This is a genomic window from Cellulosimicrobium sp. JZ28 (assembly GCF_015327065.1).
Classification (GTDB): Bacteria; Actinomycetota; Actinomycetes; order Actinomycetales; family Cellulomonadaceae; genus Cellulosimicrobium; species Cellulosimicrobium funkei.
Map to the genome: position 1 here is coordinate 1,310,728 of NZ_CP017660.1, position 57,671 is coordinate 1,368,398.

Consider the following 57,671-nt stretch of genomic DNA (forward strand, 5'->3'; position numbering starts at 1 on the left):
GGCTCGACTCCATGCTCCTCACCGCCCCGTTCGTGTACGTGCTGCTCGCCCTGGCCGTCTGACGGCCCGGCTCACGGCGCGGCGCACCCGTCCGCACCGCCCCCCACGCTTGGACCTCCTCATGACCGTCCGTTCCGTCCGCCCGTCCGCGGAGTCGAAGCCGCTGCCGCTCGTCATGTCGGCCCCGCGCCGCGGCAAGCCGCCGCGCCACTTCGCCGACCTCGCGCCCGAGGAGGTGCGGGACGTCGTCGTCGAGCTCGGCGAGAAGCCGTTCCGCGCCAAGCAGCTCGCGACGCACTACTACGCGCACCTCACGCGTGACCCCGAGGCGATGACGGACCTGCCGAAGGCGACCCGCGACGTGCTCGCCGAGGCGCTCTTCCCGCCGCTGCTCACGGCGGCGCGGCGCATGGAGGCCGACGGCGGCACGACCGTGAAGACGCTGTGGCACCTCTTCGACGGCGCGAAGGTCGAGTCGGTCCTCATGCGCTACCCGCAGCGCTCGACCCTGTGCGTGTCGAGCCAGGCGGGCTGCGGCATGGCGTGCCCGTTCTGCGCGACGGGGCAGCTCGGCCTGACGCGCAACCTCTCGGTCGCGGAGATCGTCGAGCAGGTGCGCTCCGCGGCCCGGTCGCTCGCGGACGGCGAGATCCCCGGCGGCCCGACGCGCCTCAACAACCTCGTGTTCATGGGCATGGGCGAGCCGCTCGCGAACTACAAGGCCGTCATGGGCACGGTGCGCCGTCTGGTCGCCCCCGCGCCCGACGGGCTCGGGATGTCCGCCCGCAACATCACGGTGTCGACGGTCGGGCTCGTGCCCGCGATGCGCAAGCTCGCCGACGAGGGGATCCCGGTGACCCTCGCGCTGTCGCTGCACGCCCCGGACGACGACCTGCGCAGCGAGCTCGTGCCGATCAACACCCGGTGGAGCGTCGACGAGACGCTCGACGCGGCCCGGCACTACTTCGAGGTCACGGGCCGCCGCGTGAGCATCGAGTACGCGCTCATCAAGGACATGAACGACCACGCGTGGCGCGCCGACCTCCTGGGCGAGAAGCTCAACGCGCGCGGCCGCGGCTGGGTCCACGTCAACCCGATCCCGCTCAACCCGACGCCCGGATCGATCTGGACGGCCAGCGACCCTGCCGTCGAGGCGGAGTTCGTGGCACGATTGCGCGGTCACGGGATCCCGACGACGATCCGTGACACCCGCGGCAGCGACATCGACGGCGCCTGCGGGCAGCTCGCTGCAGAGGAGGACGAGTGAGTTCGCTGTTCACCACGGTGTCGAAGACCCGGAACGGGTACGACCCCGAGGAGGTCGACGACTTCTTCGAGCACGCTCGTGACGTCTACGAGGGCCGGGTGTCGGAGCGGCTCACGAGCACCGAGATCCAGGCGTCGGTCTTCGACCTGGTCCGTGGCGGCTACGACACGCACGAGGTCGACGCCGCCCTCGACCGGCTCGAGGGCGCGTTCATCGCGCGCCAGCGGGCCGAGTACGTCGCGGCGCACGGGCAGCAGGCGTGGATGAACGCGCTCGCCGAGCGCGCGCGGACGCTCTACGGGCGCCTCGGTCGTCCCGACGGCGAGAAGTTCGCGCTCGCGGAGCGCGGCAAGCCGGCCTACGACATCGACGACGTCGACGACCTGTGCGACCGGCTCGTCGCCTACTTCGACCGCCAGGTCCCGATCACGGCGGCCGAGATCCGGTCCGCGACGTTCGGCCGGGCGCGCGGTCGCGACGGCTACGCGGAGGGTCCGGTCGACGCGTTCTTCGCGCGCGCCATCGAGGTGCTGCTCGGCGTCGAGTGACGACGCCCCGCCGCGCGTGAGCCTCGATCCCCGGGCGACGCCGATCCGTCCGCTGCGGCGCGCGGTCGCGTCGCTCGCGGCGTTCAACGCCCGCCACCCCTGGAACCACAACGAGCACTTCCACGGCTGGGTCGTGCGGCGCGTGCCGCACGACGCCCGCGTCGTGCTCGACGTCGGCTGCGGCGCCGGCGTGCTCCTGGGCCGGCTGCGGGCCCAGGTCGCCGAGGTGCACGGGATCGACGCCGACGCGGGCATGGTCGCCCAGGCCCGGGCGCGGCACGCTGCGGACCCCGCCGTGACGGTGCGCCGGCTCCGGTTCGACGACGTCCGCTCGCCCGACGACGTCCGCTCGCCCGACGACGTCCGCTCGCCGGGCGGGACGCCCGGGCCGGGGCCCGGTTCCCCGGGGCACCGCGGGTACGACGCGGTGACGATGGTCGCGGTGCTGCACCACCTCGAGCTCGACGAGGCGCTCCGGCACGCGCGGGATCTCCTCGCACCGGGAGGCCGTCTGCTGGTCGTGGGGCTCGCCCGGGTCGCCACGGCCCGGGACCTCGCCGTCGACGTCGCGTCCGCGCTGCTCAACCCGCTCGTGGGCCTCCTGAAGCACCCCCGCCGCGCCCGGCCCGAGGACCCCGGGTCCGACGCGCCGGGCATGCCCGTCCGGGACCCGCGGCACACCGTGGACGAGGTCGCCCGCACGGCCCGGGCGCTGCTGCCGGGCGCGCGCGTGCGTCGTCGGCTGTTCTTCCGGTGCACGCTCGAGTGGACGGCGCCGCGCTGACCGGACGACGAGCCGGTGCGGTGCCACGCACCGCCCGCGGCCTGGAAGGATGGGAACCATGCCCGACGGACCTGCACCCACCCCGCGCACCGTGACGATCCTCGGCTCGACCGGGTCGATCGGCACGCAGGCGATCGACGTCGTCCGGGCCCACCCCGACCGGTTCCGGGTCGAGGCGCTCTCGGCGGGCGGGAGCGACGTGGACCTGCTGGCGCGCCAGGCCGCCGACCTGGGCGTGCGCGCGGTCGGCGTGGCGGACGCGACCCGCGCGGCGGACCTGGCCGAGGCGCTGTCGACGGCCTGCGCCGGTCGCGAGGAGGTCCCCGAGGTGCTCGCCGGACCCGATGCCGCGGCCGAGCTCGCGGCGCGGGGGAGCGACGTCGTCCTCAACGGGGTCACGGGGTCGGTGGGCCTCGGCCCGACGCTCGCCGCGCTGCGCGCCGGGTCGACGCTCGCCCTCGCGAACAAGGAGTCGCTCGTCGCCGGGGGAGCGCTCGTCCGCGCGGCCCAGCAGCGCCCGGACCAGATCGTCCCGGTGGACTCCGAGCACTCGGCCATCGCCCAGTGCCTGAGGTCGGGGACGCGACCGGAGGTGCGCCGGCTGATCCTCACCGCCTCGGGCGGCCCGTTCCGCGGCTGGGAGGCCGACGCGGTCAAGGCCGCGACCGTCGACCAGGCGCTCGCGCACCCCACCTGGGCCATGGGCCCGGTCGTCACCGTGAACTCCGCGAGCCTCATGAACAAGGGCCTCGAGCTCATCGAGGCGCACCTGCTCTTCGACGTCCCGGCCGACGACATCACGGTCGTCGTGCACCCGCAGTCCGTCGTGCACTCGATGGTCGAGTTCGTCGACGGCTCGACGATCGCGCAGGCGTCGCCGCCGGACATGCGCCTGCCCATCGCGCTCGGGCTGTCGTGGCCCGACCGGCTCGACCCCGTGACGCCGCCGTGCGACTGGTCCGCCGCGACGTCGTGGACGTTCGAGCCGCTCGACGACGCGGCGTTCCCCGCGGTGAACCTCGCGCGTGCGGCCGTGGCGGCGAGCGCCACGCACCCGGCGGTGTACAACGCGGCGAACGAGGAGGCCGTCGCGGCGTTCCTCAGCGGACGCGCAGGTTTCGGTGACATCGTGGCGACGGTCGAGCGCGTGCTCGCGGCGCACGACGGAACCCCCGCGGACGCGCTGACGTTGGAGCACGTGGCGGAGGCGGAGACCTGGGCGCGCGCGCGAGCCCACGAGCTGCTGGACCGCCGGTGACGAGCAACCGTCGGGGCGGGACGACCGCCCTGGACGTCGAGAGGGAGCAGAGGGAACGATGGCCACGCTGATCGGCATCCTGGTGATCGTGGTCGGGATCGTCGTCTCGATCGCGCTGCACGAGGTGGGGCACATGGTGCCCGCGAAGAAGTTCGGCGTCCGCGTGAGCCAGTACATGGTCGGCTTCGGCCCGACCCTGTGGTCGCGCACCAAGGGCGAGACCGAGTACGGCCTCAAGGCGATCCCGCTCGGCGGCTACGTGCGCCTCGTGGGCATGTACCCGCCCGCGCCCGCGGGCGCCCGTCCCCGCGGCGGCGGGTTCTTCTCCCAGGTCGTGGCCGACGCGCGGGACGCCAGCACGGAGGAGATCCGGCCGGGCGAGGAGCACCGCGCGTTCTACAACCTCTCCGCGCCCAAGAAGGTCGTCGTCATGCTCGGCGGCCCCTTCATGAACCTCCTCATCGCGTTCGTCCTCATGGCGATCGTGTGCGTCGGCATCGGCCTGCCTGCGGTCACCACCACGGTCGGTTCGGTGAACGCGTGCGTCCCGTCCGCGGTGACGGACGAGGAGCAGGAGTGCGCCGCCGACGCCGACCCCTCGCCGGCCGCCGCCGCGGGGCTCCAGCCGGGCGACACGATCGTGGCGTTCGACGGCGAGGACGTCACCTCGTGGGACCAGCTCTCCGGCATGATCCGTGGCGCCGCCCGGCAGGCCACGCCGGTCGTCGTCGAGCGCGACGGCGAGCAGGTCGACCTCACCATCACGCCGGTCGACGTGGAGCGCCAGGTCGTCGCCGAGGACGGCACGCCCGTCGTCGACGACGACGGCGAGCCGGTCACGAAGCCCGCCGGGTTCGTCGGGTTCGCGCCGACCGTCGAGCGCACGCCCGCCGGGATCGGCGTGGCCGCGGAGGCCACGTGGCAGCAGGTGAGCGGCACGGCGGGCATCATCGTCACGCTCCCGGTCAAGGTCTACGAGGCCGCCCAGGCCGCGTTCACCGACGCGCCCCGCGGGCAGGACTCCGTGATGAGCGTCGTCGGGGTCGGCCGCGTCGCGGTGGACGTCGCGGGCGCGGAGAGCCCGGTGCTCGACCGCGTGGTGACCATGCTCCTGCTGCTCGCCGCGCTGAACGTCGCGCTGTTCGTCTTCAACCTCATCCCACTCCTGCCGCTCGACGGCGGGCACGTGGTCAACGCGCTCTACGAGGGAGCCAAGCGCACCGTCGCGCGCGTCCGCGGTCGCCCGCGCCCGGGACCGGCCGACCTGGCGCGCATGATGCCGGTCGCGTACGTGATGTTCGTGGTCCTCGTCGGCGTCGGCGCCCTGCTGATCCTCGCCGACATCATCGACCCCGTCCGCCTCACGTAGCCCGGCGCGTCGCCCGAGGCCTCTGCTCCACCGGGAGGCGTGCGTGGAGGTGCCGCGAAGATGTGCGGGACCGCGCGGGAAGGTGACGTCCCGGACACCCGGCGGTGCCCCGTTCGACGCTCGCCGGGGGATACTAGGGGCGTGAGCGTACCCATCAGTCTCGGAATGCCTGCCGCGCCGCCGCCGGTCCTCGCGCCGCGCCGCAAGAGCCGCAAGATCAAGGTCGGCAAGGTGGACGTCGGCGGCGACGCGCCGATCAGCGTCCAGTCCATGACGACGACGCCGACGACGGACATCAACGCCACCCTCCAGCAGATCGCGGAGCTCACGGCGTCGGGCTGCGACATCGTGCGCGTCGCGGTGCCGAGCGCGGACGACGCGCTCGCGCTGCCGGCGATCGCGAAGAAGTCGCAGATCCCGGTGATCGCCGACATCCACTTCCAGCCCAAGTACGTGTTCGCCGCGATCGACGCGGGCTGCGCCGCGGTGCGCGTCAACCCGGGCAACATCCGCAAGTTCGACGACCAGGTCAAGGAGATCGCGAAGGCGGCGTCCGACGCGGGCGTGTCCCTGCGCATCGGCGTGAACGCCGGCTCCCTCGACCCGCGCCTGCTCGCGAAGTACGGCAAGGCGACGCCCGAGGCGCTGGTCGAGTCGGCCGTGTGGGAGGCGTCGCTGTTCGAGGAGCACGGCTTCCACGACTTCAAGATCTCGGTGAAGCACAACGACCCGGTCGTCATGGTGCGCGCGTACGAGCTGCTCGCGGAGGCGGGGGACTGGCCGCTGCACCTCGGCGTGACCGAGGCCGGCCCCGCGTTCCAGGGCACGATCAAGTCGGCCACGGCGTTCGGCGCGCTGCTGAGCAAGGGCATCGGCGACACGATCCGCGTCTCGCTGTCCGCGCCCCCGGTCGAGGAGATCAAGGTCGGCAACCAGATCCTCCAGGCGCTCAACCTGCGCCCCCGCAAGCTCGAGATCGTCTCCTGCCCGTCGTGCGGCCGCGCCCAGGTGGACGTGTACACGCTCGCGGAGAAGGTCACGGCCGGGCTCGAGGGCATGGAGGTGCCCCTGCGCGTCGCCGTCATGGGCTGCGTCGTCAACGGCCCGGGCGAGGCGCGCGAGGCGGACCTCGGCGTCGCGTCGGGCAACGGCAAGGGGCAGATCTTCGTCAAGGGCGAGGTCGTCAAGACGGTCCCCGAGTCGCTCATCGTCGAGACCCTCATCGAGGAGGCGCTGCGCATCGCGGAGACCATGACGCCGGAGAACGACGCGCAGGCCGGTCCGCCGGTCGTCACGGTCGGCTGACGCCCTCGTGAGCCGCTGGCGCCCGTCCGTCCCGGCACTGCGGCCACGGGCGCGCGCCGGGTCGGGCGACGACGCTGCCGAGCGGGCCCGCGTCCTGTCCGACGCGGACGTCCCCGAGGCGCTCGCGGTGTGCGCGGGCGACCCGGTCGCGTCGACGCTCGCGGCGGCGCGGCTCGCCGTCGCGCAGCACGCCGGCCTGCACGCCGCGGGCGGCCAGGCGTGGGGCTTTCCCGCCGTCGGCCCGCTCGAGGCGGTGTGCTGGGCCGGGGCGAACCTCGTGCCGGTCGTCCCGGCGTCGCTCGACGCCGACCGCGCCCGCACGGCGGTCGCCGCGTTCGCCGCGCTCGCGCGGCACGCGGGGCGGCGGTCGTCGTCGGTCGTGGGCGAGCGCGACGCCGTCCTGGCGCTGTGGGACCTGCTCGCCCCGCACTGGCCGGCGCCGCGCGAGATCCGGGCGAACCAGCCGTCGCTCGCGATCGACCGCGACCCGGACGTCGAGCCCGACCCGCACGTGCGCCGCTCCGTCCCGGCGGAGGTCCCCGTGGTGCTGCCCGCGTGCGTGCGCATGTTCACCGAGGAGGTCGGCTACTCGCCGGTCGAGGGCGGGGGCCGCGCGTACGAGGAGCGCGTCCGCTCGCTCGTGCTCGCGGGACGGTCCTTCGTCCGCATGGCCGCGGAGCCCGGCCGCTCGCCGCACGTCGTCTTCAAGGCGGAGCTCGGCGCGGTGACGCCGCGCGTCGCGCAGGTGCAGGGCGTGTGGGTCGACCCGCGGTACCGCGGGCAGGGGCTCGCCGCTCCGGGGATGGCCGCCGTCGTGCGCCTCGCGCGCGAAGCCGGGCCCGCGGACGCGGCGCGCGGTGCGGCGCCTCCCGTGGTCTCGCTGTACGTCAACGACTACAACGCGGCCGCGCTCGCGACGTACCGCCGGGTCGGGTTCGAGCAGGTCGGGACCTACGCGACCGTGCTGTTCTGACGGCGCCGCCCCGCAGGGCGCGCCCCGCCCGGCGGGTCCTCACTTGAGCAGGCGCGACATCCGCCGGTCGGCGAGGACCTGGCCCCCGGTCTGGCACGTCGGGCAGTACTGGAGGCTGCGGTCGGCGAAGCTGACCTCGCGCACGGTGTCGCCGCACACGGGACAGGGCAGGCCCGTGCGTCCGTGCACGCGCATCCCCGCGCGCTTCGCGTCCTTGAGCTCGGCGGCCGGCTTGCCCGACGCCGCCGCCACGGCCTCGGCGAGCACCTCGCCCACGGCGGCGTGCACGCGCGCGACCTCGTCGGGCGTGAACGAGCGCGTGAGCTTGAACGGGCTCGTGCGCGCCGCGTGCAGGATGTCGTCGGAGTAGGCGTTCCCGATCCCGGCGATCGACGACTGGTCGCGCAGCAGCCCCTTCACCTGCTGGTTGCGCGCCGCCATGAGCGCCCCGAGCGCCTCGGGCGTGAAGGCCGGGTCGAGCGGCTCCACGCCCAGCGTCTCGATCGCCCGGACCTCCTCCGGGTGGCGCACGACGTGCACCGCGAGCCGCTTGCGCGTCCCGGCCTCCGTGAGGTCGAACCCGGAACCGTCGTCGAACCGCACGCGCAGCGCGAGCACCGCGGCCTTCCCGCCGCCGCTGCCGCCGAGGCGCGGGCGGACGGGTGTCGTCGGCGACTTCTCGGACCAGCGCAGCCACCCGCCCCGGGCGAGGTGGAACACGAGGTGGACCTCGGCGTCGGGCCCGGGCGCACCGGTCCCGTCGCCGGTCTCGGCGAGCACGAGGTCGAGCCACTTGCCGTGCCGGCGGGCGCCCGTGACGACCCGCCCCACCAGGGCCGAGACCGGCGGGTCGAACGTCTTGAGCGCGGCGATCTGCGCGACGTCCGCGGCCACGACGGTGCGACCGGTCGCGCGGTCGTCGAGGAACCGGACGAGGGCCTCGACCTCGGGCAGCTCGGGCATGGGGACATCCTCCCCGCCGGTAGGGTGGGGCGCATGTCTTCCGTCACGTCCGGCGCGCCCGCCGCGGCCTCCACCCGCGTCCGGGGCGCCGACCTCCTGCGCCTGTCCACCCTGTTCGTCCGGACGCTGCGCGAGGACCCGGCCGACGCCGAGGTCGCGAGCCACCGGCTCCTCGTGCGGGCGGGCTACATCCGTCGCGCCGCCCCCGGCATCTACACCTGGCTCCCGCTCGGCCTGCGCGTGCTGCGCAAGGTCGAGGACGTGGTCCGCGAGGAGATGGCGGCCGCGGGCGCGCAGGAGGTGCACTTCCCGGCGCTGCTGCCCAAGGAGCCGTACGAGGCGACGGGCCGCTGGACGGAGTACGGGCCGAACATCTTCCGTCTCAAGGACCGCAAGGACGGGGACTACCTCCTCGCGCCCACCCACGAGGAGATGTTCACGCTCCTCGTCAAGGACCTGTACTCGTCGTACAAGGACCTGCCGCTGACGATCTACCAGATCCAGACGAAGTACCGCGACGAGGCGCGTCCCCGCGCGGGCCTCATCCGCGGGCGCGAGTTCGTCATGAAGGACGCGTACTCGTTCGACACGACGGACGAGGGCCTCGAGCGCTCGTACGAGGCGCAGCGCGCGGCCTACCGGCGCATCTTCGACCGGCTCGGGCTCGAGTACGTCATCGTCGCCGCCACGTCCGGCGCGATGGGCGGGTCGCGCTCCGAGGAGTTCCTCACCCCGACCGCGATCGGCGAGGACACGTTCGTGCGCTCGCCCGGGGGCTACGCCGCGAACGTCGAGGCCGTCGTCACGCCGGTGCCCGAGGCGGTCGACTACGCCGACGCCCCGGCCGCGCACGTCGAGGACACGCCCGACACCCCCACCATCGCCTCGCTCGTCGAGCTCGCGAACGCGCGCTACCCCCGCGAGGACCGCGCGTGGACGGCGGCCGACACGCTGAAGAACGTCGTGCTCGCCCTGACGCACCCGGACGGCCGCCGCGAGGTCGTCGTCGTCGGGCTGCCGGGCGACCGCGAGGTCGACCTCAAGCGCGTGGGCGCGGCGTTCGAGCCCGCCGAGGTCGAGCCGGCCACGGACGCCGACTTCGCCGCCCACCCCGAGCTCGTCAAGGGCTACATCGGCCCGCAGGTGCTCGGCCCGAACGCGCGCCGCGAGGCACCCGCGGACGGCGACGCGTCCGACGCGTCGGCGGGGGAGACCCCGAGCGGCACTCGGTGCGCTACCTGCTCGACCCGCGCGTCGTCGCCGGCACGCGCTGGATCACCGGCGCGAACGCGCCCGGCCGCCACGTGTTCGACCTCGTCGCCGAGCGCGACTTCGCCGCCGACGGCACGGTCGAGGCCGCGGAGGTGCGCGCGGGCGACCTCGCGCCCGACGGCTCGGGCCCGCTCGAGCTCGCGCGCGGCATCGAGATCGGCCACATCTTCGCGCTCGGCCGCAAGTACGCCCAGGCCCTCGGCCTCACGGTGCTCGACGAGAACGGCAAGCAGGTCGTCGTGACGATGGGCTCCTACGGGATCGGCGTCACGCGCGTCCTCGCGGCGCTCGCGGAGGCGAACCACGACGACGCGGGGCTCGCGTGGCCCGCGCACGTCGCGCCCGCGCAGGTGCACGTCGTCGCCACGGGCAAGGACGCGAGCGTGTTCGAGGAGGCCGAGCGCCTCGCGACCGAGCTCGCCGGCCGCGGCGTCGAGGTGATCTACGACGACCGGCCCAAGGTCTCGCCCGGCGTGAAGTTCAAGGACGCCGAGCTCCTCGGCGTGCCCCTCCTGCTCGTCGTGGGCCGCGGCCTGGCCGACGGCGTCGTCGAGGTCCGCCCGCGCGCGGGCGAGGCGGCGCAGGTCGCCGTCGAGGACGCCGTCGAGCACGTCGCGGGCCGGGTCGCCGAGCTCCTCGGCTGACCGTCCGCGCAGCCTCGGGGCGCCCCGGTCCGGACCTCCGGGCCGGGGCGCTCTGCTGCGCTCACGGCCGTGCGGCGTGGCGCTCCGGGTGCGCGCTGCGCGGGGTCGTCGGTGCACCAGGGCGCCCGCGGGAGTCGGCGTCGCGCCCGTGCGTGCGAGCCGGGCGCGTTCAGCCTGCCGTCTGCTCCGGCAGGCCCGGGAACGCGACGGGCGCCTCGCCCCACGCGACGGCGCTCGCCCACGCGTCCGCGAGGAGCGCGACGGCCTCGGCCCGGGACGTCGGCGCCGCCGCGGCGACGAGGCTCGCGTACGTCTGCGCGAGCCCCGACTCGACCTGGCGCGCGAGCGCGGCCGCGTCCGTGCCGTCGGGCAGCGCGTAGGCGACGCGACGCGGGTCCTGCGGCGTCCCGTCGGTGCCCGCGGCGAGGGCCCAGCCCTGCGCGCGGGCGCGGTGCTGGGCGGCGCGCGCGACCGCGGCGGTGCGCACGTCGCCCTCCGACTGCGCGGCGCGCACCTCGTAGCCGTACCCGGCCGCGTCCTCCGCCTCGACGAGCGTCGCGAGGTCCGCGGCGCCGACCCCGCCGGGCGCCTCGTCGACGGGCAGCGGATCGGCGAGGCCTGCCGCGGCCGTCGAGCCCGTGGCCGCGGCGAGCCGCTGCGCCGAGACGTGCTCCGAGGCGGCGACCGACGCGAGGAGCCGCGCGAGCCGGGCGTCCGGCGAGGCGTCCGCCGCCGCGCCCGTGCGCTCGGCCGCGCCCACGAGCGCGGTGACGACGTCGTCCGTCGTCGCGGTGCCGGGGGCGGGCGTGCCGGGGGCGGCGGTGCCGGTCCCGGCGTCGCCCGCGACGTCGGTCCCCGCGGTGCCGGTCCCGGCGTCGCCCGCGACGTCGCCCTCGGGCTCCGCAGGGTCCTCGAGGCCCGAGTCGTAGACCCCGCCGAGCGCGTCGACGTGCTGCTCGGCGAACGCGGCGGCCTCGCCGAGCACCGCGAGCGCGGTCGGGTCGGTCACGCGGGGCGTGACGTCCGCCACCAGCGCGGCGACCGCGAGCGCGTCGTCGACGGCCCCGGAGCGGAGCACCTCGACCGTGTCGGGGGAGGGCTCCGTGGGCGGCGGCGTGTCCAGCCTGACGCCGCACCCGGCCGCCAGGACGCCCGTCGCGAGCACCGTGACGACCGCGAGCAGACGGCCGGCACGGGCCGCGGGACGGGTTCGCCGGGCTCGGTGGGCGGCGTCGGCCGCGGTCGCGTGGGGAGTCATCGGGGGCGATGATGTCACGTCCGGGGCCCGCGAGTCGTTAGGCTGGTCCCCGTTCCGACGTCCCGCGAGCGGGGCTCGGAGCACCCGAGACAACAACACACCGGTCGTCTGGCGTACCCGGCGTGGGACACGGACAGGAGCTGAGTCATGGCAGGGCAGGCGGGCGGTCAGTCCGGCAGAGGGTCCGGAGGCGACGCGGCGGCGCACGCGCTCCGGGAGAGCGTCCGCGAGGCGGTCGAGCCCGCGGTCCGCGACGCCGGGCTCCACCTCGAGGACGTCACGGTGTCGCGTGCGGGTGCCCGTTCGGTGGTGCGCGTCGTGCTGGACCTCCCCGACGACGTCGAGGGCAGCCTCGACCTGGACGCGGTGGCCGAGGCCACGCGCCCGATCTCCGCGGCGCTGGACACGGTGGACCCGCTCCACGGCGCGTACACGCTCGAGGTCTCGACACCGGGCACGGACCGTCCGCTCACCGAGCCGCGCCACTTCCGGCGCGCCCGCGGCCGCCTCGTGCGGCTCGTCCTGACCGACGGCGGCACGCTCGAGGGCCGGCTGCGCTCCGGTTCGGCTGTCGAGACCGAGCTGGTCCTGGACGTCCCCGGCGCGCGCGGCGCGGTGACGGAGCGCGTGGTGCCGCTCGCCGACGTCGTGCGCGGCGAGGTGCAGGTCGAGCTCAAGCGCGCCCTCGAGGCGGACCTGCCCGAGCTCGACGGCTCCGCCGACGAGACGACCGACCACGACGAGGAGGCCTGACGATGGACGTGGACATGAGCGCGCTGCGCCTGCTGGAGCGCGAGCGGGACATCAGCCTCGACGTGCTCGTCGCGGCGATCGAGCAGGCCCTGCTCTCGGCGTACCACCGCACCCCCGACGCGTACACCCGTGCGCGCGTCGAGCTCGACCGCAAGACGGGCCACGTGACGGTGTGGGCGCGCGAGGAGCTGCCGGCTCCCGAGACCGACGACGAGGACGCCCCGCGCGGCCCCGTGGAGTACGGTCCCGAGTTCGACCACACGCCCGCCGACTTCGGGCGCATCGCGACCTCGACCGCGCGCCAGGTCATCGTCCAGCGCCTGCGCGACGCGGAGGACGACCAGATCCTCGGCACGTTCCGCGGCAAGGAGGGCGAGGTCCTCGCGGGCGTCATCCAGCAGGGCCGCGACCCGCGCGTCGTGCTCGTGGACGTGGGCGGCACGGAGGCCGTGCTCCCGCCGCACGAGCAGGTCCCCACGGAGGAGTACGTGCACGGCGAGCGCCTGCGCGCCTACGTGCTCGAGGTCGCCCGGGGAATGAAGGGCGCGCAGATCACGTTGAGCCGCACGCACCCGAACCTCGTCCGCAAGCTCTTCGAGCTCGAGGTCCCCGAGGTCGCCGACGGCTCGGTCGAGATCACGGCCATCGCGCGCGAGGCGGGGCACCGCACCAAGGTCGCCGTCCGCTCGCGCGTCCCGGGGCTCGGAGCCAAGGGCGCGTGCATCGGGCCCATGGGCTCGCGCGTGCGCGCGGTCATGGCGGAGCTCCACGGCGAGAAGATCGACATCGTCGACCACAGCGACGACCCGGCCCAGTTCGTGGCCAACGCGCTGTCCCCGGCGCGTGTGTCGTCGGTCACGGTGGTCGACGAGGTGGCGCGCGCCGCGCGCGTCGTCGTCCCGGACTTCCAGCTCTCCCTCGCGATCGGCAAGGAGGGGCAGAACGCCCGCCTGGCCGCGAAGCTCACGGGGTGGCGCATCGACATCCGCTCGGACGAGGGCGGCGCCCCGGCCGAGGGGTCGGACGGTGCCGCTCCCGCAGGTCCTCGCGCTGCCGACCGGTAGCCGCGGAGCGTGGGACGGTCACGGATGACGGACCGGCGCGGTAGACTGTCATCGACCGGGCCGCGAGCCCGCACCTCGACCATGCCCCCGGACTCCACGACCCTTCCCGTTCCGACGGGATCGGGTCCGGTCCGCACGTGCGTCGGGTGCAGGCAGCGCGACCTGCGGTCAGCTCTTCTCCGTCTGGTCCTCGACCGGTCCGGCGCGGGCACCGACGAGCCACGGCTCGTGGTGGACGCCGGGCGGTCGCTGCCGGGTCGCGGTGCGTGGCTCCACGCGTCGACCCGGTGCCTCGAGACGGCGGAACGCCGGCGGGCCGTCCCGCGGGCCCTGCATGTCGCCGGGCCCCTCGACCTCGCCGCGGTCCGCGCCGTGATCGAGGCCCGTCCGGGAGAGCACCTCTGAGCCATGCGTCACGGCCCCGTCCGTACGGGGCCGCCAGCACGACACGTCGACAAGGAAGCGGGTTAGAAGCCGATGGGCACCCGATGAGTACCCAGCGATGAGCACCCAGCACTAACGACGGTCCTCCCTGTCCGGGGCGGGCCGAGACAGGAGAGTTGTGGCAAAGGTCCGCGTCTACGAGCTCGCGAAGGAGCTCGGGGTGGAAAGCAAGACCATCATGACCAAGCTGACGGAGCTCGGTGAGTTCGTCCGCTCGGCATCCTCGACCATCGAGCCACCGGTGGTCCGCAAGCTGCGCGACGCCTTCCCCGCCGGGGGTGGCGGCGCGAGCAAGCCCGCGGCACCCGCCGCGCGTCCGGCCGCGCCGAAGCCGGCCCCGAAGCCGGAGGTCAAGGCCGAGCCGGCCGCGCCGGCTCCGCAGGCCCCGCAGGCCGCGGCCCCCGCCGAGCCGGCCGCGCCGGCCCCGAAGGCTCCGGCACCCGCCGCGCCCGCGGCGCCGGCCCCGAAGGCTCCGGCACCCCAGGCTCCCGCGGCGCAGCGTCCGACGCCCGCGCCCGCGCAGAAGCCCACCGCCTCGCCCAAGCCGGGCGGCGGCACGAACGCGCCCGCCCCGCGCCCCGGTGGCTCGGGCGGACGTCCCGGCGCACCGCGTCCGGGGAACAACCCGTTCGCGACCAGCCAGGGCATGCCCCGGCAGGGTGGCCCGCGTCCGGGCGCCCCGCGCCCGGGCAACAACCCGTTCGCCCCGAGCCAGGGCATGCCCCGGCCCGGGTCGCGCCCCGAGCGCACCGAGGGTGCGGCGGCGGCGTCCGGCGAGCGCTCGGGCGGTCCTCGCCCGGGCGGCCCGCGTCCGGCGCCGCGTCCCGGCGGCCCGCGCCCCAACCCGGGCATGATGCCCGGCCGCACCTCGATCGGCCGTCCCGGTGAGCGTCCTGCTCCCGGTGGTCGTCCCGGTGGCGGTGGCGGCGGTCGTGGCGGCGGCTTCGGCGGTCGTCCCGGTGGTGGCGGCGCTCCCGGCGGTGGCGGCGGCTTCGCCGGCCGTCCCGGTGGCGGTGGCCGCGGTGGCGCCGGTCGTGGCTCGACGCAGGGCGCCTTCGGGCGCGCCGGCGGTCGTCCGGTCCGTGGGCGGAAGTCGAAGCGCGCGAAGCGCCAGGAGTTCGAGCAGATGCAGGCGCCGTCGCTCGGCGGCGTGCAGGTTCCCCGCGGGAACGGCTCGACCGTCGTGCGGCTGCGTCACGGCTCGTCGCTCAACGACTTCGCCGACAAGATCGACGCGAACCCCGCGAGCCTCGTGACCGTGCTGTTCCACCTCGGTGAGATGGCCACGGCGACGCAGTCGCTCGACGAGGACACGTTCGGTGCCCTCGCGTCCGAGCTCGGCTACGTCATCGAGATGGTCTCGGCCGAGGAGGAGGACCGCGAGCTGCTCGGGTCGTTCGACATCGACCTGGACGCGGAGCTCGAGGCCGAGGGCGACGACGAGCTCGCCGCCCGCCCGCCGGTCGTCACCGTCATGGGTCACGTCGACCACGGAAAGACCAAGCTCCTCGACGCCATCCGCCAGACGGACGTCGTCGCGGGCGAGGCCGGCGGCATCACCCAGCACATCGGTGCGTACCAGGTGCGCCACGAGCACGAGGGCGTCGACCGCGCCATCACCTTCATCGACACCCCGGGTCACGAGGCGTTCACCGCCATGCGTGCCCGTGGTGCCCAGGTGACGGACATCGCGATCCTCGTCGTGGCCGCGGACGACGGCGTGATGCCGCAGACCATCGAGGCGCTCAACCACGCCCAGGCGGCGAACGTGCCGATCGTGGTCGCGGTGAACAAGGTGGACAAGGAGTCGGCGAACCCGGCCAAGATCCGCCAGCAGCTCACCGAGTACAACCTGGTGGCCGAGGAGTACGGCGGCGACACGATGTTCGTCGACGTGTCCGCGAAGCAGAACATGGGCATCGACGACCTCCTCGAGGCCGTCCTGCTCACGGCCGACGCCTCGCTCGACCTGCGTGCGAACCCCGACAAGGACGCGCGCGGCGTCGCCATCGAGGCGAACCTGGACAAGGGCCGCGGCGCCGTCGCGACCGTCCTCGTCCAGTCCGGCACGCTGCACGTCGGTGACGCGATCGTCGCCGGCACGGCCCACGGCCGTGTCCGGGCGATGTTCGACGAGCACGGCAACGCCGTGACCGAGGCGGGCCCCGCCCGTCCGGTCCTCGTGCTGGGTCTCGCGTCCGTGCCGAGCGCGGGCGACACGTTCCTCGTGGCGCCCGACGAGCGCACGGCCCGCCAGATCGCCGAGAAGCGCGAGGCTGCCGAGCGCGCCGCCCTCCTGGCCAAGCGCCGCAAGCGCATCAGCCTCGAGGACTTCACGCAGGCTCTCCAGCAGGGCAAGGTCGAGACCCTCAACCTCGTCCTCAAGGGCGACGTGTCCGGTGCCGTCGAGGCCCTCGAGGACGCGCTGCTCAAGATCGACGTGGGCGACGAGGTCGAGCTGCGCGTCATCCACCGCGGTGTCGGTGCGATCACGCAGAACGACGTCAACCTCGCGACGGTCGACAACGCGATCATCATCGGCTTCAACGTGAAGTACGGCGAGCGCGTCGAGGACCTGGCCGAGCGCGAGGGTGTCGACGTCCGCTTCTACTCGATCATCTACCAGGCGATCGAGGACGTGGAGGCCGCGCTCAAGGGCATGCTCAAGCCGGAGTACGAGGAGGCCCAGCTGGGCACGGCGGAGATCCGCGAGATCTTCCGCTCCTCCAAGTTCGGCAACATCGCCGGCTCGATCGTCCGGTCGGGCGAGATCCGCCGCAACGCCAAGGCGCGCGTCCTGCGCGACGGCAAGGTCGTGGGGGACAACCTCACGGTCGAGTCGCTCAAGCGGTTCAAGGACGACGCCACCGAGGTCCGCGAGGGCTTCGAGTGCGGTATCGGTCTGGGCTCGTTCAACGACCTCCAGGTCGGCGACACCATCGAGACGTTCGAGATGCGCGAGAAGCCGCGCTCCTGACGCTCGTCACGCCCGGGGGCGGTCACGGTCATCGTGGCCGCCCCCGGGCGTTCGTCACCCCGCGGTCGTCATCACCCGCAGTCGTCAGTCAGCACCCCACCGCGGTCACCCACCCGGCCGGTGGGCGCCGTTCGACGTACGGTCGTCGGGACCGTCGCCGGAAGGCTCGGCACGAAAGGAAGAAGACATGGTCGACCACCCCCGGGCGAGGAAGCTCGCCGACCGCATCAAGGAGATCGTCGCGCAGATGCTCGACACGCGGATCAAGGACCCGCGCCTCGGGTTCGTCACGGTCACGGACGTCCGTGTCACCGGTGACCTGCAGAACGCCTCGGTGTTCTACACCGTCTACGGGACGGACGAGGAGCGGGCCGGGACGGCCGCCGCGCTGGAGAGCGCGAAGGGCCTCATCCGGTCGGAGGTCGGCAAGCAGACCGGCATCCGCCTCACTCCGGCGATCGAGTTCCACCTCGACGCGGTGCCCGAGACGGCGGCGCACCTCGACGCCGCGCTCGTCGAGGCCCGCCGGCGCGACGCCGAGCTCGCCGCCCTGCGCGAGGGCAAGCCCTTCGCCGGGGACGCCGACCCGTACCGCACGTCGGAGGACGCGGACGCCGTCGCCGACGACGACCGGGCCTGACCGCGTGGGCGCACGCCCGTCCGCGACCGACCGTCGGGAGCGACGCCCCGTCGCTCCCGACGGTCTCGTCGTCGTCGACAAGCCCGCCGGCTGGACGAGCCACGACGTCGTCGGCCGTGGCCGACGCCTCGCCGGCACGCGCAAGGTCGGCCACGCGGGCACGCTCGACCCCATGGCCACGGGCGTGCTCGTGCTCGGCGTCGGGCGCGCGACGAAGCTGCTGACGTACGTCGTCGGCGCCGACAAGGACTACGACGCGACGATCCGCCTCGGCGAGGCGACCACGACCGACGACGCGGAGGGCGAGGTGCTCTCGCGGGCGGACGCGTCCGCCGTCGTGCGGGCCGACCTCGACGCGGGGGTCGCCGGCCTCACCGGCGAGATCCTCCAGGTGCCGAGCACGGTGAGCGCGATCAAGGTCGACGGGCAGCGCGCGTACGCGCGGGCCCGCGCGGGCGAGGAGGTCGCGCTGGCGGCGCGGCCCGTCGTCGTCTCGCGCTTCGACGTGCTCGCGGTGCGGCCCGTGGCGCCGGGGGAGCAGGGCGTCCCCGACGACGCGCCGCCCGCGCTCGACGTCGACGTCACCGTGACGGTGTCGTCCGGGACGTACGTGCGCGCGCTCGCGCGCGACCTCGGGTCGGCGCTCGGCGTCGGCGGCCACCTCACGGCGCTGCGGCGCACGCGGGTGGGCGGGTACGGGCTCGACGTCGCCTCGACGCTCGAGGAGCTCGAGGCCCAGGCGGACCGCGACGGCGTGCTCGCGACCCTGCCGCTCGCGCAGGCGGCCCGTGCGACGTTCCCCGTGCGCGAGCTGACCCCGGAGCAGGCGACCGCGCTGTCGTACGGGCAGTGGGTCGACGCGACCGGGACGCCCGGCACGACGGCGGCGATGTCCCCGGCGGGCGAGCTCGTGGCGCTCGTGGAGGACACCCGCCGCGGCGGCAAGGACCTCGCCCGGCCGGTCCTCGTGCTCGCTCCCGCCTGACGCGTCCGGTTCGGCGTCGTGCCCGGGGCGTGGCAGTCTTGTCCAGCGCGGTCCCGGTGCCTCCCCGTCCGGTCCGCCGCCCCCCGTCGGCACGGGCGGCCGCCCCGGGCGGCACCCGCGGCCTTCCTGCTCACCTGAGGAGTTCTCGCGTGCACCTGTGGACGGACCTGAGCCAGGTTCCCCCGGGTTTCGGCCCGTCGGTCGTGACGATCGGCAACTTCGACGGCGTCCACCGCGGGCACGCCCAGGTGCTCGGCCGCATCGTCGACCTGGCGCGCGAGCGCGACGCGCGCGCCGTGGCCGTGACGTTCCACCCGCACCCGTCGGCCGTGCACCGCCCCCAGAGCGCGCCCGAGCTCATCACGGGCATCGCGGACCGGGTCGAGCTGCTCGCCGCGACGGGCCTGGACGCGGTCCTGCTCGTGGAGTACACGCTCGAGTTCGCGCGGCAGACGCCGGAGGAGTTCGTGCGCGCCTACCTCGTCGACGGCCTGCACGCGGGCGCGGTCGTCGTCGGGCACGACGTCCGCTTCGGCCGCGACAACGCGGGCACCATGGAGACGATGGTCGCGCTCGGCGCGCGGTACGGCTTCGACGTGGTGGCGATCGACGACGTCGGCCAGCACCAGGGCGTGCCGGTCACCGACGAGGAGACGCCGGGCGACTCGCAGGTGCGCTGGTCCTCGACGGGCGTGCGCGCGCTGCTCGCGGCGGGCGACGTGCGCGAGGCGGCCCGCATCCTCGGCCGGTCCCACCGCGTGCGCGGCACCGTCGTGCACGGCGACGCGCGGGGGCGTGAGCTCGGCTTCCCGACGGCCAACCTCGGCTCGATCAGCGGCATGGTCCCGGCCGACGGCGTCTACGCGGGCTGGCTCGAGCGACCGCAGCTCGCGGGCGCCGATCCTCGCCACGCGGACGTGCGCCTGCCGGCGGCGATCTCGATCGGCACCAACCCGACGTTCGACGGCGTCGAGCGCCGGGTCGAGGCGTACGTCCTGGACCGCGCGGACCTCGACCTGTACGACGAGGACGTGGTCCTGGAGCTGGTCGAGCGGCTGCGCCCGACGCTGCGCTTCGACGGCATCGAGCCGCTCGTGGCGCAGATGCACGACGACGTCGCGCGCGCCCGGGAGATCCTCGCCGCCCCGGGCGGGGAGCCGGCCGCGACGACGCCGGGCGCCTGACCGTGGCCGCCCCGGCACCCGTGCTCGAGGCGCGCGCGCTGCGCGTCGGCTACGCGGACGTCGCGGTGTGCGCGCCCGTCGACCTCGCCGTGGTGCCGGGCGAGCTGGTCGTGGTGATCGGCGCCAACGGGAGCGGCAAGTCGACGCTCCTGCGCACGCTGCTCGGTCTCCAGGCGCCGCTCGGCGGCGCGGTGCGCGCGTTCGGGCGCGACGTGGACGAGCGCGAGCGCGACTTCCGGGCGCGCGTCGCGGGCGTGCTCGACGACGACGCGTTCTTCCCGGCGCTCACGGTCCGCGAGCACCTCGTCCTGGTCGCGCGGGGGCACGGCGTGCCGGGGGCCGGGGCCGTCGTGGACGAGCTGCTCGACCGGTTCGGGATCGCGGAGCAGGGTCGGTCGCTCCCGTCGGCGCTCTCCTCCGGCCAGCGCCGACGCTTCCTGCTCGCCTCGGGCTTCGTGCGGCCCCGTGAGCTGCTCGTCCTCGACGAGCCCGAGCAGCGGCTCGACCCGGGGATGCGGGAGCGCCTCGCAGCGCTGCTCGTCGAGGACGCGCGCAGCGGCGTGGCCGTGGTCCTCGCCACCCACGACCCCGAGCTCGTCGAGCGCACGGGCGCGCGCGGCCTGCTCGTCGGCGACGACCGGTGCGTCCCGCTCGCCCCGGCCGACGTCCACGCGGCGCTCCTGGCGGTGCGCTGACCGTGCCGCACGGAGCGAGCGCGCTGCGCTCCGACCCGGACGAGCTGCTGACGGGCCGCGAGCTGCGCCGTCTCACCGCCCGTGCCGCGGCCGCGCGGGCCGACGCCGGGCCGGGCGAGATCGTCGTCGACGTCGCCTACGCCGTGGTGTCCGTCGCGCTGGCGACGGGCTGGGTCGTCGGGCTCGCCTCGATGCTGCGCTCGACGCTCGCGACCGCCGCGCCGGCGGGCGGGCCCCCCGTGCTGGGACCGGGGGCCGTCCAGGCGCTCGGCACGACGGCGCTGCTCGCGTTCCTCACGGGCACGGCCGTGCGCCTGGGGCCGGTCGGCGCCGGCGGGGGCGGGGTGCGGTGGTGGGTGCCGACGCCCGCGGACCGGCGAGGGCTCGTGTCGCCGTCGTTCGCGCGCGCCGTCGTGCTGGGTGCCGGGCTCGGAGCGCTGGGGAGCGCCGTCGTCGCGGTCGCGGCGGGCCTGGACGCGGTGCCCGCGCTGCGGGCCGGCGCGACCGGCGGCGCCCTCGGCCTGCTCCTCGTCGCGGTCGCGGGACTCGCCCAGCCGTCGGCCCGCGCCGCCGGGCTGCTCGCGCGGGCGAGCGACGTCGCGGTCGCGGCCGTGCCGGTCGTGGGTCTCGCGCTCGTCGTCGCCCGACGACCGGGTCTCCCGCCGCTCGGTGCGCCGCTCGTCGTCGTGCTCGGTCTGCTCGCCGTCGCGGCGCTGCTCGTGCTGCGGTGGTGGCGCGGGCTGGAGTCCCTCGGCGCGACGGTGCTGCGCGCGCAGAGCGCGGTCGCGGACCAGGTGGGTGGCGCCGTGCTGTCCTTCGACACGCGGGACCTCGGCCGGGCCCTGCGCCGGGCCGGCGCCGCCCGGGTCCGGGTCCGCCGGCCCCACCGGTTCGCCGCGGTGCACGGTCCCGTCGGCGCGGTGGTCGCGGCCGACCTCGTGCTGCTGGGTCGCAGCCCGTCGGCGCTCGCCCAGCTCGTCGGTCTCGCCGCCCTCACGGTCGTCGCGCAGCAGGTGCCCGGCCTGGGCTCCGGCTTCGGTCTCTTCGCCCTGCTCGTCGCGGCGGGCCTCGGGGCGGCGGTGCTCGGCGCGGAGGGGGCGCGCACGGCCGAGATGGCCCCGGTCGTCGACGCGCTCGTGCCCCTCCGCGCGCGCTGGACGCGGCTCGCGCGCGGCGTCGTCCCGACGCTCACGGCGACGGCCTGCCTCGTCGCGGGCACGGCCCCGCTCGCGCTCGGGACGGGGGACGCGCGCTGGCTCGGGGTCGCGGTGCTCGCTGCGGTCGTCCAGGGCGCCGCCGCCGTGCGCAGCGCGTACCGCGAGCCGCCGGACTGGGGCGGGCCGCTGCTCGCGACGCCCTCGGGCGGTCTGCCGACGGGCGCCGCGGCCGTGCTGCGCAAGGGGCCCGACGTCGCGGTGCTCGGCGCGGTCCCGCTCGGGGTCGCCCTGCTCGTCGGTACGCCCGGGTGGGGCGTCGTGGTGGCCCAGGCGCTGGCCGCCGTCGTGGCGGTCGCGGTCGCGACCCACGTGCGCGCGGTCCGCTGACCCGACGGCGGCCCGAGCGCGCCGTGCGTCGTCAGGCCGCCGCGGGCGCCGGGACGAGGCGGCCGTCCGCGAGGTGGACCCGCGCGTCGACCGGGTCGAGCGTCGCCTCGTCGTGCGAGACGAGCAGCGTCGCCGCGTCGAGCTCGCGCGCGAGCCGCACGACCAGCTCCACCACCTGCACGCCCCGCTCGTGGTCGAGCGCCGACGTCGGCTCGTCCACGAGCAGCACCTCGGGGTCGTTCATGAGCGCGCGGGCGATCGCGACGCGCTGGCGCTGCCCGCCCGAGAGGTGCTCGGGCCGGCGGCCCGCGCGGTCGGCGACACCGACGGCGTCGAGCAGCGCGAGGGCGTGCGCACGGCGCGACGCGGGGGAGCGGCCCCGGAGGTGGCTCATGAGCTCGAGCTGCTCGAGCACGGTGAGCGACGCGACGAGCTGCGGCTGCTGGAACACGAGCCCGATGCGCTCGCGGCGCAGCGCCGCCGCCCGGTCGGCCGCACGCCGCGCGCGCCGCCGGCCGCGCCGTCCGGCCGCGTCCCCGGGCTCGGTGCCGGGGTCGGCGTCGAGCGGTGCGCTGACGACGTCGGGACCCACCCGCACGACGCCCGCCGTCGGCGGCGTGAGCGTCGCCGCGACGGCGAGCAGGCTGGACTTGCCGGCGCCGGACGGGCCGAGCAGCGCCGTCGTGGTGCCCGAGGGCACGGTGAGGGAGACGTCGTCGACGGCGACGAGGACGCCGTCGCCGTCGGGGTAGGTGAGTCGGACACGGTCGAGGACGAGGTCCACGGGGAGCTCCTGAGGGTCGCTACGGACGAGAGGGAGAAGGTCAGCGGGCCAAGGTCAGCGGGCCGCGAGCGCCGCGTGCGGGTCGACGCGCGCGACGCGCGTCACGGCGAGGACCGCGCCGAGGCCGCCGAGCACGACGAGCACGACGGCGGGCACGAGGGTCGTCGAGAGGTCGACGACGACCGGCATGACCTGGGACGCGAGCAGTCCGGCGCCGGCCGCGAGCGCCGTGCCGACCCCGACGCCCACGCCCAGCACGACGCCGACCTGGCCGATCGCGTCGCGCAGCAGGTAGCGCGTCGAGGCGCCGAGCGCGCGCAGGACCGCGACGTCGCCCGCTCGCTGGATGGTCCAGACGGTGAAGAACGCGCCGACGACGAGCGCCGAGATCGCGAGCAGGAAGACCTGCATGAGGGTCAGGGAGAGGTTCTCGGCGGTGAACGACGAGATGGCCGAGCGCGCCTCGCGCGGCGTCGCGGTGACGGTCCCGACGTGGGCGTCCGTGGCGGCGAGCGCGTCCGCGGTCGGCGGGTCGTCGCCGAACCGCAGGGTGACGACGGTGGCCACCTGCCCGCCCGCGGCGTCGTCGGTCGAGGCGCTGTCGGCAGGGCTGCCGACGGCCTGCCAGTCGTCGAGGGACACCCAGACGACCGGTGTGTGCGCGTAGTCCGCCTCGACGTCCGCGACGGCGGAGACCGTCAGGTCGAGCGGCCCGGCGTCCACCGGGTCGCCCACGTCGGCGCCGAGCGCGTCGGCCGCGCCGCGGGAGAGCACGGCGGTGCCGGGGGAGACGTCGGCGCCGCCGTCGTCGGTGCCGGGCACGAGCCCCGCACCGGGCCGCACCCCGAACGCGGTGACGGCGGCCGTCGTGTCGCCGGAAGCACGCACGGTCGCGACGCCGAGCGGCTCCGTGGCGTCGACACCGGGGACGGCGGCCCAGGCGTCCGTCTGCGCGGCGGTCACCTCGGACTCCGTGAAGGTGGGGGAGGCGCCCTCGGCCTGGGGCGCGAAGGCGACGCGGTCGACCGGCAGGTCGGTCACCGCGGAGGTGCTCGCGCGGCCGAGGCCTGCGGTGAGCGCCGCGAGGAAGGCGACGAGGAACGTGATGAGCGCGACGACGACCGTCATGAGCGCGAAGCGACCGCGCGCGTGGCGCAGGTCGCGCAGGGCGAGGAACACGGGGAGACCTCCGGGGTCCGAGGGGCAGGGAGCGGGACAGAGTGCGGGGGCGCGGACACGGTCCGGCGAGCACGAGCGGTCGTGCGCCGCAGGACCCGTCCCGACGTCCCGTCCACCGTCCCGCGTCGGGGCGCGCCGCGGATCACCGGTCCGACCGGTCCTGGGGCGACGCAGGGACGATCCCGGGATCGACCGTTCGGACGATGCCGGGCCGCGGCGCCGTGGCTAGGGTGACGGCGTGACCCCGCCCGGACCCGAGCCCGCCGAGCCTGCCGCGCTCGCGGGCCGTGCTGCGCCGTCGGGCCGTGCGTCGTCGGGCCATGCATCGGTAGCCCCCGCGATGTCGGTGGCCGGTCGCGTCGCGCCGGTCGTGCCGACCGCGACGCGGTGGCTGCGGCGTGGTCTGGACGTGCTGCTCGTCGGGCTGGTCGTGCTCGCGGTCGCGGGCGCGCTCGTCACGTCGACGGCGCGGGGCGTGGGCGCCGTGCTGCTCGGCGCGGCCCTGCTCGCGCTGTACGTGGTGGGCCGTCGTCGCGTCCCCGTGCCCGTCGACGTGCGCGCGCCGCGCGGTGCGTGGTGGCCCGCGGGGGCGTGGGTGACCGGTCTCGTGGCCCTCTGGGTCGGGCTGTCGCTCGTCACGACGACCGCCGTCTGGGTCGCGTTCCCCCTGATGTTCGTGGCGATGCACGTCCTCGGCCCGCGCCGGGGCCCGGTCGCTGTCGCGGTGGTCGTCGTGCTCGTCGTGGGCGTCATGGCCGCGTGGACCGCGCGCGTCGCGCTGCCGTTCGTGCTCGGGCCGGCCATCGGCGGGGCCGTCGCGGTCGTCGTCGTCCTCGCGCTGGAGGCGGTCGTGCGGGAGTCCCAGGAGCGCCAGCGCACGCTCGACGAGCTCGTGCGCACCCGGGACGAGCTCGCGGCGTCGGAGCGGGAGCGGGCGGTGGCGGCCGAGCGCGAGCGCCTGGCGCGCGAGATCCACGACACGCTCGCCCAGGGGTTCTCGTCCGCCGAGCTGCTCCTGCGCGCGGCCCGGACCGCGCTCGACGCCGGCGATGCGGAGACCGCGCGCGGGTACGTCGAGCAGACGCGCGAGGTCGCCCGACACAACCTCGCCGAGGCGCGCCGCGTCGTGCGCGCGCTGGCGCCGGCCGACCTCGCGTCGTCGAACCTCGTCGGGGCCCTGCGCCGCGTCGCGGACCGCGCGTCCGCCCGGGCCGCCGAGGGCGGGCCGCGCGTCGTCGTGCGGGTGAGCGGCGAGCCCGTCCCGCTGCCGACCGAGGTCGAGGCCGCCCTGCTGCGCGTGGCGCAGTCCGCGCTCGCCAACGTCGAGCGGCACGCCGGTGCGACGCGGGCCGCCGTCACCGTGAGCTTCCTCGCGGGCACCGGGCCGGGGGACGACGCGGTCGCGCTCGACGTGGTCGACGACGGGCGCGGCTTCGACCCGGACGCCGTCCCCGCGCCGGCGGCGGACCGGCCCGGCGGCTTCGGCCTCGGCGCCATGCGCGCGCGGGTCGCGGACCTCGGGGGCACGCTGTCCGTGGAGTCCGCGCCGGGGGCGGGCACGGCGGTGGCCGCGTGGGTGCCGCTCGCGGCGACCACCGGGACCCGGTCGGGCGCGGACGGCGACGGCCCTGCCGACGGGACGGCCGACCCCCGGACCGAGACCGACGCCGGCACCGAGGAGGAGCGATGACCGGGCCCGCCGTGGACGTCGTCCTCGCGGACGACCACCCCGTCGTGCGGACCGGCCTGCGCGCCGTCCTGGAGGCCGAGCCGGACGTGCGGGTCGTCGCCGAGGTCGGCTCCGCCGAGGAGCTGCTCGCCCGGCTGCGCGCCGGGCTGCGGGCCGACGTCGTGCTGCTCGACCTGCAGTTCGGCCCCGGCCGCCTCGGGGGCGTGGACGCGGTCCGCGAGATCGTCGCGACGGACGGTCCGCCCGTGCTCGTCGTCACGACCTACGACGCGGACGCCGACATCCTCGCCGCGGTCGAGGCGGGCGCTCGCGGCTACCTGCTCAAGGACGCGCCGACCCACGAGCTCGTCGCCGCCGTGCGCGCGGCCGCGGCGGGCGAGGTCGCCCTCGGCCCGGCGGTGCAGCGGCGGCTGCTCGGCCGGCTGCGCAGCCCGGGCACGGCGCTCACGGCGCGCGAGCTCGAGGTGCTCGCGCTCGTCGCCGAGGGGCGCACGAACGACGAGATCGCGCACGAGCTGTTCCTCTCGCGCGCGACCGTGAAGACGCACCTCGTGCACGTCTACGACAAGCTCGGCGCGCCGTCGCGCACGGCCGCCGTCGCCGAGGCCCGGCGCCGCGGCCTCCTGCGGGGCTGAGCCCGGCCGGGCCGTCGCGGCGTGTCCGCGGGGTCCTCGCCCGAGCCGTCGTGCGGGCGTCGTCGGGACCGTCCTCGAGACCGTCACCGCACCGTCCTGCGGGCGCTGCCCGGCCGTGTCACGACACCGGCGCCAGGCCCTCCCTCCGGGTGAGCGGCGCCGTCGTGCACGGCGCCCAGGCGGCCGCGCGGTCCTCGGGCTGCGGCCCGGGGGCGGTCGCACCCGTCCCCGCGCGCGCACGCCCGCGGGGGCGCCGGCGGCCCGCCGCGCGGGCCGCACGAAGACCTCCGACAGAGAGGGCAGAGCCATGGAGGCTCAGCAGCAACCGGCGGCTCCCGTCGCCGAGACCGTCGTCGACGACGTCGCACCCGACGCCGTCGACCAGGCGTCCACCCCGGTCGGCCGGACCGTCCGCAGCGTCGGGCACGGGTCGGCCGTCGTCCCCGACGAGGTCGCGACCGACGCGGACGTGGACCCGGCGGAGTCGGACGCACCGCTCCTGCCCGCGGCCGAGGCCGCGGTGGCGCGCGACCTCGAGCACCACCGGTACGACTCCACGACCGCGTTCGACTACCTGTTCCCGCAGCTCGCGGAGCGCTTCCCGCGGTTCCACCTCCCGGTCGGGAACGGCGCGACGGCCGCGACCGTCGTCGCGCTGAAGACGCTCGGGGCGGCGATGGTCGACCGGCCCGTCACCCCGCCCGGGCAGCCGCCGCGCAGCCTCGATTCCCACGTGCCGGCCGTGTACACGTACTGGGGCCAGTTCATCGACCACGACATCACGCTCAACACCAACGGCCCCGACACGACGACGGGCCGGGACGGGGACCAGGCGCTCGGCGACGTCGACGCGGTGCCCTTCCAGGTCTTCGCGCCGTGGGTCGTGGTCCGTTCGCTCCACAACGGGCGCCACCCGGCGCTCAACCTCGACTCCCTGTACGGCAGCGGGCCGCGGTTCGAGGGCGAGCGCGGGTACCGCACGACGCGCAGCGAGGCGTCGTACGTGCCGGGCTCGGCGAAGCTGCGGCTCGGCCGCATCTCGACCGAGCCGCTCGTCATCCCGGGCGGTCCGTCGTTCTCGCTCGTGGCGCCCGGCGACGACGCGCAGCGCGACCTGCCGCGCGACGACGGCGGCGCGCCGCTGATCCCGGACGGGCGCAACGACGAGAACCTCGTGGTCGCCCAGCTCCACCTCGCGATGATCCGGTTCCACAACGCCGTCGTGGACTGGGTGGACGACGTCGAGCCCTGGACCCGGCTCACGGGCGGGGAGCGCGGCGTGTTCGAGCGCGCGAGCCAGCTCGTGCGGTGGCACTACCAGTGGCTCGTGGTCAACGACTACCTGCGCACCCTCACCAAGCCGGGCGTGCTCGACGCGACGCTCCTGCGCGACACGTCGTTCTTCCGGCCCCGGTACCCGATCTCCATGCCGCTCGAGTTCGCGGTCGCGGCGTTCCGGTTCGGGCACTCGATGATCCGCGACTCCTACGACTTCAACGTCAACTTCACGGGCCCGCCGCCCGCGAACGCGAGCCTGACGCAGCTCTTCCAGTTCACGGGGAACGGCGGCAGCCTGCGTCCGGGACCGCAGGGCACCCCGGTCCTGCCGTCCAACTGGCCGATCGAGTGGGCCCGGTTCGTCGACAAGGGCGACCCGCGGACGTTCCGCGCGGCGGAGAAGATCGACACGTTCCTCGCGCCGAGCCTGGGCACGATGGTCAAGGAGGGGAACCTGCCGCCCGAGCCGCCCGCGCACACGCCGGCCCAGCTCGTCGCGAGCGCGCTCCAGAAGCAGCTCGCGCAGCGCAACCTGCTGCGCGGCTACATGCTCGCGCTGCCCACGGGCGAGGCCGTCGCGGCGGCCTTCGGCGTCGTCCCGCTCACCCCGGCCCAGCTCGAGGACCGGGCGAGCGACGACGTGAAGCAGGCGCTCGCGGCCCTGCGGGACGGCGACCACGGCGGCACCCCGCTGTGGTACTACGTCCTCAAGGAGGCCGAGCTCCAGGGCGACGGCAGCTTCCTCGGCGAGGTCGGCAGCCGCGTGCTCGCGGAGACGTTCGTGTACCTGCTGCGGCAGGACGACACGTCGTACGTGCGCACGAGCAACCACTGGACGCCCGCGCAGGGCGTGCACTTCGAGGACGGGTCGCTCGTCCTCACGCTGCCGGACCTGCTCCGGTTCGCCGGGGTGCTGCCCGACGCCGCGGGCCGGTTCCGCGGTGACGGCACGGCCGGGCACGACGGCGCCCCCTGAGGCACGACGCGCGGTCCGGCCGGGACGACGGGGCCGCGGCGGGCGACGGCGCGTCCACCTGGTAAGATGGATGCGCCGTCTGACCGGCCGCGGACAGAGAGAGCCCGGGAGATCCGTCCCGGCGCACCGCGCAACGAACCCGAAGGAGAACCGTGCCGCTCGACACTGCCACGAAGCAGCGCATCATGACCGAGTACGCGACGAGCGAGGGCGACACCGGTTCGCCCGAGGTCCAGGTCGCGCTCCTCACGCAGCGCATCAAGGACCTCACCGAGCACCTCAAGGAGCACAAGCACGACCACCACAGCCGTCGTGGTCTGCTCCTCCTCGTCGGCCAGCGCCGTCGCCTGCTCGGCTACCTGCAGAAGGTCGACATCAACCGCTACCGGAGCCTCATCGAGCGCCTCGGTCTGCGTCGCTGACACGACACCGCCAGCCCGGTCCCTGCAGGGACCGGGCTGGTCTGGTGTGATGTACCCGTCACACCCCGGCTGAGCACCACCCAGCCGCACACCACCCACCGCGCCGCCGGCCTCTCGTTCGGTCCTCGGTAGTGGCTCACGGACCCCCACGGCACCGTCCTCGGACGGACCGGTGCGGGAACCGCCGTGGACCTCGATCGAAGACCGCCGAGCGTCGAGTGCGACCGGAGCCCCTGCGCCACGCGCCGGGGCACGGACCGGAACCCTCGACAGGGCTACCCGGGCGGCGCTTCGAGAAAGGGAGGGCACCCGTGGAGGGTCCCGAGATCCAGTTCGCCGAGGCCACGATCGACAACGGTCGCTTCGGCACCCGCACCGTCCGGTTCGAGACCGGGCGCCTCGCCCGTCAGGCCGCCGGCTCCGTCGCCGCGTACCTCGACGACGAGACCATGCTCCTGTCGGCCACGACGGCCGGCAAGCACCCCAAGGAGCAGTTCGACTTCTTCCCGCTGACGGTGGACGTCGAGGAGCGCATGTACGCCGCGGGCCGCATCCCCGGCTCGTTCTTCCGCCGCGAGGGCCGCCCCTCGACGGACGCGATCCTCGCGTGCCGCCTCATCGACCGCCCGCTGCGCCCGCTCTTCGTCAAGGGCCTGCGCAACGAGGTCCAGGTCGTCATCACGGTCCTCGCGCTCCACCCGGACGACGCGTACGACACGCTCGCGATCAACGCCGCGTCGGCGTCGACCCAGATCTCCGGCCTGCCGTTCTCCGGCCCGGTCGGCGCGGTCCGCATCGCGCTGGTCGACGGCCAGTGGGTCGCGTTCCCCAAGTACTCCGACAAGGAGCGCGCGGTCTTCGACATGGTCGTGGCCGGTCGCGTCGTCGGCGACGACGTCGCGATCGCGATGATCGAGGCCGAGGCGACCGACGGCGCCTGGGGCCTCGTCAAGGACGAGGGTGTGGCCGCGCCGACCGAGGAGGTCGTCGCCGAGGGCATCGAGGCGGCCAAGCCGTTCATCAAGGCGCTGTGCGACGCGCAGTCGGCGCTCGCCGCGCAGGCCGCGAAGCCCGTCAAGGAGTACCCGGTCTTCCTGGACTACCAGGACGACGCGTTCGCCGCGGTCGAGGCCGAGGTCGCGACGGACCTGCGCGAGGCGCTCGCCATCGCGGACAAGCAGGACCGCGAGAACCGTCTCGACGAGATCAAGAACGAGATGGTGGGCAAGCTCCAGGCCGGGTTCGACGGCCGCGAGAAGGAGCTCTCCGCCGCGTACCGCGCGCTCCAGAAGAAGCTCGTGCGCCAGCGCGTGCTCACCGACGGCGTGCGCATCGACGGTCGTGGGCTCGCGGACATCCGCACCCTCTCGGCCGAGGTCGAGGTGCTGCCGCGCGTGCACGGCTCCGCGCTCTTCGAGCGTGGCGAGACCCAGATCATGGGCGTCACCACGCTGAACATGCTCCGCATGGAGCAGCAGATCGACTCGCTCGGTCCGGAGACGCGCAAGCGCTACATGCACAACTACAACTTCCCGCCCTACTCGACCGGCGAGACCGGCCGCGTGGGCAGCCCGAAGCGCCGCGAGATCGGCCACGGCGCGCTCGCCGAGCGTGCGCTCGTGCCGGTGCTGCCGAGCCGCGAGGAGTTCCCCTACGCGATCCGCCAGGTGTCCGAGGCTCTCGGCTCCAACGGCTCGACGTCCATGGGCTCCGTGTGCGCCTCGACGCTCTCGCTCCTCAACGCGGGCGTGCCGCTGCGCGCCCCCGTCGCGGGCATCGCGATGGGCCTCATCTCCGACACGGTGGACGGTGAGACCCGCTACGCGGCGCTCACCGACATCCTCGGTGCCGAGGACGCGTTCGGCGACATGGACTTCAAGGTCGCCGGCACGCGCGAGTTCGTCACGGCCATCCAGCTCGACACCAAGCTCGACGGCATCCCCGCCTCGGTGCTCGCCGGTGCGCTGACCCAGGCGCGCGACGCGCGCCTGACGATCCTCGACGTGCTCGCCGAGGCCATCGACGTGCCCGACGAGATGTCCCCGAACGCCCCGCGCGTCATCTCCGTGAAGGTGCCGGTCGACAAGATCGGCGAGGTCATCGGCCCCAAGGGCAAGATGATCAACCAGATCCAGGAGGAGACGGGCGCGGACATCTCCATCGAGGACGACGGCACCGTGTACATCGGCGCCGTCGACGGCCCGTCGGCCGAGGCCGCCCGCGCGGCGATCAACGCGATCGCCAACCCGCACGTCCCCGAGATCGGCGAGCGCTTCGTCGGCACGGTCGTCAAGACGACGTCGTTCGGTGCGTTCATCTCGCTCTCCCCGGGCAAGGACGGTCTGCTGCACATCAGCCAGATCCGCAAGCTCGTGGGCGGCAAGCGCGTCGAGAACGTCGAGGACGTGCTGTCCATCGGCCAGAAGGTCCAGGTCGAGATCGGCGAGATCGACCCGCGCGGCAAGCTCTCGCTGCACGCCGTGGTCGAGGACGAGGCTCCGGCCGACGCTCCCGCGACCGAGGACGCGGACGCCTGACGTGTCGTGGGACCTCCCGCTCGTCCCGGCGGGTGACGCCGGGGCCGAGCTGACCGCCGGGCAGGACGGCGCGACGATCCGTCGCTCCGTCCTGCCCGGCGGGGTCCGCGTGCTCACCGAGTCGATGCCGGGCCTGCGCTCGGCGACCGTGGGCGCGTGGGTCGGCGTCGGCTCGCGCGACGAGACCGACGGCCACTTCGGGTCGACGCACTTCCTCGAGCACCTGCTGTTCAAGGGCACGGCCCGCCGCTCCGCGATGGACATCGCCGAGGCGTTCGACGCCGTCGGCGGCGAGGCCAACGCGGCGACGGGCAAGGAGCACACGTGCTACTACGCGCGCGTGCTCGACGCCGACCTCCCCATGGCGGTCGACGTCATCAGCGACATGGTGACGTCCGCGCGCCTGGACCCCGACGAGCTCGAGACCGAGCGCGGCGTGATCCTCGAAGAGCTCGCGATGAACGACGACGACCCCTCGGACGTCGTGCACGAGGAGTTCGCCGCGGCGGTCCTCGCCGGCCACCCGCTCGGGCGGCCCATCGGCGGAACCCCGGACACGATCAACGCCGTGCCCCGGGACGCCGTGTGGGAGCACTACCGCTGGCACTACCGCCCCGAGACGCTCGTCGTCGCGGCGGCGGGCGGCGTCGACCACGACACGCTGGTCGACCAGGTGGGCACGGCGCTGCGCGACGGCGGCTGGACGCTCGACGCGTCGGGCGCACCCCGCGCGCGGCGCGACCCCGCGGACCCTGCTCTGGCGGGCGTCGGGGCCGCGAGCGTCGAGCTGTCGGTCCACCGCGCGGTCGAGCAGGCCAACGTCGTCATCGGCGGCACCGGTCTCGCCGCGACGGACGACCGCCGCTTCACGCTCTCCGTGCTCAGCGCCGTCCTCGGCGGCGGCATGAGCTCGCGGCTCTTCCAGGAGATCCGCGAGCGGCGCGGCCTCGCGTACTCGACCTACTCGTTCGCGTCCGGCCACGGCGGCATCGGCACGTTCGGCCTCTACGCCGGGTGCGCGCCGTCGAAGGTCGACGAGGTGACCGGGCTGCTGCACAGCGAGCTCGACCGCCTCGCGGCCGACGGCATCACCGGCGCGGAGCTCGACCGCAGCATCGGCCAGCTCTCGGGCGGCATGGTCCTCGGCCTCGAGGACTCCGGCTCGCGCATGAGCCGGCTCGGCAAGGCCGAGCTCGTCTACGGCGAGCTCCTGAGCGTCGAGGAGTCGCTCGACGCGATCCGCTCCGTCACGGCCGACGACGTGCAGAAGCTCGCCGACGACCTCGCGTCGCGCCCGCGCTCCGTCGTGCGCGTCGGGCCGTTCGGCGACTGAGCCCGCCTCCACGCGTCTCGCGGCGGCCGTCCTCCTCGCGGAGGGCGGCCGCCGTCGTGCTGTGGGCAGACCCACTGCCCGGTGCGGCGGACGCGGCACCGGTCGGCGCGCGCTGCGGCGATAGGGTGACGGGCGTGAGCGAGCAGAGCACCCCCGCGCCCGATCCCGCACCGACCGCCCCCGGCAGGGAACCCGGTCGCCCGCTGCGGGTCGCCGTCCTGGGCGCCGCCGGGCGCATGGGCGCGACCGTCTGCGCCGCCGTCGAGGGCGCCGCGGACCTCGAGCTCGTCGCGCGCCTCGACGCGGGCGACGAGGTCGCCGCCGCGACGCTCGGCGGCGCGGACGTCGCCGTCGACTTCACGGTCCCTGCCGCCACCGAGGCGAACGTCCACGCGCTGATCGACGCGGGCGTGCACGCCGTCGTCGGGACCACGGGCTGGACGGAGGAGAGCCGCGGTCGCGTCGTCGCGCACCTCGGTCGTGCCGCCGCGGCCGGCGCACCGGGGCTCGGCGTGCTCATCGCACCGAACTTCGGGCTGTCCGCCGTCCTCGCGATGACGTTCGCCGCCAAGGCCGCGCGGTACTTCGAGTCGGCCGAGGTGATCGAGCTCCACCACCCGGACAAGGTCGACGCGCCGTCCGGCACCGCGCGGCACACCGCCGCGGCGATCGCCGCCGCGCGCGCCGACGCCGGTCTCGGGACCGGCCCGGACGCGACCGAGACGGGCTGGGAGGCGCGCGGGGCCGACGTCGACGGCGTGCGCGTGCACGCCGTCCGTCTGCGCGGCCTCGTCGCGCACGAGGAGATCCTGTTCGGCAACACGGGCGAGCAGCTCGTCATCCGGCAGGACTCGTTCGACCGGGTCTCGTTCATGCCGGGCGTCCTGCTCGCGGTGCGCGAGGTCGTGGGCCGGCCCGGGCTGACCGTCGGCCTCGAGAACGTGCTGGACCTGGCGTGAGCGTGTCCGGCGGGTCCACCGGCCCGGACGCCTCCGGACCCGGGGACGGCGGCTCGCGCGCACGGTCGCGCGCCGGGCGCCCGTGGAAGGCGATCGTCGGGGCGGTCCTCGTCACGCTCCTGCTCGCGCTCTACGTGTGGCAGGTCGCGGGACGGTCCGCGGCCCTGATCCGCACGGGCGAGCCCGTGGCCATGGCGATCGGGGCCGGCGTGCTCGTGCTGCCGCTGCTCGTCGTCGGCCTCGTCGGGCGCGAGTTCCTGCTCGCCGGCACCGTGCAGCGCATGGCCGACGACCTCGCGGACCGCGGCCGCCTGCCCGTCGACGACCTGCCGCGCTCGCCGGGCGGCCGGATCGACCGGGTCGCCGCCGACGCGGCCTTCGGCCCGTACCGGGACGCGGTCGACGCCGACCCGACGAGCTGGGAGGCGTGGTACCACCTCGCGTTCGCCTACGACGCGGCGCGCGACCGCCGTCGGGCCCGGGAGGCGCTGCGCAAGGCCGCGGCGCTCTACCGCGCGCGTCGTCGGGCCTGACGGCCCCCGGGCACGCGCGTCACAGGCTCGTCCAGCAGTAGAGCCGGTGCCCCGCGTCGTCGGCGCGGACGCACAGCGCCGCGAGCCGGTGCAGCGCGTCGGCGAGGCCCGCGGGGTCCGACCCGTCGAGCTCCTCCGTCGCCGCCCACCGCACGGCGACCTCGTCGAGCGCGGCGGGCGTCGCGGAGGCGAGCGCCCCCACGAGCACGTCCGTCACGGAGACCACCCACGGCCCCTCGTCACCCCCGGTCGCGACGAGCGAGCCGTGACGGGCGTCCGCCGTGACCTCGGCGTAGGGGCGGTCGGTGAGCAGGCTCGCCAGGGTGCCGAGGACGACGAACGGGTCGATGCCCCGGAGCTCCACGGTCGCGAAGCCCGGCTGCGTGGTCAGCGGGTCGGGGGAGGCCGGTCCTGCCTGCGCGGCGAGCGCGGCCCGGGCGTCGTCCGGCGCGGCGAAGTAGTCGGTGAGGATGCCCATGGCGGACGATCCTCGCAGGTCACGGGGACGGGCGGGTCACGGGCGTGTCACGGCTGCGTGACGCGGGGTCCCGCGGTCGTCAGATCTCGGCCGTCCAGCGCCGCTCGACGACGTCCCGGAGCCCGGTCGCGAGCGTCCGGGTGCGCCCGTCGGGACCGAGCCCGGACCCGGCGAGGAACGCCTCGCGCGCGGCGTCGCCGTCGAGGACCCACGTGACGACCTCGTCCGCGCCGTCGCGCCGCAGCCGGTCGACGGCCGCTGCCAGCAGGCGCGACCCGTGCCCGCCGCGCTGGTGGCGCGGCTCGACCTCGAGCGCGAGGACCTGACCGGGCGCGACCGCGGCGAACCCCACGACGTCGGCCCCCGCGCACGCGACGAGTACCCCGAAGCCGGGACCGGGCGGCGAGGAGATCGCGGCGGCCCACTGCTCGCGCATCCGCACGGTGTCGAGCGCGTCGAGCACGTCGTCGCCGAGCACGTCGGCGTGCGAGGAGCGCCACGCCCCGACCTGGATCGCGGTCATCGCGACGTCGTCGCCGGGCACGGCAGGGCGGACGGAGACGTCGGCGGTCTCGCGGAAGAGGCTCACGGGTTCACCCTACGAGACCCGGCCGGGCGCCGGGACGGCCTCAGCCCCAGCCGAGCGCGCGCAGGCCCGCGGCCGTGACCGCGGCGAGGACCACGACGACGATGAACGGCGCCCGCAGCGCGAGCGCGACGGCCGCGACGCCCAGCGCGGGCAGGCGCGCGTCGACGACGAGGGCCTGCCCGTCGCCGACGGTCTGCACCGTGACGAGCGCCGCGAGGAGCGCGGCGGTGACGAGCGCGGCGGTGCGCGCGACGCGCTCGTCGGCGAGCCAGTGCTCGGGCACGAGGTGGCCGGCGAGCTTGAGCGCGAAGCACACCGCGGACGCGGTGAGCACGACGACCCAGACGGTCGCTGAGGTCACGAGGGCTCCTCTCCGCGGGGACCGGCAGCGGTCCCCGCACGGTCGGCGGCCCGTCGGCGCCGCGCGTCGACCTGACCGATGACGACGGCGACCGCGGCCGCCGCGAGCACAGGCACGCCGCCCGGTGCGACCGGGACGAGCGCCGCCGCGACGACCACCGCCGCGGCCGCGGTGAGCTGCATCGCGCGCGTCGCGAGCCGCGGCCACAGCAGGCCGAGGAACGCGGCCGCCGCGGCGGCGTCGAGCCCCCACGCGCGCGGGTCGCCCAGCGCGTCGCCCGCGAGCGCCCCGACGAGCGTCATCGCGTTCCAGAGGACGAAGATGCCGACGCCCGTCCACCAGAACCCGGCCCGGACGGCGCGTCGGGACCGTTGCGCGGTCGCGACGGCGGTCGACTCGTCGATCGTGAACTGGGCGGCGACGACCTTGTGCCACGAGCGCAGCGCGAGCAGCGGGCCGAGCTGCGCGCCGTAGAGCGCGTTGCGGACGCCGAGGAAGCCCGCCGTGGTGATCGCGGCGACCGGCGCGCCCCCGGCGCCCACCACGCCGATGAGCGCGAACTGCGAGCCGCCCGAGAACATGAGCAGGCTCAGCGCGATGGTCTGCGCGACGTCGAGGCCCGCGACGACCGACAGCGCGCCGAACGAGATGCCGTACAGGCCCGTCGCGACGGAGACGGACACGGCCTGGCGGACCGCGGCGCGGACCTCGTCCTCGACGGCCTGCTCGGCCACGTGCTCGACGACGTCCGGCACCTCTTCGACGTCCGGCACGCCGACGACGTCCGGCACGTCCGCGGCGTTCGCCCGCGCCACCTCGGGCGCGGGGTCGGCGCGGGGGCGGGGGACGTCGTCTGGCCGGCTCATGCGTGCGGGTCGGCCGGGCCCTCGCCCGCGGCGGCGGCGTTCGCCGCGCGCTGGTGCGCGGTGAGGGACATGCGGTCGATGAGCGCGAGGGCGAGCGCCGAGAGGACGAACGCGAGGTGGATGAGCGTCTGCCACATGAGCTGCGTCGGCGTGTACCGGCTGCTGTCGATGAACGTGCGCAGCAGGTGGATCGACGAGATGCCGACGATGGACATCGCGAGCTTCGTCTTGAGCACGTTCGCGTTGACGTGGCTCAGCCACTCGGGCTGGTCGGGGTGGCCCTCGAGCCGGATGCGCGAGACGAACGTCTCGTAGCCGCCCACGATGACCATGATGAGCAGGTTGGAGATCATGACGACGTCCACGAGCCCGAGCACCGCGAGCATGATCTCCTCGGCGCCGAAGCTGACCACCTCGTGCGTCGCGTGATCTGTCGCGCGGCCCGTGAAGCCGCCCACGACGAGCAGCCACAGCTCCTTGAGGAACTGCCACACGTAGACCACCTGGGCCACGATGAGGCCGAAGTACAGCGGCGCCTGGAGCCAGCGCGACGCGAAGATCATGTACCCGACGGTGGTGACGCGGGCGCTGGGCGAGGGGACGTTCGGGCTGGTGGTCAACGCGGGCGTCGAGGGCACGGGCGTGGGCTCTCCGGGAGTCGGTGACGGCGGACGGCGACGACCGTCCGGCGCGCGGGGCACCGGTCACCGGTCGTCACCGGGGCGTCAGGGTACCAACGCCGCGTGAGGGCCCCGCAGGCTCGCCCGCCCTGCCGGTGACGAGGACGGCCCACCCGCCCGTCGAGCACGGGGACGGCGACCGGGATCGTCGGATCCCGGTCCGTGACCCCGTGGTCGGCGACCGGGGGGAGAAGGGGGGGCGACGTCAGAGGGCGACGTAGACCGTCTCCAGGTACTCCTCCAGGCCGGCCTCGCCGCCCTCGCGGCCGAGGCCGGACTGCTTGAGCCCGCCGAACGGGGCGCTCGCGTCGGAGACGAGGCCGCGGTTGACGCCGATCATGCCGGCCTCGACCTCCTCGGAGACGCGCACGGCCCGGTCGAGCGACGTCGTGTACGCGTAGGCGGCGAGCCCGTACTCGGTCGCGTTCGCGAGCGCGATGCCCTCGTCGTCGTCGCCGAACGCGACGACGGGGGCCACCGGGCCGAAGATCTCCTCGGTGACGACGCGCGCGTCCGGGTCGACGCCCGACAGGACGGTGGGGGAGTAGAAGTACCCGGGGGAGCGGGGCCGCTCCGCGCCGGTGAGCACCTGGGCCCCGCCGTCGACGGCCGCGTCGACGAGCTCGGCGACCTTGTCGACGGCCTTCGCCTCGATGAGCGGCCCGACCTGCGTCCCGTCCTGGGCGCCCGGCCCGACCCGCAGGTCCGCGAACGCGGCGGCGAGGCGCTGGGAGAACTCCCGCGCGACGGCGTCGTGCACGAGGAAGCGGTTCGCCGCCACGCAGGACTGCCCCGCGTTGCGGAGCTTCGCGACGACGGCGCCCTCGACCGCCGCGTCGAGGTCGGCGTCCGCGAAGACGAGGAACGGGGCGTTGCCGCCGAGCTCCATCGAGGTGCGCAGCACCTGGGCGGACGCCTTCTCGAGCAGCGTGCGCCCGACGGGCGTCGAGCCGGTGAACGACAGCTTGCGCAGGCGCTCGTCCGCGAGGAGCGGCTCGGTGACGTCGGCGGCGCGCGACGACGGGACGACGTTGACGACGCCCGTCGGCAGCCCGCGGTCGGCGAGCTCGGAGCGGATCACCTCGGCCACGAGCGCCGTCGTGAGCGGGGTGAGCCGCGCCGGCTTGACGACGACCGTGCACCCGGCGGCCAGCGCCGGGCCGATCTTGCGCGTCGCCATGGCGATCGGGAAGTTCCACGGCGTGACGAGCAGCGCGGGCCCCACGGGCCGGCGGAAGACGAGCTGGCGGTTGCCGCCCGCGGGCGCGGTCCGCGCGAGCCCGTCGGCGCGGACCGCCTGCTCCGCGTACCAGCGCAGGAAGTCGGCGCCGTAGAGCACCTCGGCGCGCGCCTCGGCGAGCGGCTTGCCGCACTCGGCCGTGATGAGCGCGGCCACGTCGTCGGCCCGCGCGACGACCCGGTCGTAGACGGCGCGCAGCACCTCGCCCCGCTCGCGTGGGGGCGTCGCGCGCCACGCGGGCGCCGCACGGTGCGCGGCGTCGAGCGCGCGCAGCGCGTCCGCCGGGCTCGCGTCCGCGACGTCGAACAGCGACTCCTCGGTCGCCGGGTCCTCGACCTCGAAGGTCCGCCCACCCTCGGCAGGACCCCAGTGGCCGTCCACGAGCAGCCCGGTGGGCACGTGGGCGACGAGCGCGGGGGAGAGGTTCGACGTCGAGGCGGGGCGGGACATGCTCCGAGTATCGCCCTGGGGGTCGCGGGGACGCACCCGGGCGAGCGGTGCGGGACGCCGTGCCCGTGCCCCGGGCGCCGCCCGGTCGCTGCCGGACGGGCGCGGTGCGACGACCCGCCGCACGGTAGTTTGTGCACATGGTCCTTCCCGCCACCCCCGCGCGCCCGTTCGGTGCCGTCCTCACGGCCATGGTCACCCCGATGACGCCCGACGGCGCCGTCGACCTCGAGGCGGCGGCCCGGCTCGCGAAGCGCCTGGTGGACGACGGGAACGACGGCCTCGTGCTGAGCGGCACGACGGGCGAGTCGCCCACGACCCACGCTCCCGAGAAGCAGGACCTCGTGCGCGCCGTCGTCGAGGCGGTCGGCGACCGCGCGGCGGTCCTCGCGGGCGCCGGGTCCAACGACACCGACCACGCGCTGCGCATGGCCGAGCAGGCCGCCGAGGCGGGGGCGGACGGGCTCCTCGTCGTCACCCCGTACTACTCGCGCCCCGGCCAGGAGGGCGTCTACCGCCACGTCGTCGCGATCGCCGAGGCGGCCGACCTCCCGGTCATGCTGTACGACGTCCCCGGCCGCACCGGGGTGCGCATCGCCCCCGACACGTACGCGCGCCTCGCGGCGCACGAGCGGGTCGTGGCGACCAAGGACGCGACGGGCGACGTGTACGCCGCCGCGAAGCTCGCGGCATCGACGGGCCTCGCCTTCTACAGCGGCGACGACGGGCTGCTGCTCCCGTTCCTCGCGCACGGCGCCGCGGGTATCGTCTCCGTGTCGGCGCACGCCGTCGCGCCGCAGTTCGCGGAGGTCGTGCGCCGCTTCGACGCCGGCGACCCGGCGGGCGCGCTCGAGGTCTTCCTCACCACGACGCCCGTCATCGACGCGCTCAACGGTGCCGGCTTCCAGGCCGTCATGGCCAAGGCCGCCGTCGAGCTGCTCGGCGTCACCGACAACCGTTTCCTGCGACTGCCGAACGTCGCGGCGACCGAGGACGACGTCGCGCTCGTGCGCGACGCCCTCGCCGCCGCGGGCGTGCTCGCGGGCGCGACCACCGCGGCAGACGCTGCCGCACCCACGAACTAGCGAGGGCAGGAGCCCTCGAAACCCCCGGCTCAGCCACGACAGGAGGCCCCGTGAGCCATCCCCACCCCGAACTCTCCCTGCCTCCCGAGCTCCCCGCCGGAGGGCTGCGCATCGTCGCCCTCGGCGGTCTCGGTGAGGTCGGCCGCAACATGGCCGTCCTCGAGTACGACGGGCGCCTGCTCGTCATCGACTGCGGCGTCCTCTTCCCCGAGGACAACCAGCCCGGCGTCGACCTCATCCTCCCGGACTTCGACTACATCGCGGACCGGCTGGACGACATCGAGGCGATCGTCCTCACGCACGGCCACGAGGACCACATCGGCGCCGTGCCGTACCTGCTGCGTCTGCGCCGCGACATCCCGCTCGTCGGGTCGCAGCTCACGCTCGCGTTCGTCGAGGCGAAGCTTAAGGAGCACCGCATCTCGCCCGTGACCCTCGCGGTCAAGGAGGGGCAGGTCGAGCAGCTCGGCGTGTTCCGCTGCGAGTTCGTCGCCGTGAACCACTCGATCCCCGACGCGCTCGCGGTCGCGGTGACGACCGGCGCCGGGACCGTGCTGCACACGGGCGACTTCAAGATGGACCAGCTCCCGCTCGACGGGCGCATCACCGACCTGCGCGCGTTCGCGCGCCTGGGCGAGCAGGGCGTCGACCTGTTCATGGTCGACTCGACCAACGCCGAGGTGCCCGGGTTCGTCACGCCCGAGGTCGAGATCGGCCCGGTGCTCGACAACGTCTTCGCCGCCTCCGAGAAGCGCATCATCGTCGCGTCGTTCTCGTCGCACGTGCACCGCGTGCAGCAGGTCCTCAACGCCGCGCACCACCACGGCCGCCGCGTCGCGCTCGTCGGGCGCTCGATGGTCCGCAACATGACGATCGCGTCCGAGCTCGGGTACCTCCACGTGCCCGAGGGCGTCCTCATCGACCTCAAGAAGGTCGACTCGCTGCGCGACGACGAGATCGTGCTCATGTGCACGGGGTCGCAGGGCGAGCCCATGGCCGCCCTGTCGCGCATGGCGAACGGGGACCACAAGGTCCAGGTCGGCCACGGCGACACCGTCATCCTCGCGTCGTCGCTCATCCCGGGCAACGAGAACGCCGTCTTCCGCATCATCAACGGCCTCACGCGCCTCGGCGCGCGCGTCGTGCACGGCGGTAACGCCAAGGTGCACGTGTCCGGCCACGCGAGCGCGGGCGAGCTCCTCTACTGCTACAACGTGCTCAAGCCCAAGAACGTCATGCCGGTGCACGGCGAGGTCCGCCACCTCGTCGCCAACGGGGCGCTCGCGGTCCGCACGGGCGTGCCGGCCGACCGCGTCGTGCTCGCCGAGGACGGCGTCGTCGTCGACCTCGTCGACGGGCGCGCGTCCGTCGTGGGTGCCGTGCCGTGCGGGTACGTGTACGTCGACGGGTCGAGCGTCGGCGAGATCACGGACGCCGAGCTCAAGGACCGCCGCATCCTCGGCGAGGAGGGCTTCGTCTCCGTGTTCGCCGTCGTCGACTCCGCGACGGGCAAGGTCCTCGCGGGGCCGCAGATCCTCGCGCGCGGGTTCGCCGAGGACGACAAGGTGTTCCAGGACATCCAGCCCGAGGTCGTCAAGGCGCTCGAGGACGCGATCGCCGGCGGCGCGACGGACACGCACCAGCTCCAGCAGGTCATGCGCCGCGTCATCGGCCGGTGGGTCTCCAACCGCCTGCGCCGTCGTCCGATGATCGTCCCGGTCGTCGTCGAGGCGTAGCCTCCGCGACCGGCGTCGGACCGGTCTCCGCCCAGGTCGGGGCGCCAGTATGCTGGCGCCCCGACCAGCGCAGGAGGCACCCTTTGACGCACCACGACCCCTCCGGGGTCCCGCCCTACGGACAGCCCGGCGGCCCCGTCCCCGGACAACCTTCGGCGCCCGGCCGGCCGGTACCGCAGTATGGCGCGTACGGCACCGCGTCCGTCCCCGCGTACGGGCAGGCGGCGCCCCCGTCCGCGGGTCCCTCCGCGCTGACGCCGCCCTCGGCACCCGTGTACGGGCAGCCGACGGCCCCGGTGTACGGCGCGTACGGCGGCGGGTACGGCTACGTCCCGCGACCGCCCGTCCCCGGCGGCCTCGCGACGGGGACGATCGCGCTCGCGGTCGCGGTCACCGCCGTGCAGGTGCTGGCCTGGGTCACGTCGTTCGGCGCGGCCGAGGAGTTCGAGCGCGCCGCCCGAGCTGGCACCCCGAGCGCCGAGGTCCTCACCGGGTACGACGCCGTGGGCCTGCTGCTCCTTCCCGTCCAGCTCGCCGCGGCGATCGTGACGTGCCTGTGGCTGTGGCAGAGCCGCGTGCTCGCCGAGGCCGTGTCGCCCGCGCGCGGGCACGCGCGCAGCCGGGTGTGGGTCTGGCTCGGGTGGATCGTGCCGGTCGTCGCGTTCTGGTTCCCGTACCAGGTCGTGCGCGACGTGCGCGCCGCGACCGTCGTCGCCCCGCGCCGCGGCCTCGGGTGGTGGTGGGCCGGGTGGCTCCTGTGGAGCGTCGCGACGAACGTCGCCACGCAGCTGACGACGCTCTCCTCGGCCGGTGCGGCCGGGACCTTCGCGCTGCTGCCCGTCGCGGAGACGGTGGGCACCGCGGGCGTCGTCCTCGCGCTCGTCCTGTGGGTGCGCACCGTCCGCGAGATCACCGCGGGCCAGCGTGCTGCGGTGGGTGCCGACGCCCGGTGACCACGCGGGCGCTCGCCGGGGACGGACGCGCGGTCCGGCTTTCCCGGGGCTACGTCGCCGCGCCGCGCCGCACGAGCCCCGGACCGACGGCGGCGAGCGTCGCGGCGTAGCGCGCCGCCCGGGCGTCGTCCCCGCCGGGCACGAGGCCCGCGAGCTCGAGCGAGACGAGGCCGTGCACGAGCCCCCACAGGCCGAGCGCGACGTCGGCGGCACCCGCGTCCTCGGGGACGAGGCGTGCGACGGCGTCGCGGAGCACGCGGAACGTGGGCTCCTCGACCGCCTCGGGCCGGTCCGGCCCCGGCCGGACGCCGCGCGCGAACATCACGGCGTAGAAGTGCGGGTCGGCCAGCGCGAAGTCGCGGTACGCGCGGCCGAGGGCCGCCAGGTCGGCAGCGGGGTCGTCGGTGCGGGGGACCGTGGCGAGGTGTGCGGCGAAGCGCCGGAAGCCCTCCGCGGAGACGGCGGCGACGAGCTCGTCGCGGCTGCCGAAGAGCGCGTAGACGGCTGATGCGCTCGTCCCGGCCTCGGTCGCGACCGACCGGACCGTCACCGCGGCCTCCCCGTGCGTGGAGACGGCGCGCGACGCCACGTCGAGCAGGCGGTCGCGCAGGGCGTCGTCGTGCAGTCGAGGTCGTGCCACGCGCCGAGTCTAGGGGTCTTGACGAGTGTTCGCGAACGATGTTCTATAACAGTGTTCGCAAACCGGTGCGCGAGCTCTCGCGCCGCCCCCTGGAGGTCCCCGTGCTCGAGCTCACCGACGCCGCCCGCCTCACCGCCGGCATCGTCCTCCTCACCGTCGTCGGCATCGAGTCCGGCGGGGCGTTCCTCGTGCGTGTGGTGACGCGGAGGGTCCCGGCCACCGGGTTCCAGACGTCGTTCTTCCGTGCCGGGCACGCGCACGCGGGGGTGCTCGTGATCCTCGGCCTCGTCTGCCTGCTGCTCACGGAGGCCACGGGCCTCGCCGGCCCCTGGCGCTGGCTCGCGGCGACCGGCGTGCTCGTCGCGGCGATCCTGCTCCCGGCCGGCTTCTTCCTGTCGGCCGTGGGCCCGGGGCGCGAGACGCCGAACCGAGCCGTCGTGCTGCTCCCCGCGGGGGCCGTCGTCCTCGCGGCGGGCGTCGTGACGCTCGCCGTCGGCCTCTTCCTCGGCTGACCGACCCCGGGAGCCGGACGTGGGTGGCTCTCGCTACGGTTCCGGCATGACCACCGCCGAGGACTTCGTCCCGCTCGACCCTGTCCGTCTCGTCACGCTGGCGCAGGGGTGGAGCATCATCTACTCGCCCGGCGGGCCGGAGTGGCACCTCCACAAGGGTGCGCTCGAGCGGCACGACGTCGAGGGTTCGGGCTACGACTTCTCCGGCGCGCTCCAGGCCACGCTGACCGATCACGAGCCCGACGTGCTGGGCGCCGTCGGGTTCGACCCCGAGGGCGGCATGGTGAGCGTCTACGGCTCCGACCTCGACGCCCTGCACGTCGCGGCGCGGCACCTGCACCGCCTCGTCACCGACGAGCAGGCCCTCGACGCGGCGCTCGCCCGGTCGGTCGAGCTCGGGCTCGACGACTGAGCGCGGAGCGCGGCGGGTCCAGGAGGCCTCGTGTCGTCGGACCGCGGCTCCGCGATCCGGGCACGACCGCTCGGGCGGCCTCAGCGCGCGCGCAGCGCGGCGAGCTGCTCGTCGTGCCACGTCGCGACGTAGCCGGTGAGCCGGTCGTCGGCCACCACGGCGTCCGTGTGCACGACCGCGTGCTCCAGCGCGTCGAGGTAGGCGCGGTCGGCCGCGAAGCGCGCGGCGACGGCGGCACGGCCGACCGCCGGGCTCCCGTGGCCCGGGACGAGGGCGTCGACGTCGCGCGCCGCGAGCTCGAGCGCGTCGAGCGCGCCGCGGTACGTGCGCACCGGGTCGCGCGACCCCCTGTCGACGAGCGGCACCTCCACGTCCGAGAGCATGTCGCCCGCGAGCAGCACGCCGCGCACGACGAGCGCCGCGTGCCCCGGCGCGTGGGCGTCGTGCTCGACCACGGCGGCGCCGGTCGGCTCGCGGGGCTGCTCGTCGGCCTGTGTGGCGGGCCCTCCGTCGGCCGTCCTGCCGGTCGGCCAGGGCAGTCGTCGTGCACCGCGGGGGAGTTGCGTGAGCGCGCCGACGAGCGTCGGGTCGTGGCCCGGCGCGGCGGCGTCGGCCGCGGCGACCAGGTCCGCTCCCCGCGCCCGGGCTGCGTCGGTGCCGCGGACCGTGGCGTACCGCGGTGCGTCGCCCAGGGAACGGGACCACAGCACGTGGTCCCAGTGCGGGTGGGTCGCGAACCCGGCCGTCACGCGCCAGCCGTGGCCGCGCACGGCGGCGGCCAGCGCCTCGACCTCCTCGACCGTGACCGCGGGGTCGACGACGAGCGCCTCCCCGTCGGGCGCGACCACGACCGTCGACGTCGTCGTCCAGATCGTCGCGGTGGCCACCCAGACCCCCGGGCGGACCTCCACGAGGTCGCGCGCGTGCGCCTGCTCGCCGTCCGTGGTCGCGTCGGCGGTGCTGCGCCGCACGCCCGCGTGCTCGTCCATCGGTCCTCCGCTCGTCCTCGCGGGACCGGGTCGCGGGCACGTGCCCGAACCCCGGTCCGCGGGGGACACGCGCCCCGGGGTCCCGGGCGCCGTCGTCCCTCGCAGGTAGGTTAGGACCACTATGGCGACCCGCACGTCCCCGCAGGCACGTCGGACCGCGAGCAACCGCACACCAGCGCCCCGCACCGCGGCGCGCGGCGGTTCGTCCACGGCCCGCGGCACGTCGCGCGCCGGAACCGGTCGCGGACGGTCCTCCTCCTCCAGCGCGCGCCGCCCGGCGCGTCGCCCGGCGGCAGGGCCGCCGTGGCCCGTCCGGGCGGTGCGGGGGGTGTGGCTCGGCGCCGCGCACGGCGTGGGATCGCTCGTGCGCACCATCGGAAGAGGAGCAAGAGAGCTGGACCCGGCACACCGGCGCGACGGCGTCGCGTTCACCCTCATCGCCCTCGCGGTCGTCGTCGCGGCCCGCGAGTGGTGGGGCATCCAGGGCACGTTCGGCAAGGTCGTCCACGGCGTCGTCGCGGGGACGTTCGGTCTCGCCGGCGTCGCGGTCCCGGTCCTGCTGCTCTGGCTCGCGGTGCGCATCATGCGGCACCCCGAGCGCGCCCAGGCGAACTCGCGCGTCGCGATCGGGCTCACGCTCATCGTCGTGTCCGTGTGCTCCCTCGTGCACATCTCGGAGGACCTGCCCGCGCCGCGCGACGGCTTCGCGGCGGTGCAGGACGCGGGGGGCATCGTCGGCTACCTGGCGGCCACGCCCGTGACCGCCGGGCTGACACCGTGGTTCGCCGTGCCGATCTTCCTGCTGCTCGGGTTCTTCGGGCTGCTCGTCGTCACCGCGACGCCCGTGCACCGCATCCCGAGCCGGCTGCGCGGCCTCTACGACGTGCTCACCGGCAACCACCGCACCGAGGACGACGCGCTCGACGACGACGGGCTCCCGCTCGCGGAGGGCGTCTCGCGCCACGACGGCAGCGAGCCGCCGACGGGTCGCCGACCGCGCAAGCCGCGGCGCACCAAGGCGCAGCGCGCGGCGGAGGCGGCCGAGATCGAGAAGCCCGAGGGCGGTTTCTCGGGCGACGAGGCCTTCGAGACGGCCGCGTTCCTCGACTACGAGGACGACGTGCCGCGCGGTCGGGGGAAGAAGCGTCGCGCGGAGGAGCCGGCCGCCGGTACCGCTGCCACGGAGGTGGTCCCCGCCGTCGGGCAGGGGACCGCTCAGGACACGGCGGCGGCCGCGATGGGCGCGGTCGCGCCCTCCCCGGAGGACGGCGCCGGCAGCGTGCCGCCGCCCCCGCCCGCCCCGATGCCGCGGGGCGTGCAGCCCATGCTCGAGGGCGACACGGTCTACCTGCTCCCCGACGAGGACGCGCTCGTCAAGGGCGCGCCGCACAAGGTGCGCTCCGCCGCGAACGACCGCGTGGTCGAGGCGCTCACGCAGACGTTCGAGCAGTTCGAGGTCGACGCGAAGGTCACCGGGTTCACGCGCGGCCCGACGGTCACGCGCTACGAGGTCGAGGTCGGGCCCAAGGTCAAGGTCGAGCGCATCACGTCGCTGTCCAACAACATCGCGTACGCGGTGGCCAGCGCCGACGTGCGCATCCTCGCGCCGATCCCCGGCAAGTCGGCCATCGGCATCGAGATCCCCAACACGGACCGCGAGACGGTCGTGCTCGGCGACGTCCTGCGGTCGTCGGCCGCGCGGCGCACCGAGCACCCCATGGTCATGGGCGTCGGCAAGGACGTCGAGGGCGGCTACGTCGTCGCGAACCTCGCGAAGATGCCCCACATCCTCGTCGCGGGCGCGACGGGCGCGGGCAAGTCGAGCTTCATCAACTCCATGATCACGTCGATCCTCATGCGCTCGACGCCGGAGCAGGTGCGGCTCGTGCTCGTGGACCCCAAGCGCGTCGAGCTGACGATCTACGAGGGCATCCCGCACCTCATCACGCCCATCATCACGAACCCGAAGAAGGCCGCCGAGGCGCTCGACTGGGTCGTCCGCGAGATGGACGCCCGCTACGACGACCTCGCCGCGTTCGGGTTCAAGCACATCGACGACTTCAACGCCGCCGTCCGCGCCGGCAAGGTCAAGCCGCTGCCCGGCTCCGAGCGCAAGATCGCGACGTACCCGTACCTGCTGGTCGTCGTCGACGAGCTCGCCGACCTCATGATGGTCGCCCCGCGCGACGTCGAGGCCTCGATCCAGCGCATCACGCAGCTCGCGCGTGCGGCAGGCATCCACCTGGTGCTCGCGACGCAGCGACCGTCGGTCGACGTCGTGACGGGCCTCATCAAGGCGAACGTGCCGTCGCGGCTCGCGTTCGCGACGTCGTCCCTCGCGGACTCGCGCGTCGTGCTCGACCAGCCCGGCGCGGAGAAGCTCATCGGCCAGGGTGACGCCCTGTTCCTGCCCATGGGTGCGGCCAAGCCCATGCGCGTGCAGGGCGCGTGGGTCTCGGAGTCCGAGGTGCACGCCGTCGTCGAGCACGTGAAGAGCCAGCTCAAGCCCGTCTATCGCGAGGACGTCACGCAGGCGGCCACGAAGAAGCAGATCGACGAGGACATCGGCGACGACCTCGACCTGCTGCTCCAGGCGGCCGAGCTTGTCGTGACGTCGCAGTTCGGCTCGACGTCGATGCTCCAGCGCAAGCTGCGCGTCGGGTTCGCCAAGGCGGGTCGCCTCATGGACCTCCTGGAGTCGCGCGAGATCGTCGGCCCGTCCGAGGGGTCCAAGGCCCGCGAGGTGCTCGTGACGCCCGAGGAGCTGCCGTCGGCGCTCGCCCTCATCCGGGGCGAGCCCGCGCAGGACGTCTTCGACGGCCAGGCGCCCGCAGCGGCCCCCGCGCCGTCGGCCGCAGGGGGCGGCCACGACTACGGCGAGGGCACCGACGGGCACATGCCCCCGGTCGCGACGGAGTACCACGACGGCGCCGACGTGGAGTCGGGCTGGCGGTGACCCGGGCACCCGGTGGTGCCGCCGACGGTCGGCGCACCCCGGACGACCCCCTAGGCTGGTGACGTGGTCAACGCCGTCCCCTCGCCGTGGAACTCCGCGAACCTCGTCACCATGGCGAGGATCCTGCTCGTCCCGTTCTTCGCGTGGGCGCTCCTCGTCGACGGCGGGGAGTCCGTCACGTGGCGCCTCGTCGCGACGGGCATCTTCGTCCTCGCCGCCACGTCGGACCGCCTCGACGGCTACCTCGCGCGGCGCTACGACCTCGTCACGGACCTGGGCAAGCTCCTCGACCCCATCGCCGACAAGCTGCTCGTGGGCACCGCCCTCGTGCTGCTCGCGTGGCCGCTCGGCGAGCTGCCCTGGTGGGTCCCCGTCGTCGTGCTCGCGCGCGAGCTGGGCGTCACGCTCCTGCGGTTCGCCGTCCTCAAGTACGCGGTCATGCCCGCGTCTCGCGGCGGGAAGCTCAAGACCGTCCTGCAGACCGTCGCGATCACGCTCTTCGTGCTCCCGCTCGCGCACCTGCCGGCGTTCGTCGGCGTCGTCGCGTGGATCGTGCTCGCCGCGGCCATCCTCGTCACCGTCGTGACCGGACTCGAGTACGCGTACCAGGGCTGGCGGCTGCGTCGCGACGCGGTGCGCGCGGCCCGGGTCGTCGAGCGCGGCCCGAGCGCGGACGGCGCCCCCGTCTCGTGACCGCCGCTCCGGTCTCGCCGGGGAGCTCGTCGGTCACCGGCCCGGACGTCCGGTCCGACGTCGTCGAGCTGCTCGGCGCTCTGGAGGCGCGCGGGTGGACCCTCGCGACGGCCGAGTCGCTCACGGGCGGCCTGCTCAGCGCGACGATCGTCGACGTGCCCGGCGCCTCGCGCGTGCTCCGGGGCGCCGTCGTCGCGTACGCGACCGACGTCAAGGAGTCGGTCCTCGGCGTCGACGGCGGCCTGCTCGCCGCGCACGGGGCCGTGCACCCGGAGGTCGCGCGCCAGATGGCCGAGCGCGTGCGCGGCGTGCTGGGGGCCGACGTCGGGATCGCGACCACGGGCGTCGCGGGTCCCGACCCGCAGGACGGCCAGGATCCGGGCACCGTCTTCGTCGCCGCGAGCGGACCGGGGGGCGCGGAGGTGCGAGAGCTGCACCTGGCGGGCGACCGCGCGGCCGTCCGCGCCGCCACCGTGGCCGCCGCGGTGGCGCTCGCGCGCGCGGCGTTCGGACCCCGGCCGCCGACGGCGTGACGATGCCCCCTGCCGGGTGAAATCGTCGGCGGGAGCGTCGGCCGCCCGGCCGGGCGTGGACCGGGCCGGAGGCGTCGTGGAGACGTCGTGAACGTGCCGCGGGGGAGCGGCCGGGAGGCCCGGCGCGGGAACAACACCCCACGTCGCGACGTTGCACAGCACGTGATCGCCAACAGGACCGTCAACCGACCGGTGGGACGCACGGACAACGCGCCCGCGCCCCGTCCCGCACGGGGCACCGGCGACGTGAGCGGCCCGCGGGCGGGGTACGGTAGGACGACCCCGTCACGCGGGGCAGTGAACAGGAAGACCGGCACGAGCAGTTCGCGCACCCGGGTGGGGGCCTCTCCGGCTCCCGGGGGCGCACGGGACACGGAAGGGGGTCGCCAGATGATTGTTCTTCGACGAGAGATCGGGGACGTGCTGCGAGACGCTCGCCAGCGACAGGGGCGCACCCTGCGAGAGGTGTCCTCCGCCGCACGGGTCTCGCTGGGCTACCTCAGCGAGGTCGAGCGCGGTCAGAAGGAAGCGTCGTCGGAGCTCCTCGGCTCGATCTGCGAGGCGCTCGACATCCCGATGTCGTTGGTGCTGCGCGAGGTCAGCGACCGGGTCGCCGTCGCCGAGGGTCTGCTGATCCCCGACACCATCCCGGCCGACTTCGCGACGGCCGTGCTGGGTCGCCAGCATCCCGAGGGCACGGCACGCCGCGAGGACCTGCAGCCCGTCGGCTGACGGTCGGGCCGGCACCGGCCGCACCGGGAGCGGGGGCAGCGACGCCGGCCGTCATCCTGCTGCGGGCGGTGCCTGGCAGGTCGGACACCAGAAGATCGGACGGTCGTACGGGGGCTCGTTCGCCGTACCTTCCGCGACAGGCGTGCCGCACACGTGGCACGCCTTTCGTGTGCGCCCGTGCACGTGCCGCACGACGCCGGCGCGCGGGTCGAACCCGTGCCGCACCGTGCGCTGCATGAGCGTGCGCGCCGTGCGCAGGAGGCCCTCGAGGTCCTCGACGTCGCGGACGGGCGTCCACGGGTAGACGTGCTCGGCGAAGAGCGACTCGGCCGTGTAGATCGTGCCGATGCCGGCGACGAGGTGCTGGTCGAGCAGGGCCTCCGCGACGGGCACGCCCGTCGCGGCACGCTCCGGCCGGTACCGGGGGCCGCTCCCGCCCGCCGCGTCGTCGGCCCGCATCCGCGCGGCCGCCTCGGGCAGCCCGGTCTCCGGGAAGTCGTCGCCGAGCACGTCGGGACCCAGCGGCCCGACGATCACGCGCTCGTCCGCGGTGCGCAGCACGTGCAGCATGCCGATCCGGTTCCCGACCGCCGTCCACCACTCGTTCGCGAGGACCACGCGCACGTTCGGCTCCGCCCCGCGCGCGTCGTGCGTGCCCGTCCGGGCGAGCCGCCACGACCCCTCCATGCGCAGGTGCGTGTGCAGGGACCGGCCGTCGTCGAACCGCGTGAACAGGTGCTTCCCGTAGGCCTGGTTCCCGACGACCGTCCGCCCGACCAGGTCGATCTCCGCGGCGCTCGGCCACCGCAGGTCCGAGCGGACCAGCACCCGGTCCTTGAGCGCCTCGTCGAGGCGGGCCGAGACGAGACGCAGGATGTCACCCTCGGGCACGCGACCGCCCTCCGTGGTCGGGCGCGCGCGACGACCGCCGCACGTCAGGCCGCCCGCAGGCCGCGCGGCGTCGCGCGGAAGCCGGCGTCGAGCAGCGCGCGCACCGCGTCGTCCGCCGGGGTCCGGGCCGTGCCGGCACCCGCCAGGGCCTCGACGCCGTCGACGCGCTGCACCACGATCTTCCCGAGCGTGCCCGCCCGTACGGCGCGGACCAGCGCCGCGCTCGCCTCGGCGAGCCGCGGGCCGTCCACGAAGGACAGCACGGACCGCCCGCCGCGCTCGACGTAGAGCGCGAGGTCGCCGTCGCTCAGCACGACGACGGCGCCGGCCTTGCGGCCCGGGCGGTGGCCGCGCGAGCCCTCGCCGGTCGTGCCGTCCGTGCCGGGCGCGCCGGGTGCGCCCGGTCCGGTCGACGGGCGGGCGGGCCACGGCAGCGCCGCGCCGTAGGGGTTCGCCGGGTCCGTCGCGGCGAGCAGCACGGCGCCGGGACGCGGACCGCCGCGCGACGTCCGCGCGTCGGGGAGCGGGGCGAACGGGTCGGACGCTGCCGCCGCGGCGTCGGCCTCGAGCGCGCGCTCACGGTTCTGCGCGTCGGTCCGGAGCTGGTCGACCGCGCCGGGGAGCGCGAACTGCGAGCCGCCGAGGTGCTCGACGAAGTACCCGCGCCGCGCCGCCCCCGTGGCCTCCAGCTCGCTCAGCACGCGGTACACCGCGCGGAACGACCCCGCGACGCCCTCGGCGGGCGCGACGGCGCGCGTGAGCACGCCGTGGCGGTCGAGCAGGACGCGGGCGAGCGCGTGCGCCCGGCGGGTGGGGTCGGGCTCGCGCGGGGGCAGCGCCGACCACCGCCCGGCGCCGCCGCGCAGGGCCGTCTCGGGCGACGTCGGCGGTCGCAGGCCCGCGAACCGGCCGCGCGCGAGCGGCCGGGCCCGCGCCGGGGCGCGCGGCGCGCGGTGGGTCCCCCCGGCGGCGCCGAGCCGTGCGCGGAGCGAGCCGAGGCCGTCGTTCGTCACGTGGCCCGACCACACGAGGTCCCACAGCGCCTCGAGCGTCGGGACGGTCTCCGCGCCGGCGCGCTCGGCCAGCCGCGGGAGGAAGTACCCGCCCGAGCCCTCCAGCAGGTCGAGCAGCGTGGCATGGAGGCCGGTCTCGGGCGCCGGGCCCGGGTCGGGCAGCGTGAGCGGCGCCCACTCCGCGAGGTGCAGGCTGACGAGCCCGTCGCCGCCGCCCGAGCCGGGCAGCGGGGCGTGCCCGCACCACACGACCTCGCCGGTCGTCGTCAGCTCGTCGAGCATCGTCGGGGTGTAGTCGCTGACGCGCGCCGGGAGCACGAGGGTCTCGAGCGCCGAGGCGGGGACGGCCGCGCCGGAGAGCTGCTCGACGACGCGCAGCAGCCCGTCGACGCCGCGCAGCGCGCCGAGCCCCTGCCAACGCGGGAGGAAGACGCCCAGCGTCTCGGCGGGGACGGGCTCCACCTCGGCGCGCAGCGCGGCGAGCGAGCGCCGGCGCAGGACGCGCAGCACCTCGGCGTCGCACCAGTCGTCGCCCGTGCCGCCGATCGCCTCCGGCCGCAGCCGCCCGCGCACGACGAGCCGGGCCGCCTCGAGCCGCTCGAGCGTCTGCACGACGACGGCGACGCCCAGCCCGAGGCGTGCGGCGAGGTCGGCGGCGGTAAACGGGCCGTGCGTGCGGGCGTGGCGGCGCACGAGGTCGCCGAGCGGGTCGGGGACGGGCTCGGTGAACACCTCGGGGATGCCGACGGGCAGCGCGACGCCGAGCGCGTCGCGCAGGCGGCCGGCGTCCTCCACGACCGCCCACTGCTGCGCACGCTCGGGCGCGACCCCCGCAAGTCGCACGGGCATGATGCGGCGCGCGGCCTCGAGCTCGCGCAGCCAGGCCGCGACGTCGGCGCGCACGTCCTCGCGGGTCCGCGCCGCGACCTCGGCCTCGGTGAGCGGGCCCAGCCGGCGCAGCACGTCCCACACGTCCTCGGCGTGCCGCGCCTGCCGCTCGGGCGCGAGCGCGCCGAGCTCGGCCTCGGTCCGCTCGATCTGGGCGGGGTCGAGCAGGTCGGCGAGCTGGGCCGCGACACCGTTGCCGCCCAGGAGCTCGGCGAGGAGCGTGGGGTCGAGCGACAGCGCGGCGGCGCGGCGCTCCGCGAGCGGGGCGTCGCCGTCGTAGAGGAACTGGGCGGTGTACCCGAAGAGGAGCGACTGCGCGAAGGGCGACGGCGTCGGGGTCGTCACCTCGACGAGGCGCACGCGCCCGGCGGCGAGGTCGCGCATGAGGTCGGTGAGCGCCGCGACGTCGAAGTCGTCCTGCAGGCACTCGCGGGCGGCCTCGAGCACGATCGGGAACTCCGGGTACTCCGACGCCACCGACAGGAGCTGCGCCGAGCGCTGCCGCTGCTGCCACAGCGGCTGGCGCCGGTCCGGACGACGCCGGGGCAGCAGGAGCGCGCGGGCGGCGGCCTCGCGGAACCGCGACGCGAACATCACCGACCCGCCGAGCTCGTCGCGCACCGCGTCGAGCACGTCGTCCGGGTCGAGGAGCAGGTCCTCGACGCCGACGACGGGCGCGTCCCCGCCGAGGCCGCCCGAGCCGTCGGCCGCTCCCTCGAGCCACGAGTCCCCGGTGTCCGGGAGCCGCAGGACGATGCCGTCGTCGGCGTGCATCGCGGCGGCGTCGACCCCGTAACGCTCGCGCAGGCGCGCGGCGAGCACGAGCGCCCACGGCGCGTGCACCTTCGCGCCGTACGGCGAGTGCACGACGACGCGCCAGTCGCCGAGCTCGTCGCGGAAGCGCTCGACGACGACCGTGCGGTCGTCCGGGACGCGCCCGGTCGCGTCGCGCTGCTCGCGCAGGTAGGCCAGCAGGTTGTCGCTCGCCCACGCGTCGAGGCCTGCCGTGCGGAGCCGGTCTGTCGCGGCGTCGGGGTCGGTGGCGGCGAGCGCGTCCGTCTCGCGCACCCACGCGCCGAGCGCACGGCCGAGCTCGGCGGGTCGGCCGGGGGAGTCGCCCTTCCAGAACGGCAGCCGCCCCGGGATGCCCGGCGCGGGCGTGACGAGCACGCGGTCGGGCGTGATGTCCTCGATGCGCCACGTGCTCGACCCGAGCGTGAACGTGTCGCCGACGCGCGACTCGTAGACCATCTCCTCGTCGAGCTCGCCGACGCGCTTGCCGCCGCGCGGGGCGCGGCCGCCCGCGGTGTCCGGGTCGCCCGCGACGGTCCCGGTCCCGGCGTCCGTCGCGAGGAACACGCCGTACATCCCGCGGTCGGGGATCGTGCCGCCGCTCGTCGCGGCGAGCCGCAGCGCGCCCGGCCGCCCGGTCAGCCGGCCCGACGCGCGGTCCCACACGATCCGCGCGCGCAGCTCGCCGAAGTCCTCGCTCGGGTAGCGGCCCGCGAGCATGTCGAGGACGGCGTGCAGCGACGCGTCACCGAGGTGCGCGTAGGGCTCGCTGCGCCGCACGAGCGTCGCGAGCTCCGCGACCGTCCACTCGTCGACCGCGACCATCGCGACGACCTGCTGGGCGAGGACGTCGAGCGGGTTGGCGAGCACGTGGAGCTCCTCGATGCCTCCGGAGCGCATGCGCTCGGCGACGACCGCCGACGGCACGAGGTCGCCCCGGTGCGTGGGGAACACCACGCCGTGCGACACGGCCCCCACCTGGTGGCCCGCGCGCCCGATCCGCTGCAGGCCCGACGCGACCGAGGGCGGCGCCCCGACCTGGACGACGAGGTCCACCGCGCCCATGTCGATACCGAGCTCGAGGCTCGACGTCGCGACCACCGCGGGCAGCCGGCCGTCCTTGAGCTCGGTCTCCGTGCGCGTGCGCTCGGCCCGGCTCATCGACCCGTGGTGCGCGCGGGCGATGACGGGCTCGACGCCCGAGCTCGCGCCCGACTGCGCCTGCACCTGCGCCGCGGTGACCGTGCCCGGGTCGAGCACGTCCTCGCCCTGGCGCTCGGCCCACAGCTCGTTCATGCGCGCCGTGAGGCGCTCCGCCCCACGGCGCGAGTTCGTGAAGACCAGCGTGGAGCGGTGGTCGGTGACGAGGTCGACGACCCGCTCCTCGACGTGCGGCCAGACCGACGGGCGCGGCGGCCGGACGTCGGGCGCGCCCGTCGGGCGCGACGTCGCCGGGCCTGTGAGGTCGCGCTCGCCGGGCGGCAGGGGCGGCAGGCCGCCGTCCGACCGCGACCCGGCGTCCGGCACGAGCGCCGCCGTCCCGAGGTCCGAGAGGTCCGGGACGGGCACGACGACGTCGACCTCGATGCGCTTGCTCGACGGCGGCTGCACGACGACGACCTCGCGCCCGCCCTCGGCCTCGGGCCGGTGCCCGCCCAGGAAGGTCGCGACCGCCTCGACGGGGCGGACCGTGGCCGAGAGCCCGACGCGCTGCGCCGGGGGCCGCTCGTGCGCCTCGAGCAGCGCGTCCAGGCGCTCGAGCGACACGGCCAGGTGAGCGCCCCGCTTGGTGCCCGCCACCGCGTGGATCTCGTCGACGATCACCGTCTCGACGCCCACGAGCCCCGCGCGCGCCTGCGACGTCAGCACGAGGAACAGCGACTCGGGCGTCGTGATGAGGATGTCCGGCGGGTGCGTGGCGAGCCGGCGGCGCTCGCTCGTGGGGGTGTCCCCGGTGCGGGTGCCGACGACGACGTCCGGCACGTCGAGCCCGAGCCGCACCGCGGCCTGGCGGATGCCCGCGAGCGGCGAGCGCAGGTTCCGCTCGACGTCCGCGGCGAGCGCCTTGAGCGGCGAGACGTAGACGACGCGGCAGCGCGCCTCGCGTGCCGGGGCCTCCTCCGGGGGCGCGGCGAGGATCCGGTCGAGCGACCAGAGGAACGCGGCGAGCGTCTTGCCCGAACCGGTCGGGGCGACCACGAGCGCGTGCCGGTCGCTCGACACGGCCTCCCACGCACCGGCCTGGGCGGCGGTCGGCGCGTCGAACGCGCCCGAGAACCACGCGCGCGTGGGCGCGGCGAAGCGGGCGAGCGGGTCCGAGGTCACGCGCCCATTCTGGGGGTGCCCACCCACACGCGCCCGCCGCAGCGTGCCGGCGCCCCGGCGGCCCGCCCGTGCGCCTCGGTGACCGGGTGCGAACCCGGGCGACGCGGTGCGGCCCGCGCGTCCCGGCGCGCGACCGGGCGGCCGCGGATCCGTGCAAGGCTTGGTCCGTGCGCTACCGCGAGTTCTCCGAGCTGGTCGACGAGGTGTTCGGTGCGGCCCTGGGCCGCGCCTACGTGCGCGAGCAGGTGCTGTCCGCGCTCGACGACCGGACCGCCGCCCAGGCGCTCGAGGACGGGGTCGAGCCGCGCGTCGTCTGGCACGCGCTGTGCGACGCGCTCGACGTGCCCGACGCGCGGCGCTGGGGGAACGACGACCACCGCCAGGCGCCGCCGCGCCGCTGACCGGCCCGGCCCCGACCTGCGCGGCCCAAACCTGCCCCGACCTGCCCGGAACCCGGGGACGCCCGAGGGGCGCACCCTGCCGCGTCCCGCGATGATGGCGGCATGAGCGTTCCCGCCCGCGGTCGGCTCGCCGCGCCGCGCCTCACCGCCGCCGACGTGCGCGGCGCGGCCTGGTCGCTCGTCTCGACGGCGGCCGGGCTGGGGCTCGCGATCTGGGTCGTCCCCGGGGTCGAGGTGACCAACCCCTGGTCGCTCGTCCTCGCGGCGCTCGCGGTGGCGGTGGGCGACGCGCTGCTGCGCCCGGTGCTGCGCGGGGTCGCGCGCCGGTCCGGCGTGGTCGGCGCGCTCGTCTCGGGCGTGGTCGCCCAGGTCGCGGTCGCGTGGGCGGCGCTCACCTACCTCCCGGGGTTCCGCAGCGGGGCGTGGACCGACGTCCTCGCCGTCCTCGTCATCGCGGCCGTGCTCATGGCGCTCGGGCGCTGGGTCGTCGGGGCGAGCGACAACGAGTACGTGATCGGGGACCTGCTCCGGCGCGCGCGACGCCAGGCGGGCGTGCCCCGGGGAGCCGCCGCGGGCGCCGCCGCGGAGCGCCCGGCGGGCCTGCTCGTCGTCCTGCTCGACGGCGTCGCGCGCCCCACGCTCGACTACGCCCTCCAGGCCGGCCTGACCCCGACGCTCGCGCGGTGGCTCGGCGACGGCAGCCACCACCTCACGACGTGGTGGGCCCGCGTGCCCGCGACGACGCCGGCCTCGACCGTCGGGCTCCTGCACGGGTCGACCGAGCACGTCCCCGCCTTCCGGTGGTGGTCGCGCGCGCTGGGGCGGCTCGTCGTGACGAACCGGCCCGCGGACGCGGCGGCGGTCGAGGCGCGCACGAGCGACGGCGCGGGTCTGCTCGCGGGCGGCGGCGTCGCCGTCTCGACGATGTTCTCCGGGGACGCGGCGACGAGCCTGCTCGTCATGAGCCGGGCGCGCGAGGGCCTGGGGCCCGGACAGATGTTCGTGCACTTCTTCGCGAGCCCGTTCGTCCTCGTGCGCGCCGTGGTCGTCGCGCTCGGCGAGCTGCTCAAGGAGCTCTACCAGGGCTGGCAGCAGGCCGTGCGCGGCGTCGAGCCGCGCGTCTCGCGCCTCGGCTGGTACCCGGTGCTGCGCGCCGTGACGAACGTCGTGCTGCGCGACCTCAACACGACGCTCGTCGCGGAGCAG

50 protein-coding genes and 1 pseudogene (2 of these 51 only partly in view) are annotated in these 57,671 nt (G+C 75.6%); 37 read left to right on the plus strand and 14 right to left on the minus strand.

Going from position 1 to position 57,671, the window contains the following annotated elements; all coding sequences use genetic code 11:
- The 8 genes from BJP59_RS06035 to BJP59_RS06070 all read left to right on the plus strand — a co-directional run.
- Positions 1 to 62 carry the final stretch of a phosphatidate cytidylyltransferase gene (locus BJP59_RS06035; protein WP_194522472.1) on the plus strand. It extends 796 nt beyond the left edge of the window, so only the last 62 of its 858 coding nucleotides appear in the window; the start codon falls outside the window, past its left edge; its stop codon occupies positions 60 to 62.
- Between the two features lie 113 nt (positions 63 to 175).
- On the plus strand, positions 176 to 1,267 hold the full coding sequence (gene rlmN / locus BJP59_RS06040) for a 23S rRNA (adenine(2503)-C(2))-methyltransferase RlmN (protein WP_031315726.1): 1,092 nt from the start codon (positions 176 to 178) through the stop codon (positions 1,265 to 1,267).
- Positions 1,264 to 1,815: a DivIVA domain-containing protein gene (locus BJP59_RS06045; RefSeq protein ID WP_021482018.1), complete on the plus strand. Its 552-nt coding sequence runs from the start codon at positions 1,264 to 1,266 to the stop codon at positions 1,813 to 1,815. Before rlmN ends, BJP59_RS06045 begins: the two co-directional genes overlap by 4 nt.
- Positions 1,816 to 1,831: 16 nt before the next feature.
- The gene (locus tag BJP59_RS06050) at positions 1,832 to 2,599 is read left to right on the plus strand and encodes a class I SAM-dependent methyltransferase (protein ID WP_228485298.1); all 768 of its coding nucleotides are present in this window, start codon (positions 1,832 to 1,834) and stop codon (positions 2,597 to 2,599) included.
- A 58-nt stretch (positions 2,600 to 2,657) separates the two neighbouring features.
- Positions 2,658 to 3,857 (plus strand): 1-deoxy-D-xylulose-5-phosphate reductoisomerase, encoded by a 1,200-nt coding sequence (gene dxr / locus BJP59_RS06055; RefSeq protein ID WP_194522473.1) that lies wholly within the window; start codon positions 2,658 to 2,660, stop codon positions 3,855 to 3,857.
- Between the two features lie 58 nt (positions 3,858 to 3,915).
- Positions 3,916 to 5,226 carry a M50 family metallopeptidase gene (locus BJP59_RS06060; protein WP_194522474.1) on the plus strand — a complete coding sequence of 437 codons (1,311 nt, stop codon included), beginning with the start codon at positions 3,916 to 3,918 and terminating at the stop codon, positions 5,224 to 5,226.
- 165 nt (positions 5,227 to 5,391) lie between these two features.
- Positions 5,392 to 6,531: a flavodoxin-dependent (E)-4-hydroxy-3-methylbut-2-enyl-diphosphate synthase gene (gene ispG, locus BJP59_RS06065; RefSeq protein WP_194522953.1), complete on the plus strand. Its 1,140-nt coding sequence runs from the start codon at positions 5,392 to 5,394 to the stop codon at positions 6,529 to 6,531.
- 7 nt (positions 6,532 to 6,538) lie between these two features.
- Positions 6,539 to 7,504, plus strand: a complete 966-nt coding sequence (locus BJP59_RS06070) for a GNAT family N-acetyltransferase (RefSeq protein ID WP_194522475.1) — start codon at positions 6,539 to 6,541, stop codon at positions 7,502 to 7,504.
- Between the two features lie 39 nt (positions 7,505 to 7,543).
- On the opposite strand, the gene BJP59_RS06075 is transcribed toward BJP59_RS06070, so the two are convergent.
- Complete coding sequence (locus tag BJP59_RS06075; RefSeq protein WP_194522476.1) at positions 7,544 to 8,467, minus strand: Fpg/Nei family DNA glycosylase; 924 nt, start codon at positions 8,465 to 8,467, stop codon at positions 7,544 to 7,546.
- Between the two features lie 33 nt (positions 8,468 to 8,500).
- On the opposite strand from BJP59_RS06075, the pseudogene BJP59_RS20385 reads away from it, so the two are divergent.
- Positions 8,501 to 10,377 (plus strand): annotated as a pseudogene (locus tag BJP59_RS20385) (proline--tRNA ligase); the annotation flags it as partial.
- A 175-nt stretch (positions 10,378 to 10,552) separates the two neighbouring features.
- On the opposite strand, the gene BJP59_RS06085 reads toward BJP59_RS20385, so the two are convergent.
- Positions 10,553 to 11,641 carry a DUF4439 domain-containing protein gene (locus BJP59_RS06085; RefSeq protein WP_194522477.1) on the minus strand — a complete coding sequence of 363 codons (1,089 nt, stop codon included), beginning with the start codon at positions 11,639 to 11,641 and terminating at the stop codon, positions 10,553 to 10,555.
- Between the two features lie 147 nt (positions 11,642 to 11,788).
- On the opposite strand from BJP59_RS06085, the gene rimP reads away from it, so the two are divergent.
- The 9 genes from rimP to BJP59_RS06130 all read left to right on the plus strand — a co-directional run bounded on the left by rimP (position 11,789) and on the right by BJP59_RS06130 (position 21,927).
- A complete protein-coding gene (gene rimP / locus BJP59_RS06090; RefSeq protein WP_086151333.1) occupies positions 11,789 to 12,394 on the plus strand; it encodes a ribosome maturation factor RimP in 606 nt (201 codons plus the stop codon).
- Between the two features lie 2 nt (positions 12,395 to 12,396).
- On the plus strand, positions 12,397 to 13,458 hold the full coding sequence (nusA, locus tag BJP59_RS06095; RefSeq protein WP_021482697.1) for a transcription termination factor NusA: 1,062 nt from the start codon (positions 12,397 to 12,399) through the stop codon (positions 13,456 to 13,458).
- An 81-nt stretch (positions 13,459 to 13,539) separates the two neighbouring features.
- On the plus strand, positions 13,540 to 13,863 hold the full coding sequence (locus tag BJP59_RS06100; protein ID WP_228485300.1) for a YlxR family protein: 324 nt from the start codon (positions 13,540 to 13,542) through the stop codon (positions 13,861 to 13,863).
- 157 nt (positions 13,864 to 14,020) lie between these two features.
- The gene (gene infB, locus BJP59_RS06105) at positions 14,021 to 16,879 is read left to right on the plus strand and encodes a translation initiation factor IF-2 (RefSeq protein ID WP_085388114.1); all 2,859 of its coding nucleotides are present in this window, start codon (positions 14,021 to 14,023) and stop codon (positions 16,877 to 16,879) included.
- A gap of 187 nt (positions 16,880 to 17,066) precedes the next feature.
- A complete protein-coding gene (rbfA, locus tag BJP59_RS06110; RefSeq protein WP_043659091.1) occupies positions 17,067 to 17,519 on the plus strand; it encodes a 30S ribosome-binding factor RbfA in 453 nt (150 codons plus the stop codon).
- A 4-nt stretch (positions 17,520 to 17,523) separates the two neighbouring features.
- The gene (gene truB, locus BJP59_RS06115; protein ID WP_194522478.1) at positions 17,524 to 18,504 is read left to right on the plus strand and encodes a tRNA pseudouridine(55) synthase TruB; all 981 of its coding nucleotides are present in this window, start codon (positions 17,524 to 17,526) and stop codon (positions 18,502 to 18,504) included.
- A gap of 149 nt (positions 18,505 to 18,653) precedes the next feature.
- On the plus strand, positions 18,654 to 19,688 hold the full coding sequence (locus tag BJP59_RS06120; protein ID WP_051028542.1) for a bifunctional riboflavin kinase/FAD synthetase: 1,035 nt from the start codon (positions 18,654 to 18,656) through the stop codon (positions 19,686 to 19,688).
- 2 nt (positions 19,689 to 19,690) lie between these two features.
- Positions 19,691 to 20,383 (plus strand): ABC transporter ATP-binding protein, encoded by a 693-nt coding sequence (locus BJP59_RS06125; RefSeq protein ID WP_171467758.1) that lies wholly within the window; start codon positions 19,691 to 19,693, stop codon positions 20,381 to 20,383.
- A gap of 2 nt (positions 20,384 to 20,385) precedes the next feature.
- The gene (locus BJP59_RS06130) at positions 20,386 to 21,927 is read left to right on the plus strand and encodes a DUF6297 family protein (protein WP_194522479.1); all 1,542 of its coding nucleotides are present in this window, start codon (positions 20,386 to 20,388) and stop codon (positions 21,925 to 21,927) included.
- 31 nt (positions 21,928 to 21,958) lie between these two features.
- Here BJP59_RS06130 and BJP59_RS06135 read toward each other — a convergent pair whose 3' ends face one another.
- Together BJP59_RS06135 and BJP59_RS06140 are read right to left on the minus strand one after the other, a co-directional pair.
- On the minus strand, positions 21,959 to 22,711 hold the full coding sequence (locus BJP59_RS06135) for an ABC transporter ATP-binding protein (protein WP_194522480.1): 753 nt from the start codon (positions 22,709 to 22,711) through the stop codon (positions 21,959 to 21,961).
- Positions 22,712 to 22,765: 54 nt separating this feature from the next.
- On the minus strand, positions 22,766 to 23,890 hold the full coding sequence (locus BJP59_RS06140) for an ABC transporter permease (RefSeq protein ID WP_194522481.1): 1,125 nt from the start codon (positions 23,888 to 23,890) through the stop codon (positions 22,766 to 22,768).
- Positions 23,891 to 24,236: 346 nt separating this feature from the next.
- Between BJP59_RS06140 and BJP59_RS06145 the strand changes: the two genes are divergently transcribed.
- The 8 genes from BJP59_RS06145 (at position 24,237) to BJP59_RS06180 (ending at position 34,253) form a co-directional block, all read left to right on the plus strand.
- Entirely contained in the window at positions 24,237 to 25,580 is a 1,344-nt protein-coding gene (locus BJP59_RS06145; protein ID WP_228485301.1) for a sensor histidine kinase, read from the plus strand.
- On the plus strand, positions 25,577 to 26,215 hold the full coding sequence (locus tag BJP59_RS06150) for a response regulator transcription factor (protein WP_074810003.1): 639 nt from the start codon (positions 25,577 to 25,579) through the stop codon (positions 26,213 to 26,215). The genes BJP59_RS06145 and BJP59_RS06150 overlap by 4 nt, the downstream gene beginning before the upstream one ends.
- Positions 26,216 to 26,522: 307 nt before the next feature.
- Complete coding sequence (locus BJP59_RS06155; RefSeq protein ID WP_194522483.1) at positions 26,523 to 28,469, plus strand: peroxidase family protein; 1,947 nt, start codon at positions 26,523 to 26,525, stop codon at positions 28,467 to 28,469.
- 152 nt (positions 28,470 to 28,621) lie between these two features.
- Positions 28,622 to 28,891, plus strand: coding sequence for a 30S ribosomal protein S15 (gene rpsO / locus BJP59_RS06160; protein ID WP_021479897.1), 270 nt, complete (start codon positions 28,622 to 28,624; stop codon positions 28,889 to 28,891).
- A 311-nt stretch (positions 28,892 to 29,202) separates the two neighbouring features.
- Positions 29,203 to 31,428: a polyribonucleotide nucleotidyltransferase gene (locus BJP59_RS06165; RefSeq protein WP_021479898.1), complete on the plus strand. Its 2,226-nt coding sequence runs from the start codon at positions 29,203 to 29,205 to the stop codon at positions 31,426 to 31,428.
- A 1-nt stretch (position 31,429) separates the two neighbouring features.
- On the plus strand, positions 31,430 to 32,761 hold the full coding sequence (locus tag BJP59_RS06170; RefSeq protein WP_194522484.1) for a M16 family metallopeptidase: 1,332 nt from the start codon (positions 31,430 to 31,432) through the stop codon (positions 32,759 to 32,761).
- A gap of 203 nt (positions 32,762 to 32,964) precedes the next feature.
- Positions 32,965 to 33,720: a 4-hydroxy-tetrahydrodipicolinate reductase gene (dapB, locus tag BJP59_RS06175; protein ID WP_034656111.1), complete on the plus strand. Its 756-nt coding sequence runs from the start codon at positions 32,965 to 32,967 to the stop codon at positions 33,718 to 33,720.
- 2 nt (positions 33,721 to 33,722) lie between these two features.
- Complete coding sequence (locus BJP59_RS06180) at positions 33,723 to 34,253, plus strand: hypothetical protein (protein ID WP_442861545.1); 531 nt, start codon at positions 33,723 to 33,725, stop codon at positions 34,251 to 34,253.
- A 19-nt stretch (positions 34,254 to 34,272) separates the two neighbouring features.
- Here BJP59_RS06180 and BJP59_RS06185 read toward each other — a convergent pair whose 3' ends face one another.
- From BJP59_RS06185 to BJP59_RS06210, 6 genes are all read right to left on the minus strand, one after another.
- Complete coding sequence (locus BJP59_RS06185) at positions 34,273 to 34,731, minus strand: hypothetical protein (protein WP_194522485.1); 459 nt, start codon at positions 34,729 to 34,731, stop codon at positions 34,273 to 34,275.
- Positions 34,732 to 34,810: 79 nt separating this feature from the next.
- A complete protein-coding gene (locus BJP59_RS06190) occupies positions 34,811 to 35,320 on the minus strand; it encodes a GNAT family N-acetyltransferase (RefSeq protein WP_194522486.1) in 510 nt (169 codons plus the stop codon).
- A gap of 40 nt (positions 35,321 to 35,360) precedes the next feature.
- A complete protein-coding gene (locus BJP59_RS06195) occupies positions 35,361 to 35,681 on the minus strand; it encodes an AzlD domain-containing protein (protein ID WP_043658086.1) in 321 nt (106 codons plus the stop codon).
- A complete protein-coding gene (locus BJP59_RS06200; protein ID WP_194522487.1) occupies positions 35,678 to 36,547 on the minus strand; it encodes an AzlC family ABC transporter permease in 870 nt (289 codons plus the stop codon). The genes BJP59_RS06195 and BJP59_RS06200 overlap by 4 nt, the downstream gene beginning before the upstream one ends.
- Complete coding sequence (locus BJP59_RS06205; protein WP_051028262.1) at positions 36,544 to 37,167, minus strand: TIGR00645 family protein; 624 nt, start codon at positions 37,165 to 37,167, stop codon at positions 36,544 to 36,546. The genes BJP59_RS06200 and BJP59_RS06205 overlap by 4 nt, the downstream gene beginning before the upstream one ends.
- A 265-nt stretch (positions 37,168 to 37,432) precedes the next feature.
- On the minus strand, positions 37,433 to 38,917 hold the full coding sequence (locus BJP59_RS06210; RefSeq protein WP_137280315.1) for an NAD-dependent succinate-semialdehyde dehydrogenase: 1,485 nt from the start codon (positions 38,915 to 38,917) through the stop codon (positions 37,433 to 37,435).
- 137 nt (positions 38,918 to 39,054) lie between these two features.
- Between BJP59_RS06210 and dapA the strand changes: the two genes are divergently transcribed.
- From dapA to BJP59_RS06225, 3 genes are all read left to right on the plus strand, one after another.
- On the plus strand, positions 39,055 to 39,999 hold the full coding sequence (gene dapA / locus BJP59_RS06215; protein ID WP_021482387.1) for a 4-hydroxy-tetrahydrodipicolinate synthase: 945 nt from the start codon (positions 39,055 to 39,057) through the stop codon (positions 39,997 to 39,999).
- 50 nt (positions 40,000 to 40,049) lie between these two features.
- Complete coding sequence (locus BJP59_RS06220; RefSeq protein WP_034655491.1) at positions 40,050 to 41,735, plus strand: ribonuclease J; 1,686 nt, start codon at positions 40,050 to 40,052, stop codon at positions 41,733 to 41,735.
- Positions 41,736 to 42,007: 272 nt separating this feature from the next.
- Positions 42,008 to 42,688 carry a DUF4328 domain-containing protein gene (locus tag BJP59_RS06225; RefSeq protein WP_194522488.1) on the plus strand — a complete coding sequence of 227 codons (681 nt, stop codon included), beginning with the start codon at positions 42,008 to 42,010 and terminating at the stop codon, positions 42,686 to 42,688.
- Between the two features lie 49 nt (positions 42,689 to 42,737).
- Here the strand turns inward: BJP59_RS06225 and BJP59_RS06230 are convergent, their stop codons facing one another.
- Entirely contained in the window at positions 42,738 to 43,328 is a 591-nt protein-coding gene (locus tag BJP59_RS06230; RefSeq protein WP_086151315.1) for a TetR/AcrR family transcriptional regulator, read from the minus strand.
- A 65-nt stretch (positions 43,329 to 43,393) separates the two neighbouring features.
- Here BJP59_RS06230 and BJP59_RS06235 point away from each other — a divergent pair, with 65 nt between their 5' ends.
- The gene (locus tag BJP59_RS06235) at positions 43,394 to 43,840 is read left to right on the plus strand and encodes a hypothetical protein (protein WP_336244610.1); all 447 of its coding nucleotides are present in this window, start codon (positions 43,394 to 43,396) and stop codon (positions 43,838 to 43,840) included.
- A gap of 46 nt (positions 43,841 to 43,886) precedes the next feature.
- Positions 43,887 to 44,252 carry an Imm51 family immunity protein gene (locus BJP59_RS06240; protein WP_194522489.1) on the plus strand — a complete coding sequence of 122 codons (366 nt, stop codon included), beginning with the start codon at positions 43,887 to 43,889 and terminating at the stop codon, positions 44,250 to 44,252.
- Between the two features lie 80 nt (positions 44,253 to 44,332).
- Here the strand turns inward: BJP59_RS06240 and BJP59_RS06245 are convergent, their stop codons facing one another.
- Positions 44,333 to 45,241, minus strand: coding sequence for an MBL fold metallo-hydrolase (locus BJP59_RS06245; protein ID WP_194522490.1), 909 nt, complete (start codon positions 45,239 to 45,241; stop codon positions 44,333 to 44,335).
- Between the two features lie 121 nt (positions 45,242 to 45,362).
- Between BJP59_RS06245 and BJP59_RS06250 the strand changes: the two genes are divergently transcribed.
- The 4 genes from BJP59_RS06250 to BJP59_RS06265 all read left to right on the plus strand — a co-directional run bounded on the left by BJP59_RS06250 (position 45,363) and on the right by BJP59_RS06265 (position 50,155).
- Entirely contained in the window at positions 45,363 to 48,197 is a 2,835-nt protein-coding gene (locus BJP59_RS06250; RefSeq protein WP_228485302.1) for an FtsK/SpoIIIE family DNA translocase, read from the plus strand.
- Between the two features lie 63 nt (positions 48,198 to 48,260).
- On the plus strand, positions 48,261 to 48,890 hold the full coding sequence (pgsA, locus tag BJP59_RS06255) for a CDP-diacylglycerol--glycerol-3-phosphate 3-phosphatidyltransferase (RefSeq protein WP_076406501.1): 630 nt from the start codon (positions 48,261 to 48,263) through the stop codon (positions 48,888 to 48,890).
- Positions 48,887 to 49,423, plus strand: coding sequence for a CinA family protein (locus BJP59_RS06260; protein WP_194522492.1), 537 nt, complete (start codon positions 48,887 to 48,889; stop codon positions 49,421 to 49,423). The genes pgsA and BJP59_RS06260 overlap by 4 nt, the downstream gene beginning before the upstream one ends.
- 390 nt (positions 49,424 to 49,813) lie before the next feature.
- Positions 49,814 to 50,155 carry a helix-turn-helix domain-containing protein gene (locus BJP59_RS06265; protein WP_021483863.1) on the plus strand — a complete coding sequence of 114 codons (342 nt, stop codon included), beginning with the start codon at positions 49,814 to 49,816 and terminating at the stop codon, positions 50,153 to 50,155.
- Between the two features lie 51 nt (positions 50,156 to 50,206).
- On the opposite strand, the gene BJP59_RS06270 is transcribed toward BJP59_RS06265, so the two are convergent.
- Together BJP59_RS06270 and BJP59_RS06275 are read right to left on the minus strand one after the other, a co-directional pair.
- Entirely contained in the window at positions 50,207 to 51,046 is an 840-nt protein-coding gene (locus BJP59_RS06270) for a DNA-formamidopyrimidine glycosylase family protein (RefSeq protein ID WP_194522493.1), read from the minus strand.
- A gap of 44 nt (positions 51,047 to 51,090) precedes the next feature.
- On the minus strand, positions 51,091 to 56,064 hold the full coding sequence (locus BJP59_RS06275; RefSeq protein ID WP_194522494.1) for an Lhr family helicase: 4,974 nt from the start codon (positions 56,062 to 56,064) through the stop codon (positions 51,091 to 51,093).
- 167 nt (positions 56,065 to 56,231) lie between these two features.
- Between BJP59_RS06275 and BJP59_RS06280 the strand changes: the two genes are divergently transcribed.
- Together BJP59_RS06280 and BJP59_RS06285 are read left to right on the plus strand one after the other, a co-directional pair.
- Positions 56,232 to 56,465, plus strand: coding sequence for a DUF3046 domain-containing protein (locus tag BJP59_RS06280; RefSeq protein WP_034655650.1), 234 nt, complete (start codon positions 56,232 to 56,234; stop codon positions 56,463 to 56,465).
- A 102-nt stretch (positions 56,466 to 56,567) separates the two neighbouring features.
- Positions 56,568 to 57,671, plus strand: the 5' portion of a protein-coding gene (locus tag BJP59_RS06285) for an alkaline phosphatase family protein (protein ID WP_194522495.1). The gene runs 1,083 nt beyond the window's last position; the window shows 1,104 of its 2,187 coding nt (coding positions 1-1,104); it begins with the start codon at positions 56,568 to 56,570; its stop codon lies beyond the right edge, outside the window.

What these genes read in the sequence shown, in the direction of transcription:
- rlmN (WP_031315726.1), top strand. Translation starts at nt 176, where the DNA reads ATGTCGGCCCCGCGCCGCGGCAAGCCGCCGCGCCACTTCGCCGACCTC.
- dxr (WP_194522473.1), top strand. Translation starts at nt 2,658, where the DNA reads ATGCCCGACGGACCTGCACCCACCCCGCGCACCGTGACGATCCTCGGC.
- BJP59_RS06060 (WP_194522474.1), top strand. Translation starts at nt 3,916, where the DNA reads ATGGCCACGCTGATCGGCATCCTGGTGATCGTGGTCGGGATCGTCGTC.
- ispG (WP_194522953.1), top strand. Translation starts at nt 5,392, where the DNA reads ATGCCTGCCGCGCCGCCGCCGGTCCTCGCGCCGCGCCGCAAGAGCCGC.
- BJP59_RS06075 (WP_194522476.1), bottom strand. Translation starts at nt 8,467, where the DNA reads ATGCCCGAGCTGCCCGAGGTCGAGGCCCTCGTCCGGTTCCTCGACGAC.
- BJP59_RS06085 (WP_194522477.1), bottom strand. Translation starts at nt 11,641, where the DNA reads ATGACTCCCCACGCGACCGCGGCCGACGCCGCCCACCGAGCCCGGCGA.
- rimP (WP_086151333.1), top strand. Translation starts at nt 11,789, where the DNA reads ATGGCAGGGCAGGCGGGCGGTCAGTCCGGCAGAGGGTCCGGAGGCGAC.
- nusA (WP_021482697.1), top strand. Translation starts at nt 12,397, where the DNA reads ATGGACGTGGACATGAGCGCGCTGCGCCTGCTGGAGCGCGAGCGGGAC.
- BJP59_RS06100 (WP_228485300.1), top strand. Translation starts at nt 13,540, where the DNA reads ATGCCCCCGGACTCCACGACCCTTCCCGTTCCGACGGGATCGGGTCCG.
- rbfA (WP_043659091.1), top strand. Translation starts at nt 17,067, where the DNA reads ATGGTCGACCACCCCCGGGCGAGGAAGCTCGCCGACCGCATCAAGGAG.
- BJP59_RS06150 (WP_074810003.1), top strand. Translation starts at nt 25,577, where the DNA reads ATGACCGGGCCCGCCGTGGACGTCGTCCTCGCGGACGACCACCCCGTC.
- BJP59_RS06155 (WP_194522483.1), top strand. Translation starts at nt 26,523, where the DNA reads ATGGAGGCTCAGCAGCAACCGGCGGCTCCCGTCGCCGAGACCGTCGTC.
- BJP59_RS06185 (WP_194522485.1), bottom strand. Translation starts at nt 34,731, where the DNA reads ATGGGCATCCTCACCGACTACTTCGCCGCGCCGGACGACGCCCGGGCC.
- BJP59_RS06200 (WP_194522487.1), bottom strand. Translation starts at nt 36,547, where the DNA reads ATGAGCCGGCCAGACGACGTCCCCCGCCCCCGCGCCGACCCCGCGCCC.
- BJP59_RS06210 (WP_137280315.1), bottom strand. Translation starts at nt 38,917, where the DNA reads ATGTCCCGCCCCGCCTCGACGTCGAACCTCTCCCCCGCGCTCGTCGCC.
- dapA (WP_021482387.1), top strand. Translation starts at nt 39,055, where the DNA reads ATGGTCCTTCCCGCCACCCCCGCGCGCCCGTTCGGTGCCGTCCTCACG.
- BJP59_RS06240 (WP_194522489.1), top strand. Translation starts at nt 43,887, where the DNA reads ATGACCACCGCCGAGGACTTCGTCCCGCTCGACCCTGTCCGTCTCGTC.
- BJP59_RS06245 (WP_194522490.1), bottom strand. Translation starts at nt 45,241, where the DNA reads ATGGACGAGCACGCGGGCGTGCGGCGCAGCACCGCCGACGCGACCACG.
- BJP59_RS06250 (WP_228485302.1), top strand. Translation starts at nt 45,363, where the DNA reads ATGGCGACCCGCACGTCCCCGCAGGCACGTCGGACCGCGAGCAACCGC.
- BJP59_RS06265 (WP_021483863.1), top strand. Translation starts at nt 49,814, where the DNA reads ATGATTGTTCTTCGACGAGAGATCGGGGACGTGCTGCGAGACGCTCGC.